Here is a 46,838-nt window from a genome sequence, read left to right on the forward strand (position 1 = left end):
CGTTCGTCCTGAGCCAGGATCAAACTCTCCGATAAAGTAGTTTGACTGACTACGCACATCGCTGTGCGATTTATTTAAAAATGAATTAACAGGTACGTTTTGTCTTGTTTAGTTTTCAAAGATCATTCAATAATGGAGCGGGTGATGAGAATCGAACTCACGACATCAGCTTGGAAGGCTGAGGTTTTACCACTAAACTACACCCGCGTGGTATTTTTATTGGCGCGCCCGAGAGGAGTCGAACCCCTAACCTTTTGATCCGTAGTCAAACGCTCTATCCAATTGAGCTACGGGCGCTTATCAAGCGACTTAACTATCATACTATCATTTGCTGTTGAAGTCAAGAAGTTTTTTTAAATGTTTTTTGAAGTTCGAAGCTTTTTAATTCGACCTTACTTATTATACACATTTTTAAAAACTTGTAAACACCTTAGAAAAACTTTTTTGTTTTTCGTGTTGTTGTGTGCTGTTCATCAGCGACGTTTAATAATATACCATGTGTAATTTCTGCGGTCAATACTTTTTCTATATTTTTTATTGAATTCTTTTACGGGCTTAGATATGCGTATATTTTATCTCCCTTTACAAAGGATATAAGAAATCAATCACTAGAAAAGAAATGAGGCGTGTTATGTATTACTACAAAGAAGAACTGATAAATATCATTAAGCCGGACAAGCCAGACCCGGCAGCCGCTAAGGTGCTGCAGGAAATATTAGGCGGACATTACGGTGAAATGCGTACGATGATGCAGTATTTTTTCCAAAGCTCTAATTTCAGAGGAAAACAGAAACAGTACCGCGATCTGCTCCGTGGCATTTTTTTAGAGGAGATTGCCCACGTTGAACTGGTGCAAAACACAATTAATGCTTTATTAGATGAATCAGGCGGTGCAGGTGTCGGCAGTCAAGGTGCAGATCAGGCACCACTTGATGAAGCGATTAAACATGCTAATCCTCATCATTATATTATCGGGGCGCAAAGTTCCCTTCCTGTTGATGCAGGGGGCAATCCGTGGAATGGGTCATGGGTGTATAACCACGGAAACTTAATCACCGACCTGTTGGATAACTTGCTTCTTGAGTCAACAGGAGTGCTGCAAAAAACAAGGATTTATGAAATGAGTTCTAATCAGACGTTTCGGGAGACACTTGCTTTTCTGATTGTACGCGACAATGCTCACCAGAATGCATTTGCCAAAGCGCTCGAGACATTGGGCGTTGAGTGGGCTAAGCTCTTGCCTGTGCCAAATTACGACATTAATAAATATCCTGAGTGCAGAAAATATGTCGAATTAGGCTATCACAATGCACAATTTAATTTCAGATTGGATGAGACAAGAATCGGCGAAATCTATCAAGGAACATCTCCGAGCAGAAATGGCGGAGAGTTACAAGTAATAGAGCCTCCGGCAGGGTTCCCTGTACCAATGCTTCCGGAAATGCCAAATGAACACAGTCCTGGGTTAGGCGATATGAATGCCTGATTAGAGTATAAAGGTGCTCAAGAAACTTCTTGGGCACCTTCTTAAAGTGTGACAATGCATCGTATTTATTCAACGATAGGCGTTAAAGAATCACCGTTCCATATCTCTCCCTTATTGAGTGTCCAGCGATCATTATATAAAGCTGAAGCACCCTTATTTTCAGCTGGGCTCCACCCATCATTCCAAGCCAGAAAGTAAATCGTTTTAGGATATTTTTGTTTTATTGCATTGATCAACAGGCTGTAATCGAAGCTGCCGTTTGCTGTTTGCGGGCCGACTTCTGTAAAGGCAAATGGTTTATTAAGCGCTGTTAGCTGATCGTAACCGTCAATAGAATATGCATCTTGAAAATAAGCATCTAATCCGACAATATCCACGTAAGATGCACCCGGGTAAAAATCGGTTTTAAAATCTCGGTTGGCGTCGGGAGAGTAGACCCAAAGCAAATGATCAAGTCCTCTTGTATCGGTCATATAATGATAGATTTTCTTGTAGAGCTGTTTATATAGAGAGATTCTTTCATTATCCTTTTGATTATATGATGTAAGTCCCCACCAAAACCATTCACCGTTCATTTCATGCAGCGGCCTGAACAGAACAGGCACGCCATGATTCTCCAGCTCTTGAAGTCCGTCAGCAATTTTGCTGAGCATGGCATTCAGCCGCTTCCCTTCTGCTGTTGAAGAATCTAATATGTTTTTATACTGCTCATTAGTAATCGCAGTTTTAAAATGCCCTGACTGAAAAGCCGGATTTGCCAGATGCATACTGATTTGCGGGATTCCTCCGCTTTTCCAATACGAAAGTAAATCGCTGTTGCAGCTTACATCTATTGAATCTTCAATATTTGTCGTTTCAAGCCACCCTCTGGCATAATCACAGCCGTAAATAGCAGGTGATTGTCCGGCAGCGCTTCGGATTCTTTCAGCCTCAGTCATAGAGAATGTGTCATGACTGTACCCTCCAAACGCTCCGGAAAGGACTTTGTTTTCTGTTCGATTCGGCAGATGAGCCAGCCAATTCATCACTGATTTTGTTGTCTGCTGTGCATTTGGATTTACAGGCGACACAGTATGCGCTTCAATCGGTTTTGCCAAAACAGCAGACGCTAGTAAAAAGAAAATGAGCAAAGAGATCGTATGTTTCTTAAACAAATGTCATTCCCCCGTTCATTAAGGATGAGATATCATCAACTCACATGTTCCTTCTATTGAAAACTCGCCAAAATGCGCAGGCAAAATAAAGTGTGAGCCTTCATTACACTCATACTGAATACCATTATTTACGATTCGTCCTGATCCGTTCAGAACACTCCCCAGCAAATAGGTTTGATGAGAAGGAAAATCAGCTCGGCCGCTAATCTTCCATTTGTACACTGAGAAATAATCTGATTGTACATAAACAGTGATCACCGCGTTATCAACTTCTTTCACTTCCGGTGTATGCACTTTATCGTTATACGGTATCGTTATGACTTCCATGGCTTTTTCTATATGAAGAGTTCTTTTTTGGCCCTGGTCATTACAGCGGTCATAATCGTATACACGATACGTTGTATCAGAGTTTTGCTGGATTTCAAGGACAAGGGTTCCCTCACATAAAGCATGGAGCGTACCACTTGGCACATAAAAGAAATCTCCGGGCTTGATTTTGATGCGCCTCAGCAGACCGTTCCAATCGCCGCTTTCCATTTGCCGTTTAAAATCTTCCTTTGTGTTTGCGTGATGGCCCAAAATCAGTTCTGCATCTTCTTTGCAATCAATAATATACCAGCACTCCGTTTTCCCAAGATCACCGTTTTCGTGCAGCATCGCATAATCATCATCAGGGTGTACTTGCACGGAGAGATCCATATTGGCGTCCAGCAGCTTCACCAGGAGCGGAAACACCTTTCCATCTGGAAAACCGAAAACCTCCGGATGATCCTGCCATACTTGGTCTAGTGTCTTACCTGCCAGTAGGCCGTTTTGAACAGCCGACGAGCCATTGGCATGTGCAGAAACAGCCCAGCACTCACCTGTTTTTTCTGAAGGTATCACATAGCCGAAGGTATCACGAAGCGCTGTTCCACCCCATATCCTTTCTTTAAAGACAGGCTCCAAAAATAAAGGGTGCTTCATGACCGTACCTCCCCAGATGCTGTTTCTGCTTGTAAGGCCTGATCCGCTAAAACAAGCGTGCCGATGATTCCGGCATTCCTGCCTAAACGGGGAGGAACGATATACGAACTTATCAATTCTGATAATTCAGAAAAATTCAAGTAGCTGTTCATTATTTTCGGTACGTATTGATAAATATAAGGAAACACTTGTTTCTGATTCATGACGCCGCCGCCAAGAATGATTTTTTTAGGTGCAAGGATCAAAATATACTGAGCCAGCGCTTGGGCAATATAGTACCCTTCCAGTTCCCAAACTTGATTGATATGTGCTAAATCAGCAGCTTTTTTTCCCCAGCGCGCTTCTATGGCAGGACCGGAAGCCAAGCCTTCAAAGCAGTCCTTATGATATGGGCACTTCCCTTGGTATACGTCATCCGGGTGCCGGCGGATATAAATATGGCCCATCTCTGGATGTGACAGTCCCTGAAGAAGCCGGCCCTCTACAATTGCCCCTGCACCAATGCCAGTTCCAATCGTCATATACAGGCAGCTGTCGAGGTCCTTCGCTTCACCGAAAAGGAATTCCCCCAACGCCGCAGCATTGACATCCGTATTAAATCCGACTGGGATTTTCATTTCATTTTTTATAGTTTGCAAAAAGGGATAGTGTCTCCAGCCCGCTTTCGGCGTAGCCGTAATGGTTCCGTATGTTTTATTGGTTTTATCGGTATCCACAGGACCAAAGGAGCCGATGCCGATGGCCTGCAATGAGAATTGGCGAAAATATTGAATCACTTTCTCTATCGTTTCATCCGGCATCGTTGTAGGAATCTCTACTCGGTCAATGATCGTTCCATCTTCTTTACCTACGGCACAAACAAATTTTGTGCCGCCTGCTTCAATACCGCCAAGCATGCAGATGGCCTCCTTGTGTTATCTCCGCGATCAGCGCCGAATGTTTACCGAGGTGACAACAAATTTGTCATGCCGATGACGTGAAAAGGAATATTCAAATGGCATGCCATTATCTAAGAAGCCTACATGTTCGACTTCCAGAATTGGATCATCCTGTTTGCAGCCCAGATGCTGCTGGTCAATATGATCAGATTTGCAGGCCCTGATTTTCCGATGCGTTCCGGCGATTTTGAGCTGCAGCTCGTTTGTGATGTGGTTGTAGATCGAATCATGAAGGACATCATCATTAATGCCCGGTATTAAATGAGTCGGCATATAAGTTTTTTCCAATACATATGGTTCTCCCTCTACAATCCGCAGCCGAACGACATAATAAACGGGTGTTTTCTGATCAATAGACAAATGGGCAGCCACTTCCTCTGTGGGAAATTGCACTTCAAACTGAATGACCTTGCTTTTGATTTCCTTATCTTTCAGCAAGTTGGTCAATCCGAGGATTTCATTACTCACCACATGGACATGGTCATCCTGTATCGCTGACTGAATAATAAACGTGCCGTGGCCTCGTTTTCTGAACAGCAGCCCTTCTGCAACTAAATTATCCAAGGCTCTTTTCATCGTCATGCGGCTTGAGTTGAACTCTTTGGCAAGAGAAACTTCATCGGGAATCGGCTGATCGATCGGATAGACGTTATTTTTGATTCTATTTCTCATTTCATTTGCAATGATTTCGTATTTATTCATTGGTATCCTCCGGCAGCGTTAGAGTTTGATATCACATAAGCTTTTACGGATATCATAAGTTCTTTTCCCTATTTCATCAATGTTGCGGCTGTTCGTGTTCTCTATTCATCATGATGATTGCCGGAAGACCTGTACATCTAGAAACCGTGTTGCTCAGCAACCTTTTTGAACCATTTTCCGCTCTTTTTGACGGTCCTTTCTCCGTCTTTCTCGAGATTGACTGATACAAACCCATAGCGGTTTTTATAGGCATTTGTCCAAGACCAGTTGTCCATAAACGTCCATAAATGATAGCCTTTTACGTTTGAGCCTTCCTGTATGGCGCGGTGAATCCATTTGAGGTGCTCTTTTATAAATTCAATCCGGTAATCATCTTGAATAATGCCTTGTTCATCCCTGAAGCGTTCTTCGCCTTCAACCCCCATGCCGTTTTCGGAAATAAAGCACTCGATGTTCCCGTAGTTTTCTTTTAAATTGATCAAAATATCATAAACGCCTTTTTCATAGATCTCCCAGCCGCGATGCGGATTCATTTTGCGGCCCGGCATGACGTAAGGATCAAAATACCTGTCCGGCAAAAAAGGAGCGTCGGGATTTGGAAGATGTTCTTTTGCTTTTACACGTCTCGGCTGGTAATAATTCACACCCAACAGGTCAACTGTATTGTGTTTAATGACCTCAAGATCTTCTTTCTTATAGTCAGGCACAAAGCCTTCATTCTTCAAAATGTCAACCAGCTCTTTTGGAAATTCACCTTTGACAGATGGGTCTAAAAAGGATCTGTTAAAAAACGCGTCAGCTATTTCCCCTGCTTTCACATCTGCCGGATGGCTGCTTCTCGGGTATGAAGGCGTCAAATTTAAGATGATGCCGATTTTTCCGTCCTGCTTCATCTCCCTGTAAGCCTGAATCGCACGGGCACTTGACAGCATCGTATGAAAACCGACCTGGACGGCCTCTTTAAAATCCACCTTGTTTGGATAATGAAAATCATATAAGTATCCGCCTTCTACAGGCACGATCGGTTCATTATGCGTGAACCATTTTTTCACCCGGCCGCCAAACAAACGGAAACACGTTCTTGCATAGTTTTCATAAGCGTCAACCGTTTCTCTGTTTACCCAGCCGCCGATTTTTTGAAGTTCCATCGGCATATCAAAATGAAACAAATTGACAAAAGGTTCAATATCGTTAGCGATGAACTCATCAATGACACTATGATAGAAATCGGCGGCTTTATCATTGAGCTCGCCTGTTCCGTCCGGTATTAAACGCGACCAGGAAATCGACATCCGGAACGAATTGTGGCCCAGCTCCTTCATCAGCCTGATATCTTCTTTATACTTGTCGTAAAATTGAGATGTGGCTGCGGGTCCGACATGATCAAAAAAACGATGCGGTTCTTTTTCAAACCAATAATCCCATATATTCTGCCCTTTTCCGTCTCTATCGGCGGCACCCTCCGTTTGTGTTGCTGAAGCGGATGATCCCCACCAAAAATCTTTCGGAAAACGATATTGTTCTGTTTGTGTCAAGCTCTCTCTCCCCTTATGTCACATTTTAATACTGTTATCATTTTGCTGAGCTGTTTCCTGAACAGCCTGTTCTTTTTCTTTTGCCAGATTTAATTTATCCATTGCTTTCAGGAACGGAAACCATATCACGAAGACAATCAGCAGATTGACAAGCTGCATCACGCCCCCCATGATCGAGTTCGTCGCCATGATGCCATTAATAAATAATGGAACTGTCCATGGCACCGTAACACCAGTCGGAGGCGGAACGAGCCCCGCTGACATGGCCAGATAGGTGACGAGCGTAACAACCATCGGCGCCAAAACCCAAGGCACAATAATGATCGGATTCATGACAATCGGAAGCCCAAAGATAATCGGTTCGTTCACGTTAAAAATACCGGGAGCGAGGCCAAGTTTTGATACTTGCTTCATCTGCCTGCTTTTCATGAATATGAGAATGGTAAACACAATCGCAAGTGTCATCCCTGTACCGCCCATCCCAACGGTATAAATCTCCATAAACGGTTTTGAAATAATATGAGGGATTTCTTTTCCCGCTGTGTAAGCAGAAAGGTTTTCGACCTGCAGTGTATTCCAAATCGGGTCCATCACGGAGTTGATAATGATCTGTCCGTGCAGACCGAAAAACCAGAGGATTTGAATGAAAAACACGGCAATTAACGTCGGAATGATACCGCTTCCAAGTCCGACAAGCGGAGCCTGAATCGCATGATAAATGACATCGTGCATATTTGTTTTAAAAAGCTGAGTCACCAGAACGTTAATCAGCAAAAACACGGTCAATGTAATAAAAGCCGGAATAAGTGCGGCGAATGATTTTGCTACAGCAGGCGGAACACCTGCAGGCATTTTGATCGTCAGGTTTTTTTGAACGATTCTTCTGTAGATTTCACCAGAAAGAAATGCCGTAATCATGCCAAGAAACATCCCTTTTGCACCGAGACGGTCGACCGGGATAACGCCTGTAATGGCATCTCCTGTTTCCGGCTGAACGACAAATGGCGTTAAGAGCAAAAAGGAAACCAAAGCGATTGCGCCGCCAAATACAGCTTCGACCTGATAGCTTTTTGACAGGTAATAGCCTATCCCGAAGACAACAAAGACAGACATAATGCCCATCGTCGCCGTAGACGCAATGCCGAAATGAGACTGAAACGCCGTAAGCATTGAAGCATTCATGATTTTGTTTAAGAACGGCAGGTTCGTTAACACCACAAAAATGGACCCGAATATCGTAAGCGGGAAAGCCAGCATAAATGCATCACGCAGCACTTGCAAATAGCGGTTATTGTTTAACCTCCCTGCAATTGGAACAAGGAATTGGCTGATTTTCTCGAACACCCTATCCACCCCGATTATTTATATATTCTTTGTTTTAAAGAGATCAAGCAGCTCTTTCACTAGTTCTTTCATGGTCAATGTTGACATCAAATGATCCTCCGCATGCATGAGCAGCAATGAGAAAGCGGCTGCTTCTCCGCCGGATTCTTTCTGTATCATTTGAAAGTGAATATCGTGGGCTGCGGATAAATCATGCTCAGCCTTGGCAATGAGGGCATCAGCCTCCTCCTTGTTCCCTTCCTTATAGGTGCGCAGTGATTGTATGATGGCGCTGCGGGCATTGCCGCTGTGCAGGATAAGCTGAAAACTGATTTGTTCGTCAGTTAAATTCGTAATTTTCATCTGTTCCATTATTGATCCTCCATTAAGGACAATGCCTGCTCATATGCTTTTTTGCCATCTGCCATTCCGTAGGCCATCATGTCAATGACTTCAACCTGAATGTTGTATTGATCTGCCTCTTTTTGCAGTTCGCTTTTCAGAAAGCTCATTTGCGGGCCGATCAAAACAGCATCCGCCTTTTTCATGTCTTCTTTCGCCTTATCCTGGCCGACAGCCCAAATCTTTGCTTCTTCTCCGATGGAGTGTGCATATTCCTTCATTTTTGTCACCAGTAGACTGGTTGACATTCCAGAGCTGCACGCAAGTAAAATTTTTTTCAACTGCTATCCCCCCTTGTGATTAAAACGCTTACAATTTTTATTATAGTCATTTATTTTTAAATGTCTATACTTTTAGAAAATAAATATAATCATATATTTTCAGAGTTCATCGCTTTGTAAATTTTTCTATGGAAGATTCATTCATAATGTGATACACTCATCAACGGAAACGAATCAATTAAATAGCTATTATCACTTGTATAACCTCAATAATATGGTTTGAGGGTGTCTACCAGGAACCGTAAAATCCTGATTACAAAAATTGTTTATGACATTTTTTGTAATCAGGATTTTTTTATTTATCAAAACATTTATGTAAAGGAGTTTGTTATGAATTTTAAAGTTTTCCTGCTTGCAGCTTCTACGATTGCAGTCGGATTGGTTGAGTTAATTGTGGGAGGAATTCTTCCTCAGATTGCAAATGATTTAGACATTTCCATTGTCTCAGCCGGGCAGCTGATCAGTGTGTTTGCGTTGGGATATGCAGTGTCAGGGCCGCTGCTTTTGGCATTGACTGCGAAGATTGAGCGAAAGCGTTTATATTTAATTGCCTTATTTGTTTTCTTCCTAAGCAATCTTGTGGCCTATTTCAGCCCTAATTTTGCGACGCTGATGGTGTCAAGGGTATTGGCTGCGATGAGTACGGGGCTGATTGTTGTGCTTTCCTTAACGATCGCCCCGAAAATTGTAGCGCCTGAATACAGAGCGCGCGCAATCGGAATTATTTTTATGGGATTCAGTTCTGCTATCGCATTGGGCGTGCCGCTCGGAATCTTAATCAGCGATTCCTTCGGATGGCGCATTTTGTTCCTTGGCATCGGACTTTTGGCGCTAGTCTCCATGCTGATTATTTCAATCTTCTTTGAAAAGATACCGACGGAGAAAATGATTCCTTTCCGGGATCAGCTCAAGACGATTGGCAATCTGAAAATCGCGAGTTCACACCTCGTCACGATGTTTACATTAGCGGGGCACTACACGCTATACGCTTACTTTGCGCCGTTTTTAGAAGAAACTCTTCACCTGAGCTCTTTCTGGGTCAGCATTTGTTATTTCCTTTTCGGGATATCTGCTGTATGCGGAGGCCCTTTCGGAGGAGCGCTTTCTGACCGGCTTGGTTCCTTTAAGAGCATTTTGCTGGTGACCGGTTCCTTTGCCATCATTATGTTCTTACTGCCGCTGTCAACATCGTCTATGTTTTTCTTTTTGCCTGTCATGGTGATTTGGGGACTTCTGAGCTGGAGCCTCGCCCCCGCTCAGCAAAGCTATTTAATTGAAATTGCACCAGATTCGTCTGACATTCAGCAAAGCTTTAATACGTCTGCCCTCCAAGTCGGGATTGCCCTTGGCTCAGCGATTGGCGGTGTTGTTTTGGATCAGACAGGTACTGTTGTCTCAACGGCATGGTGCGGCGGTTCAATTGTCATTATTGCTGTCCTGTTTGCCTTAATTTCTTTAACAAGACCTGTTCAGACAGCAAAAAAATCCTCCTTGTAAAAGGAGGATTTTTTTATGATTTAGCTGAAAGCTCGTCTTCTGTGACCCATTTGTGGTTTTTCACTTTTTCACCGCTAGTTGTCGATGTATAGTCAACCATGTATACGGTTGTTTTTTCGGCGGAGTCGATCTCGGCTGTTGCTCCCTTCATGCCTTTCATATGAGAAGCCTCTAAGATCACCTGATCTCCGGGGTTTAATGTTTTATCTCCCGCATCTTTTATCTCTTCTTGGATCACCCATTTGTGATGATCCACGCGCTGTCCTCCGTTTGTCGGAGTGTAAGAGACAACATACGCCGTTGTATCATAGGCGCCTGTCACTGTAGCTTCGGCGCCTTTCATGCCTTTCATATGAGATGTATTGATGATCACTTGGCTGCCTACTTTATATTTCGGATTTTTAGATTCCTGTAATCCCTCTGGAACATCAGCTGATCCGGAATGCTCCATTTCTTCATGTGATGAGGAATTTGAATGATTTTCATGAGTGTTTTCTTTCGTGCTATTGTTATTGCCGCATGCTGATAAAACAAAAACAAGAGATAACATCAGAATTCCCAGTGCTTTTTTAGAGACTTTCATGTTCATTCTCCTTTGCTTCATTATTTACTGTAATTTTCCCGCAGACCATAAAATGCAAGCAAACATGCCCTCTCGATAATACTATACCCCCGAACGGTATGTAAATACGCTGATATTCTCATAAAATGTTCCCGCAGTTTGTCCTATTCCCCTTGCTTTGCATGGCCAAACATGGAAAAAGCCGCTGTTACGCGGCAATTAGTGATGTAACACTTTTATATACACACCTTTTTTCGCTTTTTGATAAGCGGCCTCTCCCATTTTTCTGACGTTTTCCGATACAGCTGAGGCTTTGACCCATTCGTCATGATGAAAAATGGATGGATCGATGAGGCGCATTTTCTTCTTTTGATGGAAATCGTACTGGATGTCATCTTCTTTTACTTGAACGCGGGGATGAATAGGTTTAAGCAAGCTCAGTACTTCTTCATTTTTTGAGGCATGCAGGATGTTGAGTACCTCTTGATCCGTTTTCAGCAAATCTTCTGCGGATATGACATTGTGCCGCAACGCAGCCTTCAACGTTCGTGCTAAATATTCATATCCAAATACATTCACGGGATTCAAAAAGAAATCAATCACTTCCTTGTAATACACCCCGACAAACCATTCGGCGGCTTCGATACCGTCCGGAAACATCCTACCGTTTCTCACAATAAGATGATCCAAAAAGGTTTGCGCTTCGTGCAGACTAATGTGGCCATATCGGTACATGTCGCGCAGCGTATAGTCTATCCGATCGGCACAGAGCTCCGGTGCGGGCTGTTCGAGCAATGTCCATCTCGTATCGTCTGATAGAAGTTCTTCGGCATCATAACCGTGTTTTTTTAGAATTCCCGGAATCTCAGAGGGAACAATGACTTGTTGAAAGATGTTTTCATGATAGTCTTCCGATACATTTTCAAACACAACATCAACCACATGGGAAAAAGCCGTGTGTGACACATCGTGGAGCAGGCCTGCTATCTGTTCCTCTATTGTTCCTCCCAGCTGTTTGATGAGGAGCATCACACCGATGGAGTGCTCATACCGGGTCACATCCCACTTTCGATTAACTAAAAAACTTGCTCCGCCTTGATAGATTCCTTTTAATCTTTGCACAGGAGCGCTCTTGATAAGTTCTTCCAGCACTCCGTCTATATCGTGCTGTCCGTAAATGTCATCGTTGATTTTCATGCCTTCACCTCTATATCTATTTTCTTATTGTTATTTATTGTATATTGATAGTACACATGCAATCTTTCAATAGAGGAGTGTTACGATGATCATCATCCCAAACAATGAATTACCGAAACAGATGATGGCCGATTTTTTTGCCAAGCATTGGGGTACACCCGAGATGGTGATTTCCAGCGGCATTTTTCGTTGTAATGAATTAGATGGTTATGCCGCTGTAGATGAGAGCGGCGAAATCATCGGTTGTATTACATACGTGATAGACGGGAAAGATTGTGAAATTATTTCATTAGATAGTATCATTGAAAAGAAAGGGTTTGGCACTGCTTTACTGCAGCAGGAAGTGGAAGCAAGGTGATCATTATTCCGCAAGTCAGTTTACGCTTAATGAAAAAACCTTGTTTGACTAAAAGCAACAATAGTTTATCAGGAGCGAAATTTTTAAAAATACAAATTAAAAGGCATAACAAATTTCATATAACTAATAGGTTATGCCTTTCTTCTTTACAATGACATATCATTCATTCCTAAAGCTATTTTATTTTTTTATTTCCGCCAAAAAGTGGAGCAGTTAGCCTTGTCTCGAATATTAAATTCAATCATTTTTTCAAGTAGCGGGTAATCAACTGGGCCATTCCAAGGGATACGTATCAGCTCCTTGGTATAGTCATATCCGGCCTTTACAATATCATCCTGTACATGCCTTATCGTCACACTTTCAGGGGCGACAGCTAAATGCTTTTTAGATACACTAAAGCCAATAATAAATGTACCATGATCCGTAAACATTGGTTGATTCCATTTTATTTCTGTATGTAAATTTGGATATTTATTTTTTATCCAAGTCAACACTTCTTCCGTTCTTTCTCGGTGGAACGGGTCATCAATCCCCGCTACATATTCAGAAAAAACATCCATGTTGTTCCCTCCTCAAATAAAATGATACCGTTCAGAGAAGTTCATTAAAACTCCAAACGGAACCGACCAGACACGTACTTAAACAATCCTATTTCCAAATGTAATACTTAAAAGAATCCTGATTGTTCAAGAAGTAAGCGGGTTGTTTCTATGTGACTATAGCAGTTATCAGTCCGCCTCCCCACAGAAGCTATTCCTCCAATTTATTCTTTAGCACTATCGCTCTTTCCTTCTAAAAGTTCTCAGAATAGAACTGCTTCTTTAAGGATAGCCAGCAGTCAATTCGTCTTGTAAATCCAATCTTTAAAATCGATTAATACTAGCTTAACACTTTAAAAATATAATGGGTTTGTCATTGAGATTCATATATTTTTAGGAGGTTATCCAGTTGAAAAAATTCCCGAAGAAATTACTGCCTATTGCGGTTTTATCATCTATTGCGTTCAGCAGCTTAGCTAGCGGCAGTGTGCCTGAAGCCAGCGCCCAGGAAAAGAAAAAGGGGAATCAAAACGAAATTAAAAATGTGATCGTTCTGATTGGTGATGGTATGGGTGTGTCCTATACGTCTGCTCATCGTTATTTAAAAGATAATAAAAAGACAAAGTTTGTAGAGCCTACCTCTTTTGACCAATACCTTGTCGGCCAGCAAACGACTTACCCTGAAGATCCAGAACAAAACGTAACAGATTCTGCATCTGCAGCAACGGCTATGTCTGCCGGGATCAAAACATATAACAATGCGATTGCGGTGGATAACGACGGTTCAGAGGCCAAAACGGTACTTGAAGCGGCAAAAGAAAAAGGAAAATCAACAGGACTTGTGGCCACTTCAGAAATTACACATGCTACTCCGGCTTCTTTCGGTTCACATGACCACAGCCGAAAAAATATGAACTCGATTGCCGATGATTATTTTGATGAAATGGTCAACGGCAAGCACAAAATTGATGTCCTTCTAGGCGGAGGAAAAAGCAATTTTGACCGCAAGGACCGCAATTTGATCAAGGAATTCAAAAAAGCGGGTTACAGCTATGTGGATAACCGCAAGGACATGCTGAAGAATAAAGACAGCCAAGTTCTCGGACTATTCGCGGACGGCGGCCTGCCTAAAAAGATTGACCGCACGAAGGATATTCCTTCATTAAAAGACATGACAAACACAGCGATTAAAAAATTAAGCAAGGATAAAGACGGTTTCTTCCTCATGGTGGAAGGCAGCCAGATTGACTGGGCGGGCCATGACAATGATATCGTCGGCGCCATGAGCGAAATGGAAGACTTCGAACAAGCTTATAAGGCGGCTCTTGATTTCGCCAAAAAAGACAAGCATACATTGGTTGTCGCAACGGCTGACCACTCAACCGGCGGATATTCCATTGGTGCTGACGGCATCTACAACTGGTTCAGTGAACCCATTAAAGCCGCAAAGCGCACACCTGACTTTATGGCAGAAAAAATCGCTGACGGCGCAAATGTTGAAAAAACATTAAAAACGTATATTGATCAAAAGAAATTAGCTTTAACTGAATCAGAAATTCAATCTGTTGAAAAAGCCGCAAAAACGAAAGAAGTGCTTGAAATCGATAATGCGATCGAGGAAATTTTCAATAAACGCTCCCACACCGGCTGGACGACAGGCGGACATACTGGTGAAGATGTTCCGGTCTACGCGTACGGACCGTCTAGCGAGGACTTTGCAGGCCAAATTGATAATACTGAAATTGCCAAAAATGTTTTCAACGCTTTACAATACAACATTAAGATTAAAGATAAGTAAAACAATACAAGGTGTCCCGTTGCTTGTATGAAGTAACGGGCTCTCTTATTAATGGAGGAATCATCATGAGAGGAATTCTTTCGATCTTCGTTTTTATCGTCGTGCTCGCGGGCTGCTCATCGAACGCCAATACAGAAAAACAAAGTGCTGGCGGAGAACAAGCGGTAAAAGCCACACCGCAAAGCACATCATCTCAAAAAGACAGCATAGATGAGTATCAGCCTAATTCCCAAGTAACCGATGACCGGTCATTGCTGAAGGTAGGCCAAACGTTTTCTGATGACAAGGGAAAAGCTGTTTTAAAGGATATCAAGCAAGTGAATCAAACATATAAGATTGGCGACGTGGAGTTAACGGTAAAAGAAATGAAGCTGATCCATTTGCGCCCGGACTACAGCATGATTGATTACTTTCATGTGTTAACACACGATGAAGAGTTTGATTTCGTTAAGGTCTTTGTTGACATCAAGAACACATCTTCAAAGAAAGTAAATGTTGCGCCGATTGCCTTGATGAAAACAAATACAGGGGAAACTTTTGATTGGAACAAAGATATTTATCTTGAAGAGTTAAATGGCGAATTGGAAGGCGGAGCCGAAAAGTCCGGAAATCTCGGCTTTATTGTGAACGCATCAAGCGGCCATGCTCATGACGAAGATGCTGATGATAAGAAGAAAGCAAAAGAGATCAAATGGATCGAAATCACAACAAGTGACGTCTTTGACCAAAATCATAAGAAAATCAGTGATGCTCAAAAGATCAAAATCAAGTTTTAAATGATGAACTCCCGTACCTGGTACGGGAGTTCTTTTTTTATCTGTTTTTTTGGCGAATCAATTCATCAATCCGCTCCATCACTTCATCCATGTCCATACACTCTTGGAAGCTTTGATTGATTTTTTTAATGCCTTCCGTATATTGATCATGATGTAAAACCGCGTCTACGCCCTGTTTTAATTTTTGTACATCGACTTCATCTTTAGAGATGACATAGCCTGCATGGAGTTCAGAAAGGCGCTGCGCCACCATCGGCTGATCCTTGTCATGCGGCATTACAACCAGAGGCACATTGAAATGAATGCCTTCATTTACGCTGTTCATTCCCCCGTGTGTAATGAAAACATCAGCTTGCTCCAGCACTTCCAGCTGAGGGACATACGGGGCGATGATAAAGTTTTCCGGCGCCTGCTTTAATTTGGTCAGATCCGCTTTTTCTCCGGCAGCGATGACGACTTTTCCGTTAAAGCCAGAAAATGCATCAATACAGAGGTTGAAAAATTCCTCCGTATTGTCCAGAACAGTCCCCATTGAAATATAAATAACCTTTTCATCTTTTAACTGTTCAATCGGGAAATCTGTTTTTTCCGCTCTCTTTGGAAAGCTGGGGCCGATAAACAAACATTCATCCCCAAAACGATCGCTTTCAGGCTGAAAATAACGGCTTGTATACACTACATTCAATTCCCCTTTATTGTTCATAAATTGAACCAGATTTTTCGGGGCAACACCGTACGTTTCTTTCATTCTTTCTAAAAGATCTTCGCACTCTTGATCCAATTCAAGCGGCGCACCAGATTCGGGATGCAGCGGCAGGATTTTCAGATGCTCTTCGCCAAACAGGAAGGACGCTGATGAAGAGACCCCTGGAATATCTAAGAAATCCCTAACCAATTCCCCCGCACCGAATTTATCATAATACACAAAATCAAATTGAATGTTCTTAGATAAGTCTTTCACAATATGTAAAATGTCCAGCGAGGTTTTGATATGGATTTTCAAGAAATCAAGAATGCCATTGGGCGAACCGATATGAATAGGTGTTGTTCGCAGCAGATCCTGGTGAAGATGGACAGTTGCTCCCGCCGCTTCTAATCGTTTTTTATATTTTTCAGTGGAAATATAATGGACATCATATCCCTTATCGGAAAACGCTTTTGTGATGCCTAAGGTAGGATTCACATGGCCTTCCGCAGGAAAATTTAAAATCAATACTGTCTTCATTTTGACAACTCCCTCTCATATCGTATTCTGAAACTTTGTTTGATCAGACTACACTACTAATCGTAAAATGGGGACGTATCGCCATGCAAGGGACAAATGATTGAACAATTCTGCTGCTCTGGACTTAAATCCAAAAAAGACACCGAGCTTTGGTGTCTTTTTTATACCTTTCTGATCGTAAAAAATTTCCGCAGAAGCCACGGGCCTGGCGTGAAGCCCAAGGTTAACTGCCAAGCGCCTATGGCTTGCAACCCGTATTCGCGGACGATCAGCATCTTCTGGCTCATGCTCCTGACATCTTCAAACCATACCTCATGCGTTCGCCCCTGCTGATCTCTGTACCGGAAAAAAGGTGATTGATATTCGGTTGAATATTGTATCGGGCTTTGGTACCTCATCGCTGTTTCGATTGCGTTTTGATTTGAAATGGCTGAAGCAACTGTGCCCGGCTGGTAAGGGATGATCCAGTCGTATCCGTAGAGCGGGACTCCGATAATGATTTTTCTGCTCGGCACCTGCGCAATCGCAAACTCAATGGTTCTCCTGATCTCAGTAATCGGAGCTACAGGGCCCGGCTCACTCCCGGCATGATGCCAATCATAAGCCATGATAAACATATAATTGACAACCGCTCCAATCCCTCCGTAATCGTAGCCTCTCAGCCATGGAATATTATCGCTTGTTTTTGCCGGAACAGCTATCGTCAGCACATAGCCTCCAGCCTGAAGGCGATCTCTCAGCTGACGTAAAAAACCAGTGAAAAGATCCCGATCTGCGGCGCTCACCTGTTCAAAATCGATTGTCACACCCCCATATCCCCTTGTGGAAACTAAGTAATAAATATTGTTGACCAGGTTGGTTCTCGCTGTCGGATTATTCAGGACTTGGTGAACGAGTTCTGTACTGAACCCTGCCGATGTAAGGTTGGTTATGGTGGCCAGCGGTGTCACTCGCCTTTGCCATGTTGTCTCAATAGCGGCCGCATCATCTAACTGGTTTGCAATGTCGCCGTTAGGTGCAATATGGTATTCGAAAATCGAAATCGAAGACGAGTATGGCGCATAATCATTGATTAACGCCCGGTCGAGCTCAGGACTTCGGAGAACATAAAAGCTTAACGTACCCGCAATGTAATTTGAGATAGATGGAATCGTTATTTTCATTCCTGCCTGTAAAGCATTTGGGCTGATGCCCGGGTTTGCGGCCCGCAGCCGCTCTAGTGGAACAAACGCTTTTGCCGCAATGGCGGTCAGCGTGTCTCCCGGCTGAACGGTATATACATAAAGAGGGATAAGGAGAGCCTGCCCCGGCACTATATTCGTTTCATCTAAACCATTCACACCCCGGATTTGATCAACAGAAGCACCGTATCTTCTGCCTATGGAAAACAGAGAATCACCAGGCCCGACGATATGGATAAACATGTTTAACCCCCATTATTCGTTAGTCAATCCATCATAAAATCTTATTAATCGGTTTCCTTATATATGTTGGTGAACACATAAAAAATACCAAGGGGTCAGCTCCCCCCTTGGTACCGGATCACGCATATCAATTCTCTTTTCCTTCTTCAAGCACACGCTTCAAATGCTCACAGTCATGATTGAAATGAGCCATCACATACTGTTTGGCTGCTTCTTTGTTTTTCTTTTTCACTTCTTCAAATATCTTGCGGTGTTCACTCAGGATCGTTTCTGCACGGTGGTCACCAGTATAATTAAGGATTCTGCAAAAGTGAATCAGATCATTTACATGCTCAAGCAAATTTTTCAAATGTCTGTTATGGCTAAAATCGACAAGCAGCTCATGAAACCTTTGGTTTAAACTGATGATTTCCGTATCTTCCGTTCCGTTGTGAATGGCTTTTTCTGTTTCTTCAAGCTGTTTTTCAAGTATGGCAAGCTCTTCCTCACTCGCTTCGTCTATGACTAACTCGACTGCCAGCTGCTCCAGCGGAATTCTGATTTTATAAATCTCATCTACATCTTTTGCCGTTAACGACGTGATAGAAAATCCATTTCGGTCATCTGCTTTTAACAACCCGTCTTTCTCAAGCAGCCGCATGGCTTCCCTTATCGGAGAGCGGCTGACGCCAAAGCTTTTCGCCAGCTGTGTTTCGTTTATCCGTTCCCCCGGCTTAAAAGTCCCGTTGAAAATCATTTTTTTCAGCTGGTTATAAAATTGCAGGTAGTAAGGAGTCGGCTTGTCTAATTTAAAATCGTCCATATATAATACCTCTTTTGAATATATTCAGGGGCTTTTCTTCATCAAAATCATATAACAGATGGTAAAGGGAAGCAACAAACTGCCTTGTCAGATCTCAAAATTTGAGGTACGATATGTTTGCTGAACGACGGTCGACGGACTACTGGCAACTGTTTTTCATCGCCAATAGGACACCATACCTCCGCCAGAATAGCGCACTTATTTTATTTGATCTTTTCAATGGAGGAAAAAATATGCTCATCATTTTTGTTATGTTTCTTCTCGGTATTATTTTAGGCTTTATTGGTGCCGGAGGAGCAGGCTTTGTTATTGCACTTTTAACTCTTCTCTTCCACGTCCCGATTCATACGGCTTTAGGCACTTCCCTCGCCGGGATGGCTTTCACCAGTTTATCAGGGGCGTATAGCCACTATCGTGAAGGGAACATTCAAATGAAGATCGGCTTAACAGTCGGATGCTTTGCTGCGGTCGGCTCATTTTTCGGCGCCAAGCTGACATCTTTCATTCCGGCTGATTTGCTTCATTACTTGACGGCTGGGATGTTATTTTTATCAGCGATTCTCATTTTAATCAGATTGTTTCTTTTAAAAGAGAAGGCACAAGTGAATCAAAGCACTCTTTCAACGTATACGAGAGCGGTCATCTTAGGAATTGTAGCCGGCGTTCTTTCCGGCACATTCGGCATCGGGTCAGCGCCTTTTATTCAAATCGGTTTAATGATTATGCTGAACCTGTCCATCCGCCATTCTGTCGGAACGACGATGCTTGTAATCATCCCTCTCGCGGTAGGAGGAGGCATCGGATATATCACAGAAGGATTTGTTGATTATGTATTGCTGATCAAGGTTCTGGTCGGCACAATGTGCGGTGCCTATGTAGGCGCGAAATTCACCAACCTTATGCCAAAGGTGGTCCTGAAATCGGCCATCTTTTTGACCCCGGCGATTGCGGGCCTGCTGTTGTTATTCTAATAAGACAAAAAAACCTGACATATTGTCAGGTTTTTTATTTATTGGTTCTGCTCTGCTCGTTCTTTCGTTAATCCAAAAAACGCCAGCGAGCCGATGACAGCTGTCACAAACATGATCGCTCCCATCGGGATGGCTGTTGTCTCATTAATGCCCACAAGCGGCGAAACGATCGAACCGAGGAGCAGCGGAAGCATTCCTAGCAGCGCACTTGCACTTCCGGCACGATGCCCCTGCTTCTCCATGGCCAGCGTAAACGTGCTGGTCAGAACCATGCCGATTGTAATCATGTAAATGAAAATGGATATGACTAATGTGGCAAGAGGGCCGTGAATCATGGTCATGGTCAAAAGCACAGCAGTCGCAATCATAGCCGTAATGACCGCCATGCGAAGCAAGTTCTTTTCATGAATGATTCCGCCAAAGCGCCCGATAATAAAACTGCCCGATATAATTGCCAGACCGTTAATGCCGAAAAGAATGCTAAACACCTGCGGAGACACCCCATAGATATCCTGGTATACAAATGGTGTACCGGATACATAAGCAAAGCTTCCCCCGTGAATAAATCCGACAGTTAACGCGTACCCCATAAAGGATCGATCCTTCAGCAGGCTGCCCATCGTTTTAACAGATGTGCCGATTGAGCTTGGAATCCGTTTTTCTGGCGGCAGCGTCTCTTTTAATCTCAATGCAATCAGAAGAACAAGTAAAAATCCGATAATCGTTAACACATGAAAAATCGTATGCCACGTTGCAAATGGCAAAAGCAAAATGGCACCGCCTGTCATAGGCGCAACCATTGGCGCAACAGCTGTAATGACCATTAACAGCGAGAAAAATTTAGAAAGCTCTCTGCCGGTAAATACATCGCGAACGATGGCCCGAGACAGCACAAGCCCTGCGGAAGCGGTAAACCCCTGTAAAAAACGCGCAGCCACTAATGTTGTAATGTTGGGCGATAGCGCACAAAACAGAGAAGATAATGCAAATAAAAATATACAGATTAATAGCGGTTTCCGTCTTCCCTGCGCATCACTGACCGGCCCTACAATCAGCTGGCCGATGGTAAGCCCGACCAGACAGGCTGTTAAACTTAACTGTACAAGTGAAGCACTTGCTGATAAATCATCCGCGATTTCAGGAAAACTCGGCAAATACATATCTATATTAAGCGGGCCCAATATAGCAAGCATGCCGAGCAGAAACGCCAATGCCAAGCGTTCTTTTCCAGTTGGATTGTGCAGCATGTTATCAAACCTTCCCTTCAACCTAGTCCCTTATATAAAATGGATGTCAACTCCAACGATGGATTGAAGCTGTAAAACATTTGTATATTGTATCATAACTTTCAGTCTGTGAAAGCCGCTTAAAGCTTGAACGAAAGACACAAAAAGATCAGGATCTGCTGCCCTGATCTTTTGAGTTCCGATATAGCTCTGTTCTATGCCCATAACCGCAAACCCGCCATAAGAAGAACACCGCTGATCACAGTAATGGATAAACTTTTCGTTTTCATCGCAATCAAGAGAGTCGGGATCAGGATGACGGCTACAGGCCAATTCAATTGAAGAGAATCATTTGACTGAATCATACAATCCTTTACGACAAGTGCTGTCAATATACACACCGGCACATAGGATAGCCACTTGAGCACGGGCTCCGGCAAAGTGATATTCCGAACAACTAAAAAGGGAATGACGCGGGGAATCATCGTGACCAGCGCACAGCCGATAATCACCATCAAGATGTATGTATTGACACTCATTTATCAGTCACCACCCCGATTGTTGCTACGATGACCGTTGATATGATGACAGCAAGATGAGACGGCATAAAGAAAGAAAAAACAACCATGGCAATCACCATATAGATTATGAGAGATACATAATGTTTAAGCTTCGCCGGCACAACATGTTCCAGTTGAAGAACCAGCAGCGCTAAAAACATAGCCGTCACCGCAAAATCAAGTCCGAACGATTCCGGATCGGTAATCCACTTGCCAAAAACAGCACCTGCCACACAGGAAAGCACCCAGCATGCATACGCAGTAAGATTTAAACCGAACATCCAGCGGTCGTTAATCGGCTCTTTTTTAACAATCTTATTTGAAGCAACACCGAACGATTCATCTGTTACCATCATGCCGATCCCTACATTTTTCGCCAGTGAATACTTTGAAAAATGAGGAGCAAGCGCGGCACTTAGTAGAAAATTCCGCAAATTCACAATAAACGTTGTCAGAATAATGGCTGACATTGGGCTGTTCGCCGCTAACAACGCACACATAATGAACTGGGCGCCGCCTGCAAAAACCAATCCTGACATTAACACAATTTCCATTACGCTTAAATGCGACGCAACCCCCACGATTCCGAGAGCCAAGCCTACACTGATGTAACCGACCAGCGTCGGAACACAATCTTGAAATCCCTGCAGGAATGTTGGCTCGTCAGTTTTTGCATGAGTCATTTCTTTTTCAGATATCATTCTGTTCTCCTCCTCGTCTAACATATTATACACACGTACGTTATAACTGACAATAGAATGTGATAACAGACTTCCATATGTTATAATAAAGCGAATATGGACGTAAGGAGATACATGTATGGATGATATCCAAGCCATTATCGCAATGAATCTAGTCAAACTTAGAAAAAACAGAAACCTGACCCTTGATCAAGTTTCTGAATTAACGGGTGTCAGCAAAGCGATGCTCGGACAAATCGAAAAAGGGAAATCAACCCCGACTGTCACCACGCTATGGAAGATCGCAAACGGGCTTCAAGTATCCTTTTCTGTATTTCTAAAAGAAGACAAACCAAAAGTTAGAAAAATCAACCTGCAGGATATCGAACCTGTTACAGATAATGAAGAAAACTACAGCGTCTACCCTTTTTTCCCCTACAATCCTGAAACAAAGTTTGAAATTTACGTTGTTGATCTGAAACCTGGATGTATACATGAAGCAAAAACACATTTAGGAGAAGAATATATTTTAATTAAAGAAGGCGAATTAACAGTCATTCTGCAGGGTCAGGAGCATATGCTCGCTTCCGGAGACGCCTTGCAGTTTACAGGGTCAACCCCGCACAGCTACATCAATTCATCTGAAGAAACGGCCAGTTTTTTTCTGCTGATGTTTTATCCTGAGCCGCAAGGGTGACGAACAACCTCTCAGTTTAAATCGCTGGGAGGTTTTTCATATGTGCAAATGGCTTGCAAGATGAAAGCATTCGTTGTATATTAATTGACGTGTCAATCATTGATATATCAATTAATAGTTTTGACAAGAAAGAAGGGATGGGTTTTGGCATCATTTTGTTCAGAGGAAGCCGAGATTTTATATCAGCTGCAAGGCGTGAACAAGGTGATTGGCATGAAGTTCGAGGCATGCACGGGCATCAGCCAATCTCGTTTGGAATTGCTGACATTGCTTTATCATGCAGATGAGATCAGTCAAAGCGACCTTCAAAAGAAAGTAAATATAGATAGCGCAGCCGTCACTAGACACCTAAAACAGCTGGAAGCCAAAGGCATGGTATCAAGACGGCGCAAGCCTGAGGACAATCGCATCACCCTTGTTCGGTTAACAGACCAAGGAAGAGAGCGAATCGAGTCTTCTAAGAAAGAAAAGGAGCGTTTCATGAAGGAAATGCTCGCAAATGTAAGTGCAGAAGAGCGCCGCCTGCTCATTGATGTGCTGGCGCGCATGCGGAACAACATAGACAATATTGAAGCATAAGAGGAGTGTATCAACATGATCAAAACAAATGATTTTATGGAGATTATGAAAGGACGCCGTTCCATTCGCAACTATGATCCGACAGTAAAAATCACTAAAGAAGAGATGACAGAAATCTTAGAGGAAGCAACAACTGCGCCATCTTCTGTTAACGCGCAGCCATGGCGTTTTCTCGTCATTGACAGCCCGGAAGGAAAAGAAAAGCTCGCACCGCTTGCAAGCTTTAACCAAACACAAGTCACAACATCATCTGCTGTCATTGCTGTATTTGCAGACATGAACAATGCAGACTACTTAGAAGAAATCTATTCAAAAGCTGTGGAACTCGGTTACATGCCGCAGGAGGTCAAAGACAGACAAATCGCTGCGCTGACCGCTCATTTTGAAAAGCTTCCTGCACAGGTGAACCGCGAAACGATTCTGATTGACGGAGGCCTCGTTTCGATGCAGCTAATGCTGACTGCACGCGCACACGGCTACGATACAAACCCGATCGGCGGATACGATAAAGAAAACATCGCGGAAACATTTGGATTAGATAAAGAACGTTATGTACCGGTTATGCTTCTTTCTATCGGAAAAGCAGCAGACGAAGGCTATGCTTCCTACCGTCTGCCGATTGATACAATTGCAGAATGGAAATAAAACAAAGAGCCCAGGAATATTTTCCGGGCTCTTTGTTTTAAATAAAGCCGCCGTTCACGCGGATCGTCTGGCCTGTGATCCATTGTGATTTTTCACTTACAAGGAACTCGATGACATTTGCAATATCTTCGGGTTCACCAATACGGCCGAGTGCGATGGTCTTTTTCAAACCTTCAATTTGCTGCTCGTTTTTGCCTACAGTGAACAGCTCAGTGTTCACCGGCCCCGGCGCAACCGCGTTAATGGTGATTTGCTTTACTGCTAATTCTTTTGCAAGCTGGCGGGTGAATTGCTCAACAGCACCTTTTGTTCCCGCATACACGCTGTACGTCGGAAACATTTGACCGACGACGGATGTCGAGAAGTTGATGATTCTCCCCTTCTCCTCCATGTATTTCATCGCTTGCTGGCAGGCGAAAAACGTTCCTTTTACATTGAGATTAAACTGCTTGTCGAAGTCTTCCTCTGTTACTTTTTCGATTGGCTGATAAATATTGACGCCCGCATTGTTGATGAGAATATCTACTTTTCCAAAGGCCTCGATGGTTTTTGTAAATAACGACTCGACGCCGGCTACCCGGCTGAGATCGGCTTGGATGGCTACAGCTTCTCCGCCCTTTTTCTTGATGCCTTCCACAACCTCTTCCGCTTTTTCCGGGCTGCTTGAATAATTGACTGCTACTTTGATGCCGAGATCAGCCAGCTGTTCGGCAATTGCACGACCGATTCCCCTTGAAGCTCCAGTTACAATCGCTGTTTTTCCTTTTACCTGTTCCATGTATGTCACCCTCCGATTGAATACGATTTTTCCGTGAAAGCTAAAAAACCATTTTCAAGCAATGACCAAACACTTTCAAATTCCTCTTCAATCGTATCTTTTTTCCACTCGTACGCATGAGCGGGATGATGAAAACGTTCTGTAGCGTAAAAAATGCCTCGTGCCAGTTCCTCATGATCATTTGATTTCGTGTCACAGTCATTCAAAAGAACACTCAATTGCTTGACCATATGAACAATACTTTTGTAGACCATCTCAGAGCATTCACCTGTTACTTTCGCATACATGGCAAATAATTCTTCATCTTCTGAAGCATAATACCGCTTTAAATCAAACAATTTCTTGATATAAGCTTTTACATGCGCAGCGCCTTTTAGAGAAGAATCCTCATATACAGCGGTAAGAGGCACGCTGATCTTTTCATTCAGCCACATTTCAGTCGCCGCTTCCAGAATCTCTTTTTTGCTTTTGAAATGGCGATAGATCGTTCCATGGCTTACATGTAATGCTTTCGCTACATCTGTGATCGATGTTTTGGCGACACCAAAACGCCTTAGTGTTTCTTCTGTCGCTATCAGTATTTGTTTTTTGGTTAACACGTCACCTTCTGAAGATCTGTTCATAGTGCTGCGGCTTTTCAGGGCCGCATGAGACACCTCCTTGAGGACATCTTAGCAAAACCGCAAACAAATGACAAATATTTATTTTTGTCATTTGTCATAAAAATAGAGTGATGAACTATTCATCACTCTTCTCTTGGTTATTCTTTTGTTTTCTTCCTGCCGAACGGCCACCAGTTGCCTTCGCCAAAGGTTGCGATGATTGCCGGAATGAAGAGCGGAAGGATGACAAGGCCGTAAAGCAAGAGCCCGATAATGATGACACTTGCCACCTGCATCAGCGTATTGACGCCTGAGGGCATCATCGCCGCGAACGTTCCGGCCAAAATAATGGCCGCTGTAATAATGACGGATCCCATTTTGCTCATTGATCTGATAACACCTTGCTCAATGCCCATATGCACCTCTTCCTTAAATCGGTCCAGCAAGAAGATCGAATAATCTACCCCTAACGCGATCAAGATCACAAAGCTGAAGAACGGTACTGCCCAGCTGACGCCGGCGTTTCCTAAGCCGTTTACAAAAATCAATTCTGTTATGGATATCGACGTATAGTACGTGAGCAGCAGTGAGGCGATCATATAGATCGGCATAATCATTGAGCGGAACAAAATGGTTAACACGATAAACAGGCCAATAATCATGATCACCATTGTTCTGGAGAAGTCCGTTGTGGACAGTTCTTTTAAGTCCGCATTCATACTCGTGACCCCGCCGTATACAATCTGTGCATCCTCGAGAGAAGTGCCGTCAACTTCGTTTGCTGCAGCTTTTTTGATTTGATTTATTGTCGTAATGGCTTGTTCTGAATAAGGATTGGAATCCAAGATGACGCTTAATTGCACGCCTTTGCCGTCTGCAAAGGAATATTGGTCAATTGACTTCTTAAAGTCTTTATCTTTCATCACTTGATCAGGAATGAATACCCCTGTATCCCTTACGGCTGAGCTTTTACTCATATCCTCTAACATATCACTGGAAGCTGTTATGCCGTCAGTGATTTTCGTCAGGCCATCATTTGCGCTCTTCACACCTACGGCAAGCTTCTTCAGGCTTTCCACCAGCGTTCCTGCTTGCGCCTGCTGGCCTGAGAGCTGCTGGTTTGCTTGTTCAAGGCCGATTTGAATCTGACCAAGCTGTCCGCTGATTGCCGTAAGCTGCTGTACGGTCTGTGCGGTGTTGCCGGTTTGGGAAATCTGTTTGCTCACAAGCTGCAGCTGCTGATTGATTTTGCCTAAGCCGTCTGCCGCATCGCCCAGTGAACCGCCGGAGCTGCTATTTGAGGCTGAGCCGGTTTGCCCCGCCATTTGATTGAGTCCGTTTTCTATATCCGTTAAACCTCTTTGGACATCGGCAATTCCTTTTACCGTCTTATCGAGCCCGTCTGAAACCGAGCCTAGCTGTTTATCAATATATAAATCTTTGATTTTTTCACCAGTCGGCTGCGTGATGGTCATGACAGAGTCAACATGATCGACTTTCTCAATCGCTTTGCTGATATTTCCGAGATAAGGGATTGTATCAGCTGTTGTGAGATCTTTGTCTCCTTTCACGACAACATTGATCGGGAACGCTTTCCCTTCACCGAATCCGTCCTTGATGGCCTTGAGAGCTTTGATTGATTTATAATCGCTGCTGATTTCCGCAGTCGAATCAAATGAAATCTGGTCATCATAGGTCAAAATGAACGGAAGCGTGATAACTACCGTGATGACAATGAACAGAAACGGACGCACAACGGAATGTCTCCCGAGAAACGCCCATAATTTATTGTCACTGTGAGACAGCACTTTCTTAGAAGGCCAGAATAATTTTTCACCCAGCGTCACCATAAATAATGGCAGCAGTGTGTAGAGGATGATCATTAAGATTCCAACACCGACTGCGACTCCTACTGCGGATTGGAAAATCGCAAACTTCGCAAATCCTAAGGCGGAAAATCCGATCAATACCGCAAATCCGCTGATAAATAAGGTTTTTCCTCCTGTACGGTAAGCGATAAGCGCCGCTTCTTTTTTGTCATGCCCGTTTGCCAATTCTTCACGGAATCGGGTAAGAAGCAGAATGCAGTAATCTGTTCCGATACCGAACAGGATGGCGACTAAGAAGGTTTGCGTAAACGTTGAGATAGGAAAATCAACATTATACACAAGGATCCCCAAAATGGATTGACTGATCAGATAAGAGAAACCGACAATCACAATCGGGATAAAAGGCGTCACAACAGATCGGAACACGATCAGCAGTAAACCGATGATCAAGCAGACGGTGATTACTTCCGTTTTCTTGAGCCCTTCCTCTGAGCTGTGAGCGAAATCCTGATTGATGAGAGAAGCTCCCGTAATATATGCGGTCAAATCATCAGGAACGATTTTATAAATGTCATCCGCGATTTTTTCCGCCTTTTTATCAGAACCTGTAATCGTGACAGGAATGAGGACGGTTTTCTTATCTTTTGAAATTAATTGGTCTTTGACTTCTTTTTCAGCTGTCAAAGGAGACGTTACCTCTTCTACACCGTCGATCTTTTTGATTTTATCGACCATTGTGCGGAGCTGGTCCTCTGTTTCTTTCTTCAAAGCGTGGTCTAATGTAAAGACAACACTGATCGAATTATTGTCTTCTCCCGCTTGTTTTAAAATGGTGTTTGCTCTTTCTGAAACGGCATCATCGGGAAGCTGGGCCTGCCCCTTTTGATTGGCCAGCTCCGTTAAGTTCGGAGAAAACAAACTCAATACGACGGTAAGTGCTAATATAACGGCTGCAATTGCCCACTTGAATTTGATGATTGCTCTCATTCGGCAGGATCTCCTCCTTTAAATTTGCTTTTTAGAATGGTAAATATCTCTATGATGGAATTTAAGTGTTCCTCATCTATATCATCGATCAGCCCTTTGAGAGCGTTAAAGATGGCTGAATCTAATTCTTCTAGTATGGTTTCACCGCTGGTTGTGATGTTAATTAGCTTAGAGCGCTTATCACTCTTGGCCGGACAGTCATCCCATTCAACCAATCCCTTATCGAGCAGCTTTTTCAGTCTGTTCGAAATCGCGCTCTTATGTACATTTTGATACATGGCCAGGCTGCCGGGAGAGGTTGGGCCCTTAACTTTTAAAATTTTTAACAGGTCCGCCTGTTCCCTTGAGATATGTTTGAAGACATCCTGATTGATTTCACGATGCACAAACTCTGTCCCTTCAAGTAATACTTCTACAAACAGGTTTATCGCCTGACATAGCTTTTGTTCATTCAACATCTTCCCCTCCTCATTATAGTTTACCCCTGTAAACTTTATGATCAATGTCAATTAGTTTATTCCCCTAAACTATGTCTGTCAACATATTTTATTCACGAACCTCCACAAAGAACACCCGTTCGTGTACAATAGAAGTTATAAACATGAAAGGGGAAAATTCACATGTCAGATTTTTCATTCAAATTGTATGAATATAACGTCTGGGCGAATCAGCAAATATTCAACCGATTAAAAGAGCTTCCAAAAGAGGTATACCGCCAAGAAATTCAAAGTGTGTTTCCGTCGATATCCCATGTTCTGTCTCATGTATACCTATCTGATTTAGGCTGGATTGAAGTGTTTTCCGGCCAAAGCATGAACGATGCTTTGGCGTTAGCTGAACAGCTTAAAGAACAGACAGAGGCAAAAGAAATGGAGGAAATGGAAGACCTGTTTCTAACGTTATCTGAGCGCTATACATTATTTTTACAGCAAAAAGAACAGCTCAATAAGCCCCTCCAGATTCAAAACCCCTCTGGCGGAATCATGAAAACGACTGTTTCTGAACTGGTTCCCCACGTTGTCAATCACGGGACATACCACCGCGGCAATATCACGGCAATGCTGCGGCAGGCAGGATATGCATCCGCTCCGACAGATTACGGGCTCTACCTGTATATGAAAAAAACAGAAATGGCATAAGAAAAAGCGGCTCCCTAAATGGAGCCGCTTTTTCTTATGAGAAATAGTCCAAATCACATTAAAATTTCTTTTCATATATCCTTTATAGTAAAAAAGATAGAAATTTTAGTGTTATAATAATCATTAAAAACATATTGCTGACTCAATAAACATTTTTCAATGGAGGAACACACAAAGTGACAGACGACATGACGAAAGACAATATAAATCAGCAAAAATTGGAGAGAGGCTTGAAAAACAGGCATATCCAGCTCATCGCCATCGGCGGAGCCATTGGGACAGGCTTATTTCTCGGCTCTGGAAAATCGATTCATTTTGCTGGACCGTCGATTTTATTTGCTTACATGATCACGGGGATCATTTGCTTTTTAATTATGAGATCTCTGGGTGAACTGTTGTTATCGAATTTGAACTATCACTCTTTTGTTGATTTTGTGCAAGACTATTTAGGCGATATGGCAGCCTTTATCACCGGCTGGACATATTGGTTCTGCTGGATTTCCATTGCGATGGCTGATCTGACAGCCGTCGGGCTTTACACCCAATATTGGCTCCCGGGTGTGCCGCAATGGGTGCCCGGCTTAATCGCTCTGATTATTTTACTGATTATGAACCTGGCAACCGTCAAGCTTTTTGGAGAATTAGAATTTTGGTTTGCTTTAATTAAAGTCATTGCCATTTTGGCCCTGATCGTCATTGGTCTTGTGATGATCTTCAAAGGTTTTTCCACAAGCTCAGGGGTCTCCAGTTTCACAAATCTCTGGAGCCACGGAGGCATGTTCCCGAATGGCATGCACGGGTTTATCCTCTCGTTCCAGATGGTTGTGTTTGCCTTTGTTGGCATTGAGCTGGTCGGACTTACAGCCGGTGAAACAGAAAACCCTGAAAAAGTAATTCCTAAAGCGATCAACAATATCCCTGTCCGGGTGCTGCTTTTCTATATTGGTGCTCTTCTTGTGATTATGAGCATCTATCCTTGGGATGTCGTCAATCCTAGCGAGAGCCCATTCGTACAAGTATTTGTCGCGGTGGGCATCGTCGGGGCAGCAAGCATTATCAACTTTGTTGTATTGACATCCGCTGCTTCAGCATGCAACAGCGCTGTATTCAGTACAAGCCGCATGGTCTATTCCCTGGCGAAAGATAACAATGCGCCTGAATCAATGGCGAAACTGACTCCGCGTAAAGTACCTAGAAATGCATTGTTCTTTTCGGCTATCGTGATTTTAATCGGTGTCACGTTAAACTACATCATGCCAGAAGGCGTATTCACCCTGATCACAAGCATTTCAACCTTATGCTTTATCTATATTTGGGGTATTACGGTCATCTGCCATATGAAATACCGGAAAACAAGACCTGAACTAGCAAAAACAAATAAGTTTAAGCTTCCGCTTTATCCGTTTACAAATTACCTGATTCTCGCGTTTCTGGCGTTTATCCTTGTTGTGCTGGCATTGGCTGAGGATACCAGAGTTTCGCTATTCGTTACACCGGTTTGGTTTATTTTGCTGATTGTGATTTATAAAGTAAGAAAAGCGAAGCATCAATAAGATTCGCAGCTCCTGCCTCAGAAATGAGAGCAGGAGTTTTTTTGATGAAAATGACCTTTGCTTTCGAATTTGAAGGTATGCTATAGTATTTGTAATCAAAACAAGAAGGGATGATGGGTGGACAATGATTAACTAATCTTATTTTTACCGTTTGAAATCAATATTTCAAATCAGAAAAAATAGGATTAGTCTGCCCATTTTCTATATATACGACACTGCTATTTATGAAAAATAGCTTATTTGATCATGCACAGGCGCGGCTAATCCTTCCAACACATTTTGGGAGGATTTTTTTATTCTCCCTTTTAAAGCGAGGGATATGGATGAAAGAGATCGTAACATTAACAAACGTCAGCTATGAAGTGAAGGATCTGACTGTTTTCAAAAACGTAAATGCAAGTGTTCAGCAAGGAGATATCATTGGGATTATCGGCAAAAACGGTGCTGGGAAATCTACGCTGCTGCACCTCATTCACAATGACTTAGCCCCTGCACAGGGACAAATCCTTCGGCAGGATATAAAAATGACGATGGTTGAACAGGAAACCGCGTCGTATTCCTTCGCGGATCAGACGCCTGCCGAAAAGAAATTATTGGAGAAATGGCGTGTGCCCGTCCGTGATTTCCAACAGTTAAGTGGCGGTGAAAAATTGAAAGCGCGGCTGGCGAAAGGACTGTCGGAGGATGCAGATCTTTTACTGTTAGATGAACCGACAAACCACCTTGATGAAAGTAGCTTGCAGTTTCTCATTCAACAGCTGAAAAGTTATAGAGGCACTGTGATTCTCGTTTCTCACGATCGGTATTTTTTAGACGAAGCTGCCACAAAAATATGGTCGCTTGAAGACCAAACGCTGATCGAATTCAAAGGGAATTACTCTGGGTATATGAAGTTCCGTGAAAAGAAAAGACTCACCCAGCAGCGAGAATATGAAAAGCAGCAAAAAATGGTTGAACGGATTGAAGCACAAATGAATGAGCTTGCTTCATGGTCGAAAAAAGCCCATGCCCAATCGACGAAAAAGGAAGGGTTTAAAGAATATCACCGTGTAAAAGCGAAGCGTACGGATGCCCAGATTAAATCCAAGCAGAAGCGGCTTGAAAAAGAACTGGAAAAAGCAAAGGCGGAACCCGTTAAGCCGGAATATACTGTACACTTTTCAATTGACACAAGCAAAAAAACAGGAAAACGTTTTTTAGAAGTTCAGCATATAACGAAGGCTTTTGGTGAAAGAACCCTCTTTACAAACGCAAATTTTACGATTCAGCATGGCGAAAAGGTTGCGATCATAGGCCCCAATGGCAGCGGAAAAACGACATTACTGAAAATCATTCTGGGACAGGAAACAGCTGAGGGAAGTGTATGGATGTCGCCGTCCGCAAATATCGGCTATTTAACGCAGGAAGTGTTTGATTTGCCTTTAGAACAAACACCGGAAGAGTTATTTGATAATGAAACATACAAAGCAAGAGGGCATGTTCAAAGCCTGATGAGGCACTTGGGTTTTACAGCTTCCCAATGGACTGAGCCGATCAAGCATATGAGTATGGGTGAGCGTGTAAAGTGCAAGCTGATGGCATATATTCTTGAAGAAAAAGACGTGCTGATTTTAGATGAGCCGACAAACCATCTCGATCTGCCGTCACGCGAACAGCTGGAAGAAACACTGTCACAATACAGCGGTACATTGCTGGCGGTTTCACATGACCGATACTTTCTCGAAAAAACAACAAACTGTAAACTCGTCATCTCGGGCAACGGCATCGAAAAGCAGTTAAATGACGCTCCTTTAGAAAGAAATGAGCGGGAGGAGCTTCGTTTAAAGCTTGAGACAGAAAGACAAGAAGTACTGGGAAAGCTCAGTTTTATGATGCCAAATGATAAAGGGTACAAGGAGCTGGATCAGGCTTTCAATGAGCTTACGAAACGGATTAAAGAGCTGGATTGAAGCCGTGAGGACCTCTAAAACAATATAGAACACAAAAAAGCAAATAATATTGACAAACGAAATAGACACACAGGAGGTCCTAGACAGCATAAAAGTGGATGTAAACCAAACTAAAAATGAAGTGGTGGCTACATTCCGATATTCCCGGGATCGAAAAGAACGTTACGCGGGCAGCTTCCACAGAACCGTGACACTGCCGGCAGCTGTTTCTCACGAAGGCGTAAAAGCAACCTACACGAATGGAGTACTGGTCGTCAGAATGCCTAAGTTAACGCAAGGCAATATGTTGATTTTTATTAAAAAGGACAACAGCCGTTGTCCTTTTTTCTTTATATTTTCAAGCCTTCCCACGACCTTAATGTCTCTAATGATGACTTATAATACCCTGCCACTACTTCCAAATAGGCATTTCCTTTAATCGGAGTAAACGGATCCGGTCCAGCCGCCACCATCTCCATAATAATCGGGCCTTTATAACCGATAAAATTGAGCGCTTCGATTTGCTCTTTGAGATTCGCATGGCCGTTTCCGATCGCCTGGCGATTTGAATCGGCCACGTGATAGACTCCGAGTTTCTGCCCTGCCAATTTAATGGCCTTCACAGGATCAGCTTCTTCTATGTTCATATGATACGCATCGAGAAGAACTTCGAGATTGGGGCTGCTGACATCACGTATGAATTGTAACGCTTCTTTGCCAGTGACCACTTGATGATTTTCGTACCGGTTTAATACTTCGAATACGACCTGAATCTGTAATTCCTCCGCTTTGGCCATGATTTTTTTAGCGCCTTCGACCAATAAACTCCAATCCCGCGCATCATCACCGCTCCCTCTCACTTTACCGACATCGCCGTGAAGACAGATGCGGGGGGCGCCTGCATCCGCAGCCCAATCCAGTAAATCCAAGAAATACTGTACAGCCTTTGACCGAACTTCTTCATTCGCACTTGAAATATCCACATTCCTTGGCGTTACCGATAAAACCTTTACTTGATGAGCAGCCAATGTTTCGGCAATGTCTTTCGGATTCAGCGAAATATCCCCTTCGATCTCACCCCCATCTACTCCGATTTCTGCAGCCAGCCGGCATTTTTGTTCAAATGGAATGCTGCCGAAAGTCCATAAGCATAACCCATATTCTCTTCCCATATTGAAATCCCCCTTTTAGAAAGATGAAGCTGTATTCTTTGACATGATTTCTCCTTCAATCTGTTCCAATGATTTGCCTTTAGTCTCCGGCACATATTGATAAACAAAGAGAAAGGCAAGAACGCCAATGGCGCCGTACATGAGAAATAATGAACCTGTACCGATCAGATCTAAAAGCAGCGGGAAGGACAGCGACACTGCAATATTCGCCAGCCACAGACAGGTACTTGCGATTCCCAGCGCCGTCCCCCTGATCTGTAACGGGAAAATTTCAGCCAGCACAACCCAAACGACCATTCCCCAGCTCGCTGAATACGCTACCATAAACAAGCATAAGCAGGATAACAGCAGCCACCCGGGTGCATGAAAGAATAGCGTACTGACACCCAAAATACCAAGTGCCAAAGACATTCCGACATTGCCAATCAGCATAAGATTTCTTCGCCCTATCCTATCAATCAGCAGCAAGCCAATGATCGTAAATAAGACATTGATAATGCCGATGCCTATGGTTCCTGCAATGGCACTGGCAGCGCCGAATCCCGCATTTTCTAAGATGGTCGGTGTATAATAAATAATCGTATTCGTGCCTATCACTTGCTGAAAGATGGCGATCCCAATACCGATAAATAAGATCGGCCTAATTACCGGAGATAATAATGTTGATATTGAAACACGCTCTTCCATCTTGATCTCCTTCATACTGCGGATCTCAGCATCAATTGTTTTCGAATCTCTCGTCAGAAGCAAAATATGGCGTGCTTCATCCTCACTTCTTTTCTGCAGCACCCATCGCGGGCTTTCAGGCATAAAAAACATGCCGGCCATGAGAATGACGGAGGGAATCACTGCTAATAGGAGCATCAGATCCCACCTGCCCGAAGATGAAAAAATAAAGTTTACAATATACGCCATGAGAATCCCGAAAGAATTCATCAATGTATTCAATGAAGCGATTCTGCCTCTGATCGCGGCAGGCGCCATTTCTGACAGATACAAAGGAACAATTGCCGAAGCTCCTCCAACCGCTACACCCAATTCTATTCTGAATAGTAATAATATTCCGATATTATGAGCCAAACCTGTTCCAATGGCTCCAATTGTAAAAAGCACACCGAGCCAGATGATTGTTTTTTTCCTGCCATAGCGGTCGGAAAATCTTCCGCAAAAGGCTGCCCCGGCTAAAGCGCCAATCAGTACTCCGCTGACAACCAATCCTTCTAAAAATGGAGTCAGCTCCATGTCTTCTCTAATAAACAGCAGCGCGCCGGATATTACACCCGTATCGTACCCGAACAGCAAACCTCCTAATGCGCCGAAAAAATAAATAAAACTGATATAGACCTTTTTGGATGTCATCAAGACACCTCCGACTGATTGTATTTAACGTTTAAGTAAGGGAGATCCCTTCGTCTAAGAGAAAGATCCCCCAAAATACCAAAAGGGTCATAACAGTGACGCCGTTGAATCCCGCACTATTAATGAAGGAGACAGCATCACGCGCTGTATCACTTTCTTTTGTTTTGAATTGGCCATGCCGTCCATCAGCAGTTCAATTGCCTTTTCTCCCATTTCTTCAGTCGGCTGTGCGATAGTCGTCAATTGGGGATCACTGATCTTTGCAAGGACGCTGTTGTCAAACCCAATTAGAGAAAGGGATGAAGGAATAGAAATATGAAGCTGCCTTGCAGCCTGCAAAACGCCTAAAGCAAGCAGCTCAGTCGTCACAAAGACAGCCGTCGGCCTATGTTTTTGATTAAGCAGCTTTAAACTGATGTCTTTACTGGCTGACAAGTCATATGGACAGTCCAGAATAGCTGATTCATCGATTTGGATTCCTGAAACCTGCAGTCCTTCTTTAAAGCCGATGACACGATTTTTGATTGATGTATTGTTAATCTTTTCTGCTATGACAGCTATATTTGTATGCCCTAATTGGGCTAAATGGACAGCTGCCTCGTATCCCCCTTTAAAATCATCCGCCACTACAGTGTCTACAGGCAGATGTGGTATATCTCTCGACAGCATGACAACCGGCATGTCGCTTTCAATCAGTTCGCGTATCGCCTGACTGTTTTTGAGACCCGTCGCCACAATAATGCCGTCTACATGCTTTTGCTTCAGCATGGTAATATACTCCTCTTCTCTCAGCGAATTATTGTCCGTACTGCATATGATGACACTGAAGTCCTTTTTACGGCCGCTGTCCTCCACAGCTCTGGCCAGTTCGGCCATAAACGGATTGGCGATGTCAGGAATGAGCAGCCCGATGGTCTTCATCATTTTTCTCGCTGAAGTCACAACACTTGGCTGATATTGAAGCTCCTCAATCACTTTCCAAATTCTATTTTTCGTTTTTTCGCTTATATTGCCGGTATTATTAAGAACCTTTGAAACGGTAGAGATTGAAACGTTTGCTTCCTTAGCAACATCATAAATGGTTGTTTTCATTAAGAAGGCCACCTTTATAAAATAGATCCTCTCTAGTATAAACGAATGCTTACCAGAATTTCTTTTTAAAAAGGTGCTTCTTCTATCAAAAACTCAAACCGTTTGCGGCACTCCGTCTTTTAATGTGACAGGCTGCTTCGTTTTGCAAGATTCTATACAAGCTGCGGCAATAGCAAGTGCTGCACGCGCATCTTCGCCTGTAACTAAGGTTGGCTTATGATTTCGAACGGCATCCACAAATGATTGTAACTCATCAACATAAGCATCAAATAATAAGTCCTGATCGTAGCGAATCGTGTTGTAGCTGACTCCGTCTTTGTTATACCTTGTCATGTTTGTATGGCGGATATCTCCGATGGTCAGCATGCCTTCAGATCCGAACACTTCTCCGCGGACATCATATCCATAAACGGCTTGGAAGTTCGCTTCCGCCGTTGCAATCGCTCCGTTATCAAATTTGATCGTGACAACTGCAGTATCCAAAAATCCTTTGTCTTTAAAATCAGGTCTGACAAGCGCATCAGCCGCGGCATAGACTTCAATCGGCTTCGCATCTGGATTGAGGTAGAGTAACGTATCAAAGTCATGAATCAGCGTCTCTAAGAAGATCGTCCATTGTGGAATTGGTGTCGGATCGCCGAGTGCCGGGTCTCTTGTGATGGAACGCATTAACTGAGGCGTGCCAATTTTTCCTGTACGGATTTCCTCATACGCACTGCGAAAGCCTTTAGCAAAACGTCTGTTAAAACCGATTTGAAGCGGAATAGACTCTTCATTTACTATCCTTATGACTTCATCCGCTTCTTCCAGCGTGACAGCCATCGGTTTCTCACAAAATACAGCTTTCCCCTTCTTTGCCGCTGCAATAATGTTTGCGGCATGCGTCCTTGCCGGCGAAGCAATGATGACCGCATCAATATCAGGATGTTCCAGCATATCTAACGGATCTGTAAGCGCTTTAATATTTGAGCCGATTGCTTTTGCAAATGCTTCTGCATTCCCCGGAACCGGATCTGCAACTGCATACAAATCTGCTCCTTTCACACGGAACGCAATACTTTCTCCGTGAAAAGCTCCCATCCGTCCCGCACCTAATAGCCCAACCTGTACATTTCCCATCAGTACCACTCCCATTCTGCGAAAATAAGGAAAGTCTTTCTCTACAATATCATTACACAATAAAAAATAACCCCTAAAATACTTCTAAAATACATTTAAGATAGGGAAAGTCTTTCCTAGTTGATTTCAATTGTAACCCCTTACATTTTTAAGGTCAATCTTTTTTTGCTGTGTTTAAAGCAGACCTCTCCCTTAGCCGTCGATCAAGCCTGCAATGACTAAGGGTTCAGGGGCAAAAAAATACCAAGGGTGTGCGGCCCTGATCGTTCAAATGGAAACTTCTCATATAGAAGGGAGGTAATGAAGAAAAGCAGAAGAGTAAATGAAACAAAGTGAGGATGGATCATATGACTGAAGACTTTTACTGTGATGAAGTATTTAGCGGCAAAACGAAGCAAATAAGGTATTAGAGGCAGATAACGTATTGGCTTACTATCATACAAACCCTTTTTATCCAGTCCATATTGTGGCTGTCCCTAAGAAACATATTTCCTCATTGATCATCCTGGAAGAGAACGACCATGATTTGCTTCTTGAATTAATGGTGACGGAAGAAAAAGGCGCATGCCGTGTGATCACCAACTTGGGAGAATACCAGGACTCTAAACATCTACATTGGCATATTGTGTTTGAGAAACCGCTTAAGTAAGCAGCTTTTATCAACACAGCTGTTTCCGCATACGTATATTTGTCATGGCATATCCCATCTTCTGATAAAGATAGACGGCTGTCTCGTTATGCGCAAACACATGGAGAGCAAGTCTTTCAGCACCAAGCTCTCTTGCTCTTTCATCCAGACTTTGAAGCGCCAATTGAGCCAGCCCTTTACCGCGAAAGGCTTCATACAATCCAAAGGAATAGATAAACGCTTCCTTTTGCGGATGAAGCGGATCAGCATACAGCCAGAGCCAGCCCATCCTTTCCCCTTGTTCATTTGTGATGTTCCAAAAGAAATGATTGCTGCTGCTTCGTCCATTCGGAATCATGTTCTCATATGCCTGCTCCGATTTCTCAAGCGCCTCTTTTTCCGTCCAAGTTCCCGATTGTATGTTTTGTTTCGCATAATTTTGCACGGACATCCCGCGAAATGCTTCGAACTCCTCCATACTCATGTCTTCCAAAGTTAACGCCATCCTGCATTCCTCCTTTATGAAAAAAAGTCCAGCCGGTGCCGGACGAATAACGTACAAATGAAGATCTATTTCTATTATTCGGTTTATACCTGTTTCTATTATTCGATAAGAGGAGGAGATCTCCTGCAAATTGGTTTGTTAAGTGAATAGCTTACGTGAACTCCCGAATGATTATAATGATAGAAACAATCAAACAGATCATCGCAGGGATCGACATGAGTACCGATTGGCGTGCGCGAAAAATGTGTGCATGAACCGCTCCCGCCATGAGAACGACAAACAACACACCTGCCCCAAACGCTGCATACCGATTCCAAATTCCCGCTGTCATAGCAAGTGCCCCGGCTATTTCAAGAATGCCAGTAACAGTCAGAAACCATAATGGATATTGATAATGCCGCCAATGCTCAACTTGAAAGGGAGCGCGGAACACCTTTATGATGCCTCCCGCGAGCATAAAAGCTGCCAAACTGGCCTTCATAATAATAGATATCATCTTACGTCACTCCCTTTTGGAAGCATCCCGTATATTAAAAGATTCACAACCTGTGCTGCGAGGCTTGCCGGATCTTTGGTTCCGGTTAACAAAAATGAATCGGTTAAATGTTCGATCATGCCGATCAAACACTCAGCGACCGTTTCCATATCTAGGTCAGAACGAAAATAACCAAGCCGCTGTTCTGCTTCTAAGTTCTCTTTCAAACCCATCGCCAAGTCTTTTTTCATTTGTTTCGCTTCTGGGTTAAGAAAAAAGCCGATCGTGGTTAAATCCTTGTCCTCAGCCAGAAATTGAAAAACAGTTTCCACAGCAGACAGCACCCGTTTTGATACATCATTCGTATTTAATCCGTTTTCCAGAAGAAGTGACGCTGTCAGCTTTCTTACACGAGAGTGAAAATCAGTGATTATCTCCTCAAAAATGGCTTCTTTGCTTTGAAAGTACAGATAAAAAGAAGGCTGCGTCAGTCCGGCTCTTTTCACAATTTCACTTACCTTCGTCTCATGAAATCCCCGAATCGAAAATTCATTAGCAGCAGCTTTGAGTAATCGTTTCCGGCTTTCTTCCCCTTTACGTCCTTTTTTGCTTCTCAATTAGGATCATCCCCTACAAAAAGATACTCACAAGTAACATTACTTGTGAGTATTATTTCATGCCGTTGGCTTCTATGTCAATGAATTTCAAACTGATCGTGTTTGCCAACTTCCTTTATTCAGGGGTTTTGCACTGCATTATGATGAAGTGAGGAATACTGATATGCTAGTGGGTCAATCATTGATATCCCATGATTGATCCTCATGCTATGATACAGAAAATATTGATCCATTCGCTCCAGCCCAATTTCAGATAGCTCCTTTTTATTGAAAAGTTCATGACCGATATAATCTTTTAAATTGTCTTAACAGGCTATTTGCCTGAGACGCCTTCTCTCTCTTTTTTATTGATATTTTCCTTCATCAAACCGGAGATTTTCTGTTCATCGGTATGCGGGATCTGATTAAGCTGATTCATCACTAACGTTTGCCGTAGCAGTGAATGATTTTGACTCAGCTTCGCTTTCCCCTCTATTTTGCTGATTTTGACTTTGAACCCTTTCACTCCTTTGTTCATGCCCGCCAAAAATGCAGGATCGACATCTTCTAGTTTGTATGAGCTGTCCGGGCTTTCATACTTCAATACCAAGTCTTTCATAGAGTCTGCTAATTCTTTTTCATCCTCTAAAAGCTCCACTTCTCCATAAACGTGGACCGTAACGTAATTCCATGTCGGGACGGCTTTATTCGTCTCATACCACGATGGCGAGATATAGCAATGGGGACCATGAAAAACAGCCAAAACGGATTGGCCGACAATGTCCTTCCATTGAGGATTCTGCAAAGCAAAATGACCGTATAAGCAGGCTTTGTCATCACTTATCAGCAACGGCAAATGGGTTGCAAACGGCATGCCTTCATGCATCGAGAACAACGTCGCAAAACCATTTTCCCGGATGACATCATAAGCGTCTGATTCGTTAAGTTTAAATGGGGCAGGAATAAACATAAACCAATCTCCCTTCTGATTAAGCCGATCACTGTCGAACAGGAAACTGTCTCCATGATCAGTTATTTATAAGGTATAATATGATACTAACTGACATTTTCAAAGGTACAGTTTTAAACAAATATGCATGTCAGAGGTGAAAGCAGTGAAAAATATGATTTTTGCTTTTCATCATGAGGGCCCTAAATACAAACAAGTTTACGAGCAGTTTAAATCATTAATTGAACAAGGGCATTTACGGGCGAATGAACAATTACCCTCTATTCGGGAGCTCGCTCATTCCTTGCAGGTGAGCCGCAATACAACTTTGATGGCCTATGATCAGCTGATAGCGGAAGGCTACATTCGGGGAGAAAGAAGAAAAGGCTATTTTGTGAATGAAATCGAGCCTCTTTTATTTCAGGGGAAAGAGACATCTTCTCAAAACAAGCAAACAGATACAGCGCCGCAAATTCTCATTGATTTTCGCCCCGGGGCTGTAGACCAAACACATTTCCCGCTTAAAATATGGAGAAGGCTGTCCAATCAAATGCTGGCATCAGAGAAGAGCTACCTATACGGTGAAGCATTCGGAGAAAAATGCCTGCGTGAACAAATTGCGGCTTATCTATTAGAATCGCGAGGCGTAAAAGCAGATGCAAATTCGATTATGATTGGCAGCAGCACACAGCAAATGCTTATTTATCTTGGACAGATTTTAAAAAATGATTTTTCCGGCATCATCGTAGAGGATCCTGGATATGTTGGGGCACGAGAAGCTTTTCAGCTGCAAGGTTTTACTCTCGAAACGCTGCCTGTTTATGAGACAGGCGCCGATTTTTCAGCATTACATCAAATGAATGAAAGATTAATCTATGTAACACCCTCTCACCACAGCCCTTATGGGGTAAGCATGTCTATTCAGGAGCGGCAAGCACTGATTCATTGGGCGGCTAAAAAAGACGGGTATATTCTTGAAGATGATTATGACAGTGAATTCCGTTACACACAGCAGCCCTTCCCTGCACTGGCCTCTATTCATTCAGAAAGAGTCATTTATCTGGGGAATTTCTCAAAATCTTTTCTCCCAGGCATTCGCCTCTGCTATATGGTGCTGCCGGAGCCCATTTTACAGCGCTATCAGCATCGATTTCATCAATTCGAAAGCACCGCTTCTTTGCTGAGCCAGCTCACCATGGCAGAGTTTATGAAAGAAGGAGAATGGACCCGTCATATCAAACGAATGCGCGTTGTCTACAAACGCAAAATGCAGCACTTGGCTGCAAGTGTGAAGCATCAGTTCGGACATCATGTATCCGTAATAGGTGAACAGTCCGGGTTATACATATTAGTAAAGGTTCATGAGAATTGTTCAGAAGAATCGCTGATTCAGCGTGCTTTGGAATACGGAGTAAAAGTCTATCCTACCGCGCTCTATTTTGTAAACAACGCTTCTGATCATCCGCTGATTAAATTGGGTTTCGGACATCTTGGCTTTGATGACATAACACATGGCGTCCAGCTTTTAAAACAAGCATGGGGGACGGCACGGCATGACGTTGTCCCTTTCTATGACAAAAAGCCCCTTAAAGGGGGCTTTTCATTTGAAAAGTATAAACACTTTATTCATCTTGATATAACTGATAAACCCTTTTCAGCCTTTCTTCGAGCTGTTCAAAATGAACAAAACGGGCTTCTCTCAGAAACTCAGTCCCATCAATGAACAAAAGAAGCACAGGGACAGTGAAGACTGAAAATCTGCCGGCAACCTCCTCTACATCGTCAGCATTGATATGCCCCAATTTGATGTTTGGAAACTGCTCCAATAATATTCTGAGCTGCGGCAGAACAGCATGACATACTGTACAGCCGGGCCTTGAAATGTAGAGAAAACTGAATTGGTGCTGTTTGATAAAATTCTCCATAGAATCCAATGAATGTAATTTTGTCATCTCTTTCATCAAATTCCCCCTTCAAATTGGTCTGCCTTTCATGACCAAGCTCATCGATACGCGTATCATTCACTATACACATTTATATTTATAATATCCGCTTTTTTGCTTTGCAGAGTACCCGCAAGTTATGCTCAAAAATCTCAAAACAAAAGAACAGTTACTGACGAGCAGTAACTGTTCTTAAATACTTGAATATTAAAAATGCAAAGCGTAAGCCCCTGAACCGATGAGTGCAACCCCAATGGAGACTGCAATCAGCACTGCGTTATATTCAAAACCGCCGGCGCCATTTGCAAATCCTTTCGCTCCATGGACTTTTACGATGGCACCTAACATAATAATCGTTATGATAGCAGCTCCAAGCGGGAGAAATACACCTAAAATAAATAGAATTCCGCTTACTAATTCCCCAAGACCTGATAAAGCGGCCGCGACGTTACCTGGTTTAACCCCAATTGCCTCGAACCATTGTCCGGTTCCTTTAATCCCGTATCCGCCAAACCAGCCGAATAACTTTTGTGATCCATAAAACAGAAACACCACACCAATCATAATACGAATAAGCAACAGTCCTGCATCTTCCATTTTTATCTCTCCTTATTTTTGATGTAACATGATATGCTGAAAGGCACCAGTCTGATTCTTTGCCGCCAGTACCGTCTTAGCAATCATCTGTTGACTATATGCCTCTTTATTTTCTTCATGCGTCAGCGTTATTTAAAATCAATCTAACTCTCTCACTTCAAACGGCAGCAGCCCTTGTTCAATTTGTGTTCGATGCGGTTCATACTGCACAGGCAGCATCAATTTTCCACCCATTGTTTCTTGTGATTCATCATGGGCAAATCCCGGTGGATCCGTTGCAATTTCAAACAGGATTTCCCCATGCTCTCTGAAGTAAATCGCATTAAAGTAATTTCTATCCCGAACAGGAGTTACACCATATCCGTGAGAAGCAATATATCTTTGCCATTCTAATTGATCTTGGTCATCGCTAGCTCGCCAAGCAATGTGATGCACCGTGCCGACTCCCATTTGCCCGCGGCCAATAGGCGTTAATTTAAGGTCAATCACATTTCCGATATCACCGGCAGAGCGATAACGAACGAAGTCTCCTTCCTTGCCGACTCGTTCCAGCCCCATAATGTTTTCTAGCAGTTCACCTGTTTTTTCAGGCTGTGCTGATAACAGGGTTGCACCCCCAAAACCTTTAATGGCAACCTCAGGTGTTACATCTCCGAAAGTCCAAGTATTGGCTTCTCCTTCTTCTCTTTCCACGATTTCTAAATGCAGGCCATGCGGATCATCAAATTCTATATACTGTTCTCCAAAACGCTCGATTTTTGTGTATGGAACGTTGAACTTTTCAAGTCTCTTTTCCCAAAATGCCATGGATCCCTTCGGCACGATATAAGAGGTCACGGCTACTTGACCGTCTCCAATGATGCCTTTGCGGGCTCCTGCCCACGGAAAGAAGGTGATAATTGTTCCAGGCTTTCCGCCTTCATTCCCAAAATAAAGATGATACGTACCCGGGTCATCAAAATTGACCGTTTGCTTGACCAATCGAAGTCCCAGCACTCCTGCGTAGAAATCTGTGTTTTCTTGAGGGTGACCGACAATTGCTGTAATATGATGTATTCCCATCGTTTTTTTAGCCATTTTTACCCGCTCCTTTAAACGTTCAATTTACATATATTCAACAAACTCATTCACAGGCTTCCGGTAGCCGCGCGGCCTTCTGCTCTCTGTTTTTTCTTTCCCAATTGTAATCATCATGACAATCTCAAATTGGTCATCTATATTCAAAATCTGTTTCACGGCTTCATCATCAAAGCCGATCATAGGGCAGGTGTCCCAGCCTTTTTCCTTAGCGCTCAGCATAAACATCATCGCAGAAAGTGAAGCATTCCTTATCGCCTCGTCTCTCTTAAATGGCTCTCCTCTGTTTTCATAAAACGAAACTGTGTCTTGAACCATGTGATCATACTCTTGTTTATTTAATATCCCCAACATCTTTAATCCTTCATAAATGTCAGCCGCTTGCTGATATGCCTGCTTATCCCCTAATACCAAAAGAACTGCCGATGAGCTCAATACCTTATATTGTCCGTTTGCGGCCTGCTTCAGCTTTTCTTTTACATCCGGGTCAAGTACCGTCACATATTTGGTATGCTGTAAATTAAAAGCCGATGGAGCCAATGCAACCAATTCAAACATCTCATTGAGTTCATCTTTCGTGATTGGATGATCTGGAAGGAAGTTGCTTGCAGATCTTCTTTCATTAACTAACTGTGAAAATTCAGCCATTTACGAACACCCCTTTTATCTCGAATTCGAGATATTATTTTATAAAAAATCGATTGCATATGATGCAAAAGAATGACATTGATTGAGATTGCTCTACATTATTCAGCAACACGCTTTTTTAAATAGTCCTGCATGTTTTTATTCTGAAACCCAAACTAAATATCTTGAATTAAGATATCTTTAATATGAGATAATGATAAAATACAAATGTTCTCATGTCAACAGTTTTTAAAAAATCAGGTGGAAATTTTTCACTAAAGCTGGATTTTTGTTTGGGATAATCACTGCTTGTTTCAAAAGAACCCCTTTGTTTGCTGTGTGATCTTTAGCCTGGCACCAACTTTTTTTCTGTCACCTTATTTATTAGTAAACAGGAAACAACGTTGCTATAGACCCACTCGAAATTCAATTGGTATGATAAGCAAAGTGATTACACAAGAAAGGATACGGAGAGCGAACAAAAAGCACTCCTATTTTTTTGTGCAGTTTTATAGGAGGAAAAAATGGCAAGTGAAAGAGAACAAATAAGCAAAAAGGTAGCTTTGATTGCATTGATAGCCAATCTGATCTTAATGGCAGGAAAGGTCTTTTTTGGGCTGATAGGCGATAGTGAAGCTGTTTTTGCAGACGGAATCCATTCTGCAGCGGATGTCGTTGCTTCGATTGCTGTCCTGGCAGTCATCGGCATTTCCAATAAACCGCCTGATCAAGACCATCCTTTCGGGCATGGAAAAGCTGAGGTCATTAGTGAGGCGATTGTCGGAATTATCTTAGTGATCGTATCCGTTTATATCCTAATAGAAGCGATTCTGTCTTTTGTTGAAGGGCCAAGCGTTCCACAATACAGCGCATTGTTTGCAGCTCTGATTTCGTACGTGGCTAAGCAGATCTTATATCGTTATTCCATAAAGCAGGGGGAAAAATGGAACAGCAAAGCGATTATAGCGATTGCATACGATCATAAAGGCGATATCGTTGCCTCTCTCGCCGCTTTTATCGGCGTCCTATTGGCGATTATCGGAAACACCCGCGGATGGTCCTTTCTGTTGTACGCCGATGCAATTGCCAGCGCCATCGTGGCTTACCTCATTTTTAAGATTTCAATGGAATTAATCAGGCCGTCTGTTGATGTTCTCATGGAGAAAAGTGTTGATCCCGAGCTGATAGAGGAATATAAAGCTGTTATTTTGCATTTTTCTCAAGTAAAACGGCTCGATAAAATTCGCGCGAGAGAACATGGCCACTATAAATTGCTTGATGTCCGTTTATCTTTGGATTATGATTTGACGATTAAGCAGGGACACGATATTGCCCGAGAAATCCGAAATGAAATCAAAAGACAGTTTTCAGATGTTGAAGAAGTGCTTATCCATGTGAATCCTTATTTTGAAGAATAAAAAAAGCTCCTTTTCATGGGACTGACCCCATAAGATGAGACAAATAAAAACACCTTCAAGTTTGAATACGGATGATTGTTATCCGAAATTAGACTTGGAGGTGTTTTTTCTATGGGGACAAGAGTGAGTTATCCGGTTGAAG

The 46,838-nt window shown here is 43.0% G+C and carries 45 protein-coding genes, 2 tRNA genes, 5 pseudogenes and 1 riboswitch; of the genes and pseudogenes, 17 read left to right on the forward strand and 35 right to left on the reverse strand.

Annotated elements, in window-relative coordinates; genetic code table 11:
- Positions 1-133: 133 nt before the first annotated feature.
- Both LWH95_RS19265 and LWH95_RS19270 read right to left on the reverse strand, forming a co-directional pair.
- Positions 134-207, reverse strand: a tRNA-Gly gene (locus tag LWH95_RS19265).
- Positions 208-220: 13 nt separating this feature from the next.
- Positions 221-297: transfer RNA gene (locus LWH95_RS19270), tRNA-Arg, on the reverse strand.
- A 334-nt stretch (positions 298-631) separates the two neighbouring features.
- On the opposite strand from LWH95_RS19270, the gene LWH95_RS19275 reads away from it, so the two are divergent.
- The gene (locus LWH95_RS19275) at positions 632-1,486 is read left to right on the forward strand and encodes a manganese catalase family protein (RefSeq protein WP_060398045.1); all 855 of its coding nucleotides are present in this window, start codon (positions 632-634) and stop codon (positions 1,484-1,486) included.
- A gap of 65 nt (positions 1,487-1,551) precedes the next feature.
- Here the strand turns inward: LWH95_RS19275 and LWH95_RS19280 are convergent, their stop codons facing one another.
- The 8 genes from LWH95_RS19280 to LWH95_RS19315 form a co-directional block, all read right to left on the reverse strand.
- On the reverse strand, positions 1,552-2,640 hold the full coding sequence (locus tag LWH95_RS19280; RefSeq protein WP_232920172.1) for a glycoside hydrolase family 26 protein: 1,089 nt from the start codon (positions 2,638-2,640) through the stop codon (positions 1,552-1,554).
- Positions 2,641-2,658: 18 nt separating this feature from the next.
- Positions 2,659-3,606: a mannose-6-phosphate isomerase, class I gene (gene manA, locus LWH95_RS19285; protein ID WP_232920173.1), complete on the reverse strand. Its 948-nt coding sequence runs from the start codon at positions 3,604-3,606 to the stop codon at positions 2,659-2,661.
- A complete protein-coding gene (locus tag LWH95_RS19290) occupies positions 3,603-4,502 on the reverse strand; it encodes an ROK family protein (RefSeq protein WP_232920174.1) in 900 nt (299 codons plus the stop codon). Before LWH95_RS19290 ends, manA begins: the two co-directional genes overlap by 4 nt.
- 30 nt (positions 4,503-4,532) lie before the next feature.
- Positions 4,533-5,246 (reverse strand): transcriptional regulator GmuR, encoded by a 714-nt coding sequence (gene gmuR, locus LWH95_RS19295; RefSeq protein ID WP_003240639.1) that lies wholly within the window; start codon positions 5,244-5,246, stop codon positions 4,533-4,535.
- A gap of 137 nt (positions 5,247-5,383) precedes the next feature.
- Complete coding sequence (gene gmuD, locus LWH95_RS19300; RefSeq protein ID WP_232920175.1) at positions 5,384-6,781, reverse strand: 6-phospho-beta-glucosidase GmuD; 1,398 nt, start codon at positions 6,779-6,781, stop codon at positions 5,384-5,386.
- Between the two features lie 18 nt (positions 6,782-6,799).
- Positions 6,800-8,125, reverse strand: a complete 1,326-nt coding sequence (gene celB, locus LWH95_RS19305; protein WP_148983351.1) for a PTS cellobiose transporter subunit IIC — start codon at positions 8,123-8,125, stop codon at positions 6,800-6,802.
- An 18-nt stretch (positions 8,126-8,143) separates the two neighbouring features.
- The gene (locus LWH95_RS19310; RefSeq protein WP_232920176.1) at positions 8,144-8,476 is read right to left on the reverse strand and encodes a PTS lactose/cellobiose transporter subunit IIA; all 333 of its coding nucleotides are present in this window, start codon (positions 8,474-8,476) and stop codon (positions 8,144-8,146) included.
- Positions 8,476-8,787 carry a PTS sugar transporter subunit IIB gene (locus LWH95_RS19315; RefSeq protein ID WP_232920177.1) on the reverse strand — a complete coding sequence of 104 codons (312 nt, stop codon included), beginning with the start codon at positions 8,785-8,787 and terminating at the stop codon, positions 8,476-8,478. Before LWH95_RS19315 ends, LWH95_RS19310 begins: the two co-directional genes overlap by 1 nt.
- A gap of 176 nt (positions 8,788-8,963) precedes the next feature.
- A riboswitch (purine riboswitch) is annotated at positions 8,964-9,063 on the forward strand.
- 54 nt (positions 9,064-9,117) lie between these two features.
- Here LWH95_RS19315 and pbuE point away from each other — a divergent pair.
- A complete protein-coding gene (gene pbuE, locus LWH95_RS19320) occupies positions 9,118-10,284 on the forward strand; it encodes a purine transporter PbuE (RefSeq protein WP_060399991.1) in 1,167 nt (388 codons plus the stop codon).
- Between the two features lie 13 nt (positions 10,285-10,297).
- Here pbuE and LWH95_RS19325 read toward each other — a convergent pair whose 3' ends face one another.
- A complete protein-coding gene (locus LWH95_RS19325) occupies positions 10,298-10,888 on the reverse strand; it encodes a YdhK family protein (RefSeq protein ID WP_232920178.1) in 591 nt (196 codons plus the stop codon).
- Positions 10,889-11,065: 177 nt separating this feature from the next.
- A complete protein-coding gene (locus LWH95_RS19330; RefSeq protein WP_232920179.1) occupies positions 11,066-12,043 on the reverse strand; it encodes an HD domain-containing protein in 978 nt (325 codons plus the stop codon).
- 85 nt (positions 12,044-12,128) lie between these two features.
- Here LWH95_RS19330 and LWH95_RS19335 point away from each other — a divergent pair.
- Positions 12,129-12,392: pseudogene (locus tag LWH95_RS19335) on the forward strand (GNAT family N-acetyltransferase); the annotation flags it as partial.
- Positions 12,385-12,453: pseudogene (locus LWH95_RS19340) on the forward strand (DUF4944 domain-containing protein); the annotation flags it as partial. The pseudogenes LWH95_RS19335 and LWH95_RS19340, both read left to right, overlap by 8 nt.
- 136 nt (positions 12,454-12,589) lie before the next feature.
- Here LWH95_RS19340 and LWH95_RS19345 read toward each other — a convergent pair.
- Positions 12,590-12,961, reverse strand: coding sequence for an iron chaperone (locus tag LWH95_RS19345; protein WP_232920180.1), 372 nt, complete (start codon positions 12,959-12,961; stop codon positions 12,590-12,592).
- A gap of 388 nt (positions 12,962-13,349) precedes the next feature.
- Between LWH95_RS19345 and phoB the strand changes: the two genes are divergently transcribed.
- Positions 13,350-14,738 carry an alkaline phosphatase PhoB gene (gene phoB / locus LWH95_RS19350; protein ID WP_148983356.1) on the forward strand — a complete coding sequence of 463 codons (1,389 nt, stop codon included), beginning with the start codon at positions 13,350-13,352 and terminating at the stop codon, positions 14,736-14,738.
- Positions 14,739-14,803: 65 nt separating this feature from the next.
- Positions 14,804-15,514: a DUF4352 domain-containing protein gene (locus tag LWH95_RS19355; protein ID WP_133488249.1), complete on the forward strand. Its 711-nt coding sequence runs from the start codon at positions 14,804-14,806 to the stop codon at positions 15,512-15,514.
- A gap of 37 nt (positions 15,515-15,551) precedes the next feature.
- Here the strand turns inward: LWH95_RS19355 and LWH95_RS19360 are convergent, their stop codons facing one another.
- From LWH95_RS19360 to LWH95_RS19370, 3 genes are all read right to left on the reverse strand, one after another.
- The gene (locus LWH95_RS19360) at positions 15,552-16,739 is read right to left on the reverse strand and encodes a macrolide family glycosyltransferase (protein ID WP_084992193.1); all 1,188 of its coding nucleotides are present in this window, start codon (positions 16,737-16,739) and stop codon (positions 15,552-15,554) included.
- Positions 16,740-16,900: 161 nt separating this feature from the next.
- Complete coding sequence (locus LWH95_RS19365) at positions 16,901-18,163, reverse strand: glycoside hydrolase family 18 protein (RefSeq protein ID WP_232920181.1); 1,263 nt, start codon at positions 18,161-18,163, stop codon at positions 16,901-16,903.
- Between the two features lie 127 nt (positions 18,164-18,290).
- Entirely contained in the window at positions 18,291-18,965 is a 675-nt protein-coding gene (locus LWH95_RS19370; protein ID WP_060398032.1) for a GntR family transcriptional regulator, read from the reverse strand.
- 233 nt (positions 18,966-19,198) lie between these two features.
- Between LWH95_RS19370 and LWH95_RS19375 the strand changes: the two genes are divergently transcribed.
- Positions 19,199-19,936, forward strand: coding sequence for a sulfite exporter TauE/SafE family protein (locus LWH95_RS19375; RefSeq protein WP_019257618.1), 738 nt, complete (start codon positions 19,199-19,201; stop codon positions 19,934-19,936).
- 38 nt (positions 19,937-19,974) lie between these two features.
- Here LWH95_RS19375 and LWH95_RS19380 read toward each other — a convergent pair whose 3' ends face one another.
- From LWH95_RS19380 to LWH95_RS19390, 3 genes are all read right to left on the reverse strand, one after another.
- Complete coding sequence (locus LWH95_RS19380) at positions 19,975-21,183, reverse strand: Bcr/CflA family multidrug efflux MFS transporter (RefSeq protein ID WP_003240613.1); 1,209 nt, start codon at positions 21,181-21,183, stop codon at positions 19,975-19,977.
- Positions 21,184-21,377: 194 nt separating this feature from the next.
- On the reverse strand, positions 21,378-21,701 hold the full coding sequence (locus LWH95_RS19385; protein WP_019257616.1) for an AzlD domain-containing protein: 324 nt from the start codon (positions 21,699-21,701) through the stop codon (positions 21,378-21,380).
- The gene (locus LWH95_RS19390) at positions 21,698-22,423 is read right to left on the reverse strand and encodes an AzlC family ABC transporter permease (RefSeq protein WP_003240610.1); all 726 of its coding nucleotides are present in this window, start codon (positions 22,421-22,423) and stop codon (positions 21,698-21,700) included. Before LWH95_RS19390 ends, LWH95_RS19385 begins: the two co-directional genes overlap by 4 nt.
- A 118-nt stretch (positions 22,424-22,541) precedes the next feature.
- Here LWH95_RS19390 and LWH95_RS19395 point away from each other — a divergent pair, with 118 nt between their 5' ends.
- From LWH95_RS19395 to LWH95_RS19405, 3 genes are all read left to right on the forward strand, one after another.
- On the forward strand, positions 22,542-23,099 hold the full coding sequence (locus tag LWH95_RS19395; RefSeq protein ID WP_003225384.1) for a helix-turn-helix domain-containing protein: 558 nt from the start codon (positions 22,542-22,544) through the stop codon (positions 23,097-23,099).
- 84 nt (positions 23,100-23,183) lie between these two features.
- Positions 23,184-23,678, forward strand: coding sequence for a MarR family transcriptional regulator (locus LWH95_RS19400; RefSeq protein WP_232920182.1), 495 nt, complete (start codon positions 23,184-23,186; stop codon positions 23,676-23,678).
- Positions 23,679-23,693: 15 nt separating this feature from the next.
- Complete coding sequence (locus tag LWH95_RS19405) at positions 23,694-24,323, forward strand: nitroreductase family protein (RefSeq protein WP_003240607.1); 630 nt, start codon at positions 23,694-23,696, stop codon at positions 24,321-24,323.
- Positions 24,324-24,360: 37 nt separating this feature from the next.
- On the opposite strand, the gene LWH95_RS19410 is transcribed toward LWH95_RS19405, so the two are convergent.
- The 4 genes from LWH95_RS19410 to LWH95_RS19425 all read right to left on the reverse strand — a co-directional run bounded on the left by LWH95_RS19410 (position 24,361) and on the right by LWH95_RS19425 (position 28,974).
- Positions 24,361-25,101, reverse strand: a complete 741-nt coding sequence (locus tag LWH95_RS19410; protein ID WP_232920183.1) for an SDR family oxidoreductase — start codon at positions 25,099-25,101, stop codon at positions 24,361-24,363.
- A gap of 5 nt (positions 25,102-25,106) precedes the next feature.
- On the reverse strand, positions 25,107-25,724 hold the full coding sequence (locus LWH95_RS19415; protein WP_232920184.1) for a TetR family transcriptional regulator: 618 nt from the start codon (positions 25,722-25,724) through the stop codon (positions 25,107-25,109).
- A gap of 137 nt (positions 25,725-25,861) precedes the next feature.
- Positions 25,862-28,519, reverse strand: coding sequence for an MMPL family transporter (locus LWH95_RS19420; protein ID WP_232920185.1), 2,658 nt, complete (start codon positions 28,517-28,519; stop codon positions 25,862-25,864).
- A complete protein-coding gene (locus tag LWH95_RS19425; protein WP_029316777.1) occupies positions 28,516-28,974 on the reverse strand; it encodes a MarR family transcriptional regulator in 459 nt (152 codons plus the stop codon). Before LWH95_RS19425 ends, LWH95_RS19420 begins: the two co-directional genes overlap by 4 nt.
- Positions 28,975-29,139: 165 nt before the next feature.
- Here LWH95_RS19425 and dinB point away from each other — a divergent pair, with 165 nt between their 5' ends.
- From dinB to LWH95_RS21655, 4 genes and pseudogenes are all read left to right on the forward strand, one after another.
- The gene (gene dinB, locus LWH95_RS19430; protein ID WP_232920186.1) at positions 29,140-29,658 is read left to right on the forward strand and encodes a damage-inducible protein DinB; all 519 of its coding nucleotides are present in this window, start codon (positions 29,140-29,142) and stop codon (positions 29,656-29,658) included.
- Positions 29,659-29,834: 176 nt separating this feature from the next.
- A complete protein-coding gene (locus LWH95_RS19435) occupies positions 29,835-31,211 on the forward strand; it encodes an amino acid permease (RefSeq protein WP_060398026.1) in 1,377 nt (458 codons plus the stop codon).
- Between the two features lie 323 nt (positions 31,212-31,534).
- Positions 31,535-33,160: an ABC-F type ribosomal protection protein VmlR gene (gene vmlR, locus LWH95_RS19440; RefSeq protein ID WP_232920187.1), complete on the forward strand. Its 1,626-nt coding sequence runs from the start codon at positions 31,535-31,537 to the stop codon at positions 33,158-33,160.
- 94 nt (positions 33,161-33,254) lie between these two features.
- A pseudogene (locus LWH95_RS21655) lies at positions 33,255-33,443 on the forward strand (Hsp20/alpha crystallin family protein); the annotation flags it as partial.
- A gap of 46 nt (positions 33,444-33,489) precedes the next feature.
- Here the strand turns inward: LWH95_RS21655 and LWH95_RS19450 are convergent.
- The 4 genes from LWH95_RS19450 to LWH95_RS19465 all read right to left on the reverse strand — a co-directional run bounded on the left by LWH95_RS19450 (position 33,490) and on the right by LWH95_RS19465 (position 37,881).
- Positions 33,490-34,311: a sugar phosphate isomerase/epimerase family protein gene (locus LWH95_RS19450; RefSeq protein ID WP_232920188.1), complete on the reverse strand. Its 822-nt coding sequence runs from the start codon at positions 34,309-34,311 to the stop codon at positions 33,490-33,492.
- Between the two features lie 15 nt (positions 34,312-34,326).
- Positions 34,327-35,670 carry a sugar porter family MFS transporter gene (locus LWH95_RS19455; protein ID WP_232920189.1) on the reverse strand — a complete coding sequence of 448 codons (1,344 nt, stop codon included), beginning with the start codon at positions 35,668-35,670 and terminating at the stop codon, positions 34,327-34,329.
- An 87-nt stretch (positions 35,671-35,757) separates the two neighbouring features.
- Positions 35,758-36,762, reverse strand: a complete 1,005-nt coding sequence (locus LWH95_RS19460; protein WP_003240593.1) for a LacI family DNA-binding transcriptional regulator — start codon at positions 36,760-36,762, stop codon at positions 35,758-35,760.
- 93 nt (positions 36,763-36,855) lie between these two features.
- A complete protein-coding gene (locus LWH95_RS19465) occupies positions 36,856-37,881 on the reverse strand; it encodes a Gfo/Idh/MocA family oxidoreductase (protein WP_232920190.1) in 1,026 nt (341 codons plus the stop codon).
- Positions 37,882-38,228: 347 nt separating this feature from the next.
- Between LWH95_RS19465 and LWH95_RS19470 the strand changes: the two are divergent.
- Positions 38,229-38,530 (forward strand): annotated as a pseudogene (locus LWH95_RS19470) (HIT domain-containing protein).
- A gap of 10 nt (positions 38,531-38,540) precedes the next feature.
- On the opposite strand, the gene LWH95_RS19475 reads toward LWH95_RS19470, so the two are convergent.
- The 4 genes from LWH95_RS19475 to LWH95_RS19490 form a co-directional block, all read right to left on the reverse strand.
- Positions 38,541-39,014 carry a GNAT family N-acetyltransferase gene (locus LWH95_RS19475; RefSeq protein ID WP_084992178.1) on the reverse strand — a complete coding sequence of 158 codons (474 nt, stop codon included), beginning with the start codon at positions 39,012-39,014 and terminating at the stop codon, positions 38,541-38,543.
- Between the two features lie 151 nt (positions 39,015-39,165).
- Positions 39,166-39,510 (reverse strand): DoxX family protein, encoded by a 345-nt coding sequence (locus LWH95_RS19480; protein ID WP_232920191.1) that lies wholly within the window; start codon positions 39,508-39,510, stop codon positions 39,166-39,168.
- Positions 39,507-40,106, reverse strand: coding sequence for a TetR/AcrR family transcriptional regulator (locus LWH95_RS19485; RefSeq protein WP_232920192.1), 600 nt, complete (start codon positions 40,104-40,106; stop codon positions 39,507-39,509). Before LWH95_RS19485 ends, LWH95_RS19480 begins: the two co-directional genes overlap by 4 nt.
- 313 nt (positions 40,107-40,419) lie before the next feature.
- Positions 40,420-41,055: an FMN-binding negative transcriptional regulator gene (locus LWH95_RS19490; protein WP_232920193.1), complete on the reverse strand. Its 636-nt coding sequence runs from the start codon at positions 41,053-41,055 to the stop codon at positions 40,420-40,422.
- A gap of 145 nt (positions 41,056-41,200) precedes the next feature.
- Here LWH95_RS19490 and pdxR point away from each other — a divergent pair.
- A pseudogene (gene pdxR / locus LWH95_RS19495) lies at positions 41,201-42,574 on the forward strand (MocR-like pyridoxine biosynthesis transcription factor PdxR); the annotation flags it as partial.
- Between the two features lie 82 nt (positions 42,575-42,656).
- On the opposite strand, the gene LWH95_RS19500 reads toward pdxR, so the two are convergent.
- The 4 genes from LWH95_RS19500 to LWH95_RS19515 form a co-directional block, all read right to left on the reverse strand.
- Positions 42,657-42,995, reverse strand: a complete 339-nt coding sequence (locus LWH95_RS19500) for a thioredoxin family protein (protein WP_232920194.1) — start codon at positions 42,993-42,995, stop codon at positions 42,657-42,659.
- A gap of 189 nt (positions 42,996-43,184) precedes the next feature.
- Positions 43,185-43,574 carry a DoxX family protein gene (locus LWH95_RS19505; protein WP_232920195.1) on the reverse strand — a complete coding sequence of 130 codons (390 nt, stop codon included), beginning with the start codon at positions 43,572-43,574 and terminating at the stop codon, positions 43,185-43,187.
- Positions 43,575-43,712: 138 nt separating this feature from the next.
- Positions 43,713-44,651 carry a ring-cleaving dioxygenase gene (locus LWH95_RS19510; protein ID WP_232920196.1) on the reverse strand — a complete coding sequence of 313 codons (939 nt, stop codon included), beginning with the start codon at positions 44,649-44,651 and terminating at the stop codon, positions 43,713-43,715.
- 27 nt (positions 44,652-44,678) lie between these two features.
- Positions 44,679-45,299 (reverse strand): nitroreductase family protein, encoded by a 621-nt coding sequence (locus tag LWH95_RS19515; RefSeq protein WP_232920197.1) that lies wholly within the window; start codon positions 45,297-45,299, stop codon positions 44,679-44,681.
- 503 nt (positions 45,300-45,802) lie between these two features.
- Between LWH95_RS19515 and mneP the strand changes: the two genes are divergently transcribed.
- Positions 45,803-46,696, forward strand: a complete 894-nt coding sequence (mneP, locus tag LWH95_RS19520; RefSeq protein WP_133488279.1) for a manganese transporter MneP — start codon at positions 45,803-45,805, stop codon at positions 46,694-46,696.
- The last annotated feature ends 142 nt before the right edge of the window (positions 46,697-46,838 follow it).

It is taken from the genome of Bacillus sp. G16 (assembly GCF_021282335.1).
Classification (GTDB): domain Bacteria; phylum Bacillota; class Bacilli; order Bacillales; family Bacillaceae; genus Bacillus; species Bacillus inaquosorum.

Bases quoted from the DNA above. Each gene is read 5' to 3' on its own strand.
- LWH95_RS19480 (WP_232920191.1), bottom strand. From the start codon at position 39,510: ATGATATCTATTATTATGAAGGCCAGTTTGGCAGCTTTTATGCTCGCG.
- LWH95_RS19450 (WP_232920188.1), bottom strand. From the start codon at position 34,311: ATGGGAAGAGAATATGGGTTATGCTTATGGACTTTCGGCAGCATTCCA.
- pbuE (WP_060399991.1), top strand. From the start codon at position 9,118: ATGAATTTTAAAGTTTTCCTGCTTGCAGCTTCTACGATTGCAGTCGGA.
- LWH95_RS19460 (WP_003240593.1), bottom strand. From the start codon at position 36,762: ATGAAAACAACCATTTATGATGTTGCTAAGGAAGCAAACGTTTCAATC.
- LWH95_RS19455 (WP_232920189.1), bottom strand. From the start codon at position 35,670: ATGACATCCAAAAAGGTCTATATCAGTTTTATTTATTTTTTCGGCGCA.
- LWH95_RS19395 (WP_003225384.1), top strand. From the start codon at position 22,542: ATGGATGATATCCAAGCCATTATCGCAATGAATCTAGTCAAACTTAGA.
- LWH95_RS19490 (WP_232920193.1), bottom strand. From the start codon at position 41,055: ATGTTTATTCCTGCCCCATTTAAACTTAACGAATCAGACGCTTATGAT.
- LWH95_RS19385 (WP_019257616.1), bottom strand. From the start codon at position 21,701: ATGAGTGTCAATACATACATCTTGATGGTGATTATCGGCTGTGCGCTG.
- LWH95_RS19325 (WP_232920178.1), bottom strand. From the start codon at position 10,888: ATGAAGCAAAGGAGAATGAACATGAAAGTCTCTAAAAAAGCACTGGGA.
- LWH95_RS19390 (WP_003240610.1), bottom strand. From the start codon at position 22,423: ATGATATCTGAAAAAGAAATGACTCATGCAAAAACTGACGAGCCAACA.
- LWH95_RS19275 (WP_060398045.1), top strand. From the start codon at position 632: ATGTATTACTACAAAGAAGAACTGATAAATATCATTAAGCCGGACAAG.
- LWH95_RS19415 (WP_232920184.1), bottom strand. From the start codon at position 25,724: ATGAACAGATCTTCAGAAGGTGACGTGTTAACCAAAAAACAAATACTG.
- manA (WP_232920173.1), bottom strand. From the start codon at position 3,606: ATGAAGCACCCTTTATTTTTGGAGCCTGTCTTTAAAGAAAGGATATGG.
- LWH95_RS19475 (WP_084992178.1), bottom strand. From the start codon at position 39,014: ATGGCGTTAACTTTGGAAGACATGAGTATGGAGGAGTTCGAAGCATTT.
- LWH95_RS19365 (WP_232920181.1), bottom strand. From the start codon at position 18,163: ATGTTTATCCATATCGTCGGGCCTGGTGATTCTCTGTTTTCCATAGGC.
- LWH95_RS19310 (WP_232920176.1), bottom strand. From the start codon at position 8,476: ATGGAACAGATGAAAATTACGAATTTAACTGACGAACAAATCAGTTTT.
- LWH95_RS19410 (WP_232920183.1), bottom strand. From the start codon at position 25,101: ATGGAACAGGTAAAAGGAAAAACAGCGATTGTAACTGGAGCTTCAAGG.
- vmlR (WP_232920187.1), top strand. From the start codon at position 31,535: ATGAAAGAGATCGTAACATTAACAAACGTCAGCTATGAAGTGAAGGAT.
- dinB (WP_232920186.1), top strand. From the start codon at position 29,140: ATGTCAGATTTTTCATTCAAATTGTATGAATATAACGTCTGGGCGAAT.
- LWH95_RS19355 (WP_133488249.1), top strand. From the start codon at position 14,804: ATGAGAGGAATTCTTTCGATCTTCGTTTTTATCGTCGTGCTCGCGGGC.
- LWH95_RS19330 (WP_232920179.1), bottom strand. From the start codon at position 12,043: ATGAAAATCAACGATGACATTTACGGACAGCACGATATAGACGGAGTG.
- LWH95_RS19505 (WP_232920195.1), bottom strand. From the start codon at position 43,574: ATGGAAGATGCAGGACTGTTGCTTATTCGTATTATGATTGGTGTGGTG.
- LWH95_RS19405 (WP_003240607.1), top strand. From the start codon at position 23,694: ATGATCAAAACAAATGATTTTATGGAGATTATGAAAGGACGCCGTTCC.
- LWH95_RS19380 (WP_003240613.1), bottom strand. From the start codon at position 21,183: ATGCTGCACAATCCAACTGGAAAAGAACGCTTGGCATTGGCGTTTCTG.
- LWH95_RS19345 (WP_232920180.1), bottom strand. From the start codon at position 12,961: ATGGATGTTTTTTCTGAATATGTAGCGGGGATTGATGACCCGTTCCAC.
- LWH95_RS19500 (WP_232920194.1), bottom strand. From the start codon at position 42,995: ATGAAAGAGATGACAAAATTACATTCATTGGATTCTATGGAGAATTTT.
- LWH95_RS19290 (WP_232920174.1), bottom strand. From the start codon at position 4,502: ATGCTTGGCGGTATTGAAGCAGGCGGCACAAAATTTGTTTGTGCCGTA.
- LWH95_RS19420 (WP_232920185.1), bottom strand. From the start codon at position 28,519: ATGAGAGCAATCATCAAATTCAAGTGGGCAATTGCAGCCGTTATATTA.
- LWH95_RS19370 (WP_060398032.1), bottom strand. From the start codon at position 18,965: ATGGACGATTTTAAATTAGACAAGCCGACTCCTTACTACCTGCAATTT.
- LWH95_RS19465 (WP_232920190.1), bottom strand. From the start codon at position 37,881: ATGGGAAATGTACAGGTTGGGCTATTAGGTGCGGGACGGATGGGAGCT.
- LWH95_RS19515 (WP_232920197.1), bottom strand. From the start codon at position 45,299: ATGGCTGAATTTTCACAGTTAGTTAATGAAAGAAGATCTGCAAGCAAC.
- LWH95_RS19375 (WP_019257618.1), top strand. From the start codon at position 19,199: ATGCTCATCATTTTTGTTATGTTTCTTCTCGGTATTATTTTAGGCTTT.
- gmuR (WP_003240639.1), bottom strand. From the start codon at position 5,246: ATGAATAAATACGAAATCATTGCAAATGAAATGAGAAATAGAATCAAA.
- LWH95_RS19510 (WP_232920196.1), bottom strand. From the start codon at position 44,651: ATGGCTAAAAAAACGATGGGAATACATCATATTACAGCAATTGTCGGT.
- mneP (WP_133488279.1), top strand. From the start codon at position 45,803: ATGGCAAGTGAAAGAGAACAAATAAGCAAAAAGGTAGCTTTGATTGCA.
- LWH95_RS19360 (WP_084992193.1), bottom strand. From the start codon at position 16,739: ATGAAGACAGTATTGATTTTAAATTTTCCTGCGGAAGGCCATGTGAAT.